This is a genomic window from Streptomyces sp. NPDC032721, from assembly GCF_055579625.1.
The window spans coordinates 273,008-329,596 of record NZ_JBVIMX010000006.1 but is presented as its reverse complement, the minus strand read 5'-3'; the positions used below and the strand labels follow the sequence as shown (position 1 = coordinate 329,596).

The 56,589-nt window shown below is 71.3% G+C and carries 51 protein-coding genes and 1 riboswitch (2 of these 52 only partly in view); of the genes, 18 read left to right on the top strand and 33 right to left on the bottom strand.

Going from position 1 to position 56,589, the window contains the following annotated elements; all coding sequences use genetic code 11:
* Positions 1 to 843 carry the 3' portion of a mechanosensitive ion channel family protein gene (locus ACZ5PB_RS15620; protein WP_468691390.1) on the top strand. It extends 336 nt beyond the left edge of the window, so only the last 843 of its 1,179 coding nucleotides appear in the window; its start codon lies beyond the left edge, outside the window; it ends in the stop codon at positions 841 to 843.
* Positions 844 to 1,058: 215 nt separating this feature from the next.
* Here ACZ5PB_RS15620 and ACZ5PB_RS15615 read toward each other — a convergent pair whose 3' ends face one another.
* The 5 genes from ACZ5PB_RS15615 to ACZ5PB_RS15595 form a co-directional block, all read right to left on the bottom strand.
* Entirely contained in the window at positions 1,059 to 2,645 is a 1,587-nt protein-coding gene (locus ACZ5PB_RS15615; protein WP_468691389.1) for a Na+/H+ antiporter, read from the bottom strand.
* A 279-nt stretch (positions 2,646 to 2,924) separates the two neighbouring features.
* A complete protein-coding gene (locus ACZ5PB_RS15610; RefSeq protein ID WP_468691387.1) occupies positions 2,925 to 3,398 on the bottom strand; it encodes a GNAT family N-acetyltransferase in 474 nt (157 codons plus the stop codon).
* On the bottom strand, positions 3,395 to 4,336 hold the full coding sequence (locus ACZ5PB_RS15605) for an RluA family pseudouridine synthase (RefSeq protein WP_468691385.1): 942 nt from the start codon (positions 4,334 to 4,336) through the stop codon (positions 3,395 to 3,397). Before ACZ5PB_RS15605 ends, ACZ5PB_RS15610 begins: the two co-directional genes overlap by 4 nt.
* 76 nt (positions 4,337 to 4,412) lie before the next feature.
* Positions 4,413 to 5,138, bottom strand: coding sequence for a signal peptidase II (gene lspA, locus ACZ5PB_RS15600; protein WP_468691383.1), 726 nt, complete (start codon positions 5,136 to 5,138; stop codon positions 4,413 to 4,415).
* 168 nt (positions 5,139 to 5,306) lie between these two features.
* A complete protein-coding gene (locus tag ACZ5PB_RS15595) occupies positions 5,307 to 6,284 on the bottom strand; it encodes a TraR/DksA family transcriptional regulator (RefSeq protein ID WP_468691381.1) in 978 nt (325 codons plus the stop codon).
* A 583-nt stretch (positions 6,285 to 6,867) separates the two neighbouring features.
* Between ACZ5PB_RS15595 and ileS the strand changes: the two genes are divergently transcribed.
* Positions 6,868 to 10,023, top strand: coding sequence for an isoleucine--tRNA ligase (gene ileS, locus ACZ5PB_RS15590; RefSeq protein WP_468691378.1), 3,156 nt, complete (start codon positions 6,868 to 6,870; stop codon positions 10,021 to 10,023).
* A gap of 748 nt (positions 10,024 to 10,771) precedes the next feature.
* Here ileS and ACZ5PB_RS15585 read toward each other — a convergent pair.
* The 16 genes from ACZ5PB_RS15585 to rsmH form a co-directional block, all read right to left on the bottom strand.
* Positions 10,772 to 11,941 (bottom strand): DivIVA domain-containing protein, encoded by a 1,170-nt coding sequence (locus ACZ5PB_RS15585; RefSeq protein ID WP_468691376.1) that lies wholly within the window; start codon positions 11,939 to 11,941, stop codon positions 10,772 to 10,774.
* Positions 11,942 to 11,990: 49 nt separating this feature from the next.
* The gene (locus ACZ5PB_RS15580; protein ID WP_468691374.1) at positions 11,991 to 12,287 is read right to left on the bottom strand and encodes a YggT family protein; all 297 of its coding nucleotides are present in this window, start codon (positions 12,285 to 12,287) and stop codon (positions 11,991 to 11,993) included.
* Between the two features lie 82 nt (positions 12,288 to 12,369).
* Positions 12,370 to 12,981 (bottom strand): cell division protein SepF, encoded by a 612-nt coding sequence (locus ACZ5PB_RS15575; protein WP_401593867.1) that lies wholly within the window; start codon positions 12,979 to 12,981, stop codon positions 12,370 to 12,372.
* 124 nt (positions 12,982 to 13,105) lie between these two features.
* Positions 13,106 to 13,861, bottom strand: coding sequence for a YggS family pyridoxal phosphate-dependent enzyme (locus tag ACZ5PB_RS15570; RefSeq protein WP_468691372.1), 756 nt, complete (start codon positions 13,859 to 13,861; stop codon positions 13,106 to 13,108).
* Between the two features lie 3 nt (positions 13,862 to 13,864).
* Entirely contained in the window at positions 13,865 to 14,599 is a 735-nt protein-coding gene (gene pgeF, locus ACZ5PB_RS15565; RefSeq protein WP_468691370.1) for a peptidoglycan editing factor PgeF, read from the bottom strand.
* Positions 14,600 to 14,612: 13 nt separating this feature from the next.
* The gene (ftsZ, locus tag ACZ5PB_RS15560) at positions 14,613 to 15,827 is read right to left on the bottom strand and encodes a cell division protein FtsZ (RefSeq protein ID WP_468691369.1); all 1,215 of its coding nucleotides are present in this window, start codon (positions 15,825 to 15,827) and stop codon (positions 14,613 to 14,615) included.
* Positions 15,828 to 16,102: 275 nt separating this feature from the next.
* Complete coding sequence (locus ACZ5PB_RS15555) at positions 16,103 to 16,906, bottom strand: cell division protein FtsQ/DivIB (RefSeq protein WP_468691367.1); 804 nt, start codon at positions 16,904 to 16,906, stop codon at positions 16,103 to 16,105.
* 30 nt (positions 16,907 to 16,936) lie between these two features.
* The gene (murG, locus tag ACZ5PB_RS15550) at positions 16,937 to 18,031 is read right to left on the bottom strand and encodes an undecaprenyldiphospho-muramoylpentapeptide beta-N-acetylglucosaminyltransferase (RefSeq protein ID WP_468691365.1); all 1,095 of its coding nucleotides are present in this window, start codon (positions 18,029 to 18,031) and stop codon (positions 16,937 to 16,939) included.
* 6 nt (positions 18,032 to 18,037) lie between these two features.
* Positions 18,038 to 19,354 (bottom strand): putative lipid II flippase FtsW, encoded by a 1,317-nt coding sequence (gene ftsW / locus ACZ5PB_RS15545; protein ID WP_468691364.1) that lies wholly within the window; start codon positions 19,352 to 19,354, stop codon positions 18,038 to 18,040.
* A 69-nt stretch (positions 19,355 to 19,423) separates the two neighbouring features.
* On the bottom strand, positions 19,424 to 20,878 hold the full coding sequence (gene murD, locus ACZ5PB_RS15540; RefSeq protein WP_468691363.1) for a UDP-N-acetylmuramoyl-L-alanine--D-glutamate ligase: 1,455 nt from the start codon (positions 20,876 to 20,878) through the stop codon (positions 19,424 to 19,426).
* Positions 20,860 to 21,930, bottom strand: a complete 1,071-nt coding sequence (mraY, locus tag ACZ5PB_RS15535; protein WP_468691361.1) for a phospho-N-acetylmuramoyl-pentapeptide-transferase — start codon at positions 21,928 to 21,930, stop codon at positions 20,860 to 20,862. The genes murD and mraY overlap by 19 nt, the downstream gene beginning before the upstream one ends.
* Positions 21,927 to 23,333, bottom strand: coding sequence for a UDP-N-acetylmuramoyl-tripeptide--D-alanyl-D-alanine ligase (locus ACZ5PB_RS15530; RefSeq protein ID WP_468691359.1), 1,407 nt, complete (start codon positions 23,331 to 23,333; stop codon positions 21,927 to 21,929). Before ACZ5PB_RS15530 ends, mraY begins: the two co-directional genes overlap by 4 nt.
* Positions 23,334 to 23,337: 4 nt before the next feature.
* On the bottom strand, positions 23,338 to 25,002 hold the full coding sequence (locus ACZ5PB_RS15525) for a UDP-N-acetylmuramoyl-L-alanyl-D-glutamate--2,6-diaminopimelate ligase (RefSeq protein ID WP_468691358.1): 1,665 nt from the start codon (positions 25,000 to 25,002) through the stop codon (positions 23,338 to 23,340).
* 34 nt (positions 25,003 to 25,036) lie between these two features.
* On the bottom strand, positions 25,037 to 27,004 hold the full coding sequence (locus ACZ5PB_RS15520; protein WP_468691565.1) for a peptidoglycan D,D-transpeptidase FtsI family protein: 1,968 nt from the start codon (positions 27,002 to 27,004) through the stop codon (positions 25,037 to 25,039).
* 19 nt (positions 27,005 to 27,023) lie between these two features.
* Positions 27,024 to 27,662 carry a cell division protein FtsL gene (ftsL, locus tag ACZ5PB_RS15515; RefSeq protein WP_468691357.1) on the bottom strand — a complete coding sequence of 213 codons (639 nt, stop codon included), beginning with the start codon at positions 27,660 to 27,662 and terminating at the stop codon, positions 27,024 to 27,026.
* Positions 27,659 to 28,618, bottom strand: a complete 960-nt coding sequence (gene rsmH / locus ACZ5PB_RS15510) for a 16S rRNA (cytosine(1402)-N(4))-methyltransferase RsmH (protein WP_468691355.1) — start codon at positions 28,616 to 28,618, stop codon at positions 27,659 to 27,661. The genes ftsL and rsmH overlap by 4 nt, the downstream gene beginning before the upstream one ends.
* Positions 28,619 to 28,992: 374 nt before the next feature.
* On the opposite strand from rsmH, the gene ACZ5PB_RS15505 reads away from it, so the two are divergent.
* From ACZ5PB_RS15505 to ACZ5PB_RS15490, 4 genes are all read left to right on the top strand, one after another.
* The gene (locus tag ACZ5PB_RS15505; protein WP_468691353.1) at positions 28,993 to 29,544 is read left to right on the top strand and encodes a beta-class carbonic anhydrase; all 552 of its coding nucleotides are present in this window, start codon (positions 28,993 to 28,995) and stop codon (positions 29,542 to 29,544) included.
* 215 nt (positions 29,545 to 29,759) lie between these two features.
* The gene (locus tag ACZ5PB_RS15500) at positions 29,760 to 30,773 is read left to right on the top strand and encodes an AAA family ATPase (protein ID WP_468691351.1); all 1,014 of its coding nucleotides are present in this window, start codon (positions 29,760 to 29,762) and stop codon (positions 30,771 to 30,773) included.
* Positions 30,773 to 32,173: a DUF58 domain-containing protein gene (locus tag ACZ5PB_RS15495; RefSeq protein ID WP_468691349.1), complete on the top strand. Its 1,401-nt coding sequence runs from the start codon at positions 30,773 to 30,775 to the stop codon at positions 32,171 to 32,173. Before ACZ5PB_RS15500 ends, ACZ5PB_RS15495 begins: the two co-directional genes overlap by 1 nt.
* On the top strand, positions 32,170 to 34,587 hold the full coding sequence (locus ACZ5PB_RS15490) for a transglutaminase TgpA family protein (RefSeq protein ID WP_468691346.1): 2,418 nt from the start codon (positions 32,170 to 32,172) through the stop codon (positions 34,585 to 34,587). The genes ACZ5PB_RS15495 and ACZ5PB_RS15490 overlap by 4 nt, the downstream gene beginning before the upstream one ends.
* 263 nt (positions 34,588 to 34,850) lie before the next feature.
* Here ACZ5PB_RS15490 and ACZ5PB_RS15485 read toward each other — a convergent pair whose 3' ends face one another.
* The 3 genes from ACZ5PB_RS15485 to ACZ5PB_RS15475 form a co-directional block, all read right to left on the bottom strand.
* On the bottom strand, positions 34,851 to 35,243 hold the full coding sequence (locus ACZ5PB_RS15485) for a DUF3040 domain-containing protein (protein ID WP_468691344.1): 393 nt from the start codon (positions 35,241 to 35,243) through the stop codon (positions 34,851 to 34,853).
* Positions 35,244 to 35,564: 321 nt separating this feature from the next.
* The gene (locus ACZ5PB_RS15480) at positions 35,565 to 36,338 is read right to left on the bottom strand and encodes a methyltransferase (protein ID WP_468691343.1); all 774 of its coding nucleotides are present in this window, start codon (positions 36,336 to 36,338) and stop codon (positions 35,565 to 35,567) included.
* Positions 36,339 to 36,422: 84 nt separating this feature from the next.
* Positions 36,423 to 36,923 carry an SAV_6107 family HEPN domain-containing protein gene (locus tag ACZ5PB_RS15475; RefSeq protein ID WP_468691342.1) on the bottom strand — a complete coding sequence of 167 codons (501 nt, stop codon included), beginning with the start codon at positions 36,921 to 36,923 and terminating at the stop codon, positions 36,423 to 36,425.
* Positions 36,924 to 37,075: 152 nt separating this feature from the next.
* Between ACZ5PB_RS15475 and ACZ5PB_RS15470 the strand changes: the two genes are divergently transcribed.
* The 5 genes from ACZ5PB_RS15470 to ACZ5PB_RS15450 all read left to right on the top strand — a co-directional run bounded on the left by ACZ5PB_RS15470 (position 37,076) and on the right by ACZ5PB_RS15450 (position 43,175).
* Positions 37,076 to 37,909, top strand: a complete 834-nt coding sequence (locus ACZ5PB_RS15470) for an ATP-binding cassette domain-containing protein (protein ID WP_468691340.1) — start codon at positions 37,076 to 37,078, stop codon at positions 37,907 to 37,909.
* Positions 37,881 to 40,028, top strand: a complete 2,148-nt coding sequence (locus ACZ5PB_RS15465; RefSeq protein WP_468691339.1) for a YhgE/Pip family protein — start codon at positions 37,881 to 37,883, stop codon at positions 40,026 to 40,028. Before ACZ5PB_RS15470 ends, ACZ5PB_RS15465 begins: the two co-directional genes overlap by 29 nt.
* Before the next feature lie 11 nt (positions 40,029 to 40,039).
* The gene (locus ACZ5PB_RS15460) at positions 40,040 to 40,654 is read left to right on the top strand and encodes a TetR/AcrR family transcriptional regulator (protein ID WP_468691338.1); all 615 of its coding nucleotides are present in this window, start codon (positions 40,040 to 40,042) and stop codon (positions 40,652 to 40,654) included.
* Positions 40,655 to 40,993: 339 nt separating this feature from the next.
* Complete coding sequence (locus ACZ5PB_RS15455; RefSeq protein WP_468691337.1) at positions 40,994 to 41,608, top strand: DUF4126 domain-containing protein; 615 nt, start codon at positions 40,994 to 40,996, stop codon at positions 41,606 to 41,608.
* Between the two features lie 40 nt (positions 41,609 to 41,648).
* Complete coding sequence (locus tag ACZ5PB_RS15450; RefSeq protein ID WP_468691336.1) at positions 41,649 to 43,175, top strand: phytoene desaturase family protein; 1,527 nt, start codon at positions 41,649 to 41,651, stop codon at positions 43,173 to 43,175.
* A 113-nt stretch (positions 43,176 to 43,288) separates the two neighbouring features.
* On the opposite strand, the gene ACZ5PB_RS15445 is transcribed toward ACZ5PB_RS15450, so the two are convergent.
* The 6 genes from ACZ5PB_RS15445 to ACZ5PB_RS15420 form a co-directional block, all read right to left on the bottom strand.
* Positions 43,289 to 44,167, bottom strand: coding sequence for a hypothetical protein (locus tag ACZ5PB_RS15445; protein WP_468691335.1), 879 nt, complete (start codon positions 44,165 to 44,167; stop codon positions 43,289 to 43,291).
* Positions 44,168 to 44,238: 71 nt separating this feature from the next.
* Positions 44,239 to 45,174: a methylenetetrahydrofolate reductase [NAD(P)H] gene (metF, locus tag ACZ5PB_RS15440; protein WP_468691332.1), complete on the bottom strand. Its 936-nt coding sequence runs from the start codon at positions 45,172 to 45,174 to the stop codon at positions 44,239 to 44,241.
* A 90-nt stretch (positions 45,175 to 45,264) separates the two neighbouring features.
* Entirely contained in the window at positions 45,265 to 45,945 is a 681-nt protein-coding gene (thiE, locus tag ACZ5PB_RS15435) for a thiamine phosphate synthase (RefSeq protein WP_468691330.1), read from the bottom strand.
* Between the two features lie 566 nt (positions 45,946 to 46,511).
* On the bottom strand, positions 46,512 to 46,877 hold the full coding sequence (locus ACZ5PB_RS15430) for an Rv2175c family DNA-binding protein (RefSeq protein ID WP_468691328.1): 366 nt from the start codon (positions 46,875 to 46,877) through the stop codon (positions 46,512 to 46,514).
* 103 nt (positions 46,878 to 46,980) lie between these two features.
* Positions 46,981 to 48,150 carry an NAD(P)/FAD-dependent oxidoreductase gene (locus ACZ5PB_RS15425; RefSeq protein ID WP_468691564.1) on the bottom strand — a complete coding sequence of 390 codons (1,170 nt, stop codon included), beginning with the start codon at positions 48,148 to 48,150 and terminating at the stop codon, positions 46,981 to 46,983.
* Between the two features lie 67 nt (positions 48,151 to 48,217).
* Positions 48,218 to 48,556, bottom strand: coding sequence for an avidin-fold protein (locus tag ACZ5PB_RS15420; protein WP_468691326.1), 339 nt, complete (start codon positions 48,554 to 48,556; stop codon positions 48,218 to 48,220).
* Positions 48,557 to 48,607: 51 nt separating this feature from the next.
* Positions 48,608 to 48,720: riboswitch (TPP riboswitch) on the top strand.
* Here ACZ5PB_RS15420 and thiO point away from each other — a divergent pair.
* The 6 genes from thiO to ACZ5PB_RS15390 all read left to right on the top strand — a co-directional run bounded on the left by thiO (position 48,718) and on the right by ACZ5PB_RS15390 (position 54,674).
* Entirely contained in the window at positions 48,718 to 49,914 is a 1,197-nt protein-coding gene (gene thiO, locus ACZ5PB_RS15415; RefSeq protein WP_468691324.1) for a glycine oxidase ThiO, read from the top strand. Its footprint overlaps the riboswitch before it by 3 nt.
* Positions 49,911 to 50,195, top strand: a complete 285-nt coding sequence (gene thiS / locus ACZ5PB_RS15410) for a sulfur carrier protein ThiS (RefSeq protein WP_468691322.1) — start codon at positions 49,911 to 49,913, stop codon at positions 50,193 to 50,195. Before thiO ends, thiS begins: the two co-directional genes overlap by 4 nt.
* A gap of 6 nt (positions 50,196 to 50,201) precedes the next feature.
* A complete protein-coding gene (locus ACZ5PB_RS15405) occupies positions 50,202 to 50,996 on the top strand; it encodes a thiazole synthase (RefSeq protein ID WP_468691321.1) in 795 nt (264 codons plus the stop codon).
* Positions 50,997 to 51,137: 141 nt separating this feature from the next.
* Positions 51,138 to 53,072, top strand: coding sequence for a Stk1 family PASTA domain-containing Ser/Thr kinase (gene pknB, locus ACZ5PB_RS15400; RefSeq protein ID WP_468691320.1), 1,935 nt, complete (start codon positions 51,138 to 51,140; stop codon positions 53,070 to 53,072).
* An 82-nt stretch (positions 53,073 to 53,154) separates the two neighbouring features.
* A complete protein-coding gene (locus tag ACZ5PB_RS15395; protein ID WP_468691319.1) occupies positions 53,155 to 54,060 on the top strand; it encodes a deoxyribonuclease IV in 906 nt (301 codons plus the stop codon).
* A gap of 86 nt (positions 54,061 to 54,146) precedes the next feature.
* Positions 54,147 to 54,674, top strand: coding sequence for a DUF4396 domain-containing protein (locus ACZ5PB_RS15390; RefSeq protein WP_468691317.1), 528 nt, complete (start codon positions 54,147 to 54,149; stop codon positions 54,672 to 54,674).
* A 29-nt stretch (positions 54,675 to 54,703) separates the two neighbouring features.
* Here the strand turns inward: ACZ5PB_RS15390 and ACZ5PB_RS15385 are convergent, their stop codons facing one another.
* Positions 54,704 to 55,336: a sulfite oxidase-like oxidoreductase gene (locus ACZ5PB_RS15385; RefSeq protein WP_468691316.1), complete on the bottom strand. Its 633-nt coding sequence runs from the start codon at positions 55,334 to 55,336 to the stop codon at positions 54,704 to 54,706.
* Positions 55,337 to 55,490: 154 nt separating this feature from the next.
* Between ACZ5PB_RS15385 and bfr the strand changes: the two genes are divergently transcribed.
* The gene (bfr, locus tag ACZ5PB_RS15380; protein WP_468691314.1) at positions 55,491 to 55,973 is read left to right on the top strand and encodes a bacterioferritin; all 483 of its coding nucleotides are present in this window, start codon (positions 55,491 to 55,493) and stop codon (positions 55,971 to 55,973) included.
* A 64-nt stretch (positions 55,974 to 56,037) separates the two neighbouring features.
* On the opposite strand, the gene ACZ5PB_RS15375 is transcribed toward bfr, so the two are convergent.
* Entirely contained in the window at positions 56,038 to 56,274 is a 237-nt protein-coding gene (locus ACZ5PB_RS15375) for a (2Fe-2S)-binding protein (RefSeq protein ID WP_468691313.1), read from the bottom strand.
* A gap of 157 nt (positions 56,275 to 56,431) precedes the next feature.
* Positions 56,432 to 56,589, bottom strand: partial view of a class II 3-deoxy-7-phosphoheptulonate synthase gene (locus ACZ5PB_RS15370; RefSeq protein WP_468691311.1) — the 3' end only. Its footprint extends 1,195 nt past the window's final position; 158 of the gene's 1,353 nt are visible here — the last part of the coding sequence; its start codon lies beyond the right edge, outside the window — the gene reads right to left on this strand; it ends in the stop codon at positions 56,432 to 56,434.

Sequence of the window (56,589 nt, the reverse complement as noted above, 5' to 3'; positions counted from 1 at the left end):
TCGCTCCAGTCGCGGGACGCGGCCCGGGTCCGCCGGGTCCGTACCCAGGTCACGCTGATCATGCGCATCGTGACCGCGCTCGTCGCCGTCGTCGCGGTGGCGGCCATGCTGCTGACCTTCCCCAACATGCAGACGGTCGGCAAGTCGATGCTCGCCTCGGCCGGAATCATCGGCATCGTCGCCGGTGTCGCCGCCCAGTCGACGCTCGGCAACCTCTTCGCGGGCTTCCAGATCGCGTTCGGCGACATGGTCCGGCTGGGCGACACGGTGGTCGTGGACGGCGAGTGGGGCGTGGTCGAGGAGGTCACCCTCACCTTCCTGGCGGTACGCACCTGGGACGAGCGCCGCATCACGATGCCGGTGTCGTACTTCACCAGCAAGCCGTTCGAGAACTGGTCGCGCGGCGGCGCCCAGATGACCGGCACGGTCTACTTCCAGCTGGACCACCACGCCCCGGTGGCGGAGATGCGCGAGAAACTCCGCGAGATCCTGGCGACCACCCCCTCCTGGGACGGCCGCGACTGGAGCCTGGCGGTGACGGGCTCCACGCCCAACACCATGGAGGTGCGGGTGGTGGTCACCGCGAAGGACGCCGACGACATCTGGACGGTACGGTGCGCCGTCCGCGAGCAGCTCATCGGCTGGCTCTGCGAACACCACCCCTACGCCCTGCCGAAGGTCAGCACCGCCGAAGCGGCCCGCCCCCCGGCCGACCCGGACACCCCGGCCCCTCACCCGGAAGAACTCCACACCAACAACGCCCAGATCCGCACCCCGGACGACGAATCCCCACCCCCCACCCGAGCCCTCTCCACCCCCCACCCCCACACCGGCCGCGGCTAACCCCACCCCCCTGGGCGCCGCCCACCCCCTTGGGCGGCGGGGCCGCCCACGTTGCCCCGCCTCCTTGGGCGGCGGGGCCGCCCCCCGGGGGCGGAACGGGCGGGCAAGGGGGCGGCCCCCGACGGAGTCGCACCCTCCGCCCCGCCCCACCTACGCCCCGGCCCCCACCCCGCAGACAGTGGCCCCACCCTCCCCACAGAAAGCGACCCCCACCCTCACCTCAAACTCCGCAAATCCAACTGATGCAGCACCCGATCCACCACCTCCGGATCCGCCCCCACCTCATTCCTCGCCGCCAACACCTCATGCCTCGCCGCCGACATCATCTCCCTCTGAATCCGCATCATCGACTTCACCCGCCCCGCCCGCGAAGCAAACGCCTCCCGCCGCTCCTCGTCGACCATGTCCGGACTGATCCGCGCCCCGATGTCGAAGGCCGCCCGCTGCAACCGCTCCGACAGGTCCTCCGGCAGCTCCTCGACCTCCTCGATCTCCTTCAGCCGCCGCCGCGCGGCCTTCGCGGCCCGTACGGCAAGGGCGTGCTCCAGCTCCCGCTCGGCGTCCGTGTCCGCCCGTACCCCCAGCTTCCGCACCAGCCACGGCAACGTCAGCCCCTGCAGCACCAACGTCGTCATGATCACGCAGAACGCAACAAAGACGATCTCGTCCCGCGCCGGAAAGGGCTCCCCCGCGTCCGTCTTCAGCGGAATGGCCAGCACCAGGGCGACCGAGGCCACCCCGCGCATCCCCGACCACCACATGACGACGGTCTCCCGCCAGGTCGTCGGAATTTCCTCATCCACATCGCGCAGCTTGTGCAACCGCTTCGCCAGCCAGGTCGCGGGCAGCAGCCACAGCAGCCGTACGCCGATGACCACGCCCGCCACCGCCGCACCCCAGCCGAGCATCTCCCAGAGCCGCCCGTCCGCGAGCCCGAAGACGTAGTGCAGTTCGAGCCCGATCAGACCGAACGCGACACCGGTCACCAGGGTGTCGACGACCTGCCAGAAGGTCTGCCCGGCCAGCCGCCCCATCACGTCGTCGGCGTCGACCGCGTGCGAGGCGAGGTAGAGCGCGGACGTCAGTACGGCCAGCACGCCCGATCCGAGGAACTCCTCGGCCAGTACGTAGCTGACGAACGGCACCAGCAGCGTCAGCCCGATCTGCAGCGTCGGGTCACCGAGGTACCCCATGAGCTTGTTGCTGAGCCAGCCGAGCCCGCCGCCGACCAGGACGGCGACGACCGCGGACAGCACCAGCTCCCCCATCGCCCTGGGCCAGGAGAACGTTCCGCTGACGGCCGCCCCGATCGCCACGTGGTACAGCACGATCGCGGTGACGTCGTTGAACAGCCCCTCGCCCTCCAGGATCGACACCAGACGCCGGGGCAGTCCGAGGGAACCCGCCACGGCGGTGGCCGCGACCGGGTCGGGCGGCGCGACGAGCGCCCCGAGCGCGACCGCGGCGGCGATCGGCAGGCCGGGCACCATGGCATTGGCGACGGCGGCGACGGCGGCCGTGGTCACGAAGACGAGCGCCACGGCCAGCAGCAGGATGGGCCGGAAGTTGGCGGTGAACTGCCGCCAGGAAGTCCGCTGAACGGCCGCGTACAACAGTGGCGGCAGCACCAGCGGAAGAATGAACTCCGGCGGAATATCCGGATTCGGCACAAACGGGATGAGCGCCAGCACCACCCCGGCCAAGGTCATCAGCACCGGCGCCGGCAGCCCCAGCCGCTCCCCGAGCGGCACCGAGACCACAGCCCCGAGCAACATCACGAACAAGAGGGCCATCTGCTCCACGGGTTGCCCTCCGGGCCACTCGAAGCGATCAAGACCCCAAGCCTGCCACGAACCCCCCAAACCCGCCCCAACACCCCCACCCCCTCGGAGCTACGCCCCCGCCCCCTTGACCGGCGGAGCCGCACCCGTTGCCCCGCCCCCTTGGGCGGCGGGGCCGCCCCCGGGGGCGGAACGGGCGGGCAAGGGGGCGGCCCCCGACGGAGCCGCCCCCCCCACCCCCGCCCCACCTACGCCACGGCCCCCACCCCAGAAGCCCGCCCCACCCCCACGCGACCCCCCTCAAATCCCCTTACGCATCCCCCGATGCCCAATCCCCGCATCCAAAAATTCCGCCCCGTACGCCACATACCCCAACCGCTCGTAAAACCCCAGCGCCTGAGTCTGAGCATGCAGATCCATCGCCAGCAGCCCCCGAGCCCGGGCCACGTCCTCAATGCCCCGCACCAAAGCACCCCCGACCCCCAGCCCCCGAGCCCCCGCCCTCACCGCAAGCCGCCCGAGCGACCCGACCTCCACCCCGGCCCCGGTCTTCCCGACCGCGTCCGCCCCGCACAAAAGCCGCCCGGTGCCCAGCGGAGTACCGTCCTCCGCGACCGCCAGGACATGCACCGCGCTCTCGTCGTACGAGTCGTACTCAAGCTCCTCGGGCACCGCCTGCTCGACCACGAAGACCTCCCTGCGCACCGCGAAGCACGCATCGAGGTCCCCGGCCCCCACCGCCTCCCGCACCACGAAGGCCACGGCGGCGGTCACTCGCTCTCCGCCCGGATCACATCCAGCGCGTGCTGCAGGTCGTCCGGGTACGGGCTCTCGAACTCGACCCAGTCCCCGCTCCCCGGGTGCGTGAACCCGAGCCGCATCGCGTGCAGCCACTGCCGCGTGAGCCCCAGCCGCTTCGCCATCGTCGGATCGGCGCCGTACGTCACGTCGCCCACGCACGGGTGCCGGTGCGCCGACATGTGCACGCGGATCTGGTGGGTGCGCCCGGTCTCCAGCTTGATGTCGAGCAGGCTCGCGGCCCGGAAGGCCTCGATCAGGTCGTAGTGGGTGACGGAGGGCTTGCCCTCGGCGACGACGGCCCACTTGTAGTCGTGGTTCGGGTGGCGCCCCACCGGCGCGTCGATCGTGCCGCTCATCGGGTCCGGGTGCCCCTGGACCAGCGCGTGGTAGCGCTTGTCGACCGTGCGCTCGCGGAACTGCTGCTTGAGCGAGGTGTACGCCCGCTCGGACTTGGCGACGACCATCAGCCCCGACGTACCGACGTCGAGCCGGTGCACGATGCCCTGGCGCTCGGCGGCCCCGGACGTCGAGATCCGGTACCCGGCGGCGGCCAGGCCGCCGATGACGGTGGTCCCGGTCCAACCAGGGCTCGGGTGGGCCGCGACGCCCACCGGCTTCACGATCACCAGGACGTCGTCGTCGTCATGGATGATCTCCATGCCCTCGACGGGCTCGGCGACGATCTGTACGGGGGACGGCGGCGCCGGCATCTCGACCTCAAGCCAGGCCCCGCCGTGCACGCGTTCGGACTTCCCGACCACCGAGCCGTCGACCTGGACCTTTCCGGCAGCGGCGAGCTCGGCCGCCTTGGTCCGGGAAAACCCGAACATCCGGGAAATGGCGGCGTCGACGCGCTCGCCCTCAAGGCCATCGGGAACGGGCAGGGTGCGGATCTCGGGAATCGTACTCACCCGTCGAGTATGCAGGACCGCACCGACAAGCCCTTACCGAAAGCCCCTCCGCACCCCTGGCCCCCTCCCCGCGACCTCAGTCCTTGTGAACGGTCCCGTCCGGGTCCAGCCCCTTGAACGACAGGATCACGATCAGGAAGCCACCGCAGACGATCGCCGAGTCGGCGAGGTTGAAGACGGCGAAATTGGCGGGCGCGATGAAGTCGACGACCGCCCCCTCCAGGAATCCGGGCGTACGGAAGATCCGGTCGGTGAGGTTGCCCAGCGCACCGCCGAGCAGCAGCCCGAGCGCGATGGCCCAGGGCAGGCTGTAGAGCTTGCGCGCCAGCCGGGCGATCACCACGATCACCGAGGCGGCGATGATGGTGAAGATGATCGTGAACGCCTCGCCGAAGCCGAAGGCGGCACCCGGGTTGCGGATCGCCCGGAACTGCAGCAGCTCGCCGATCACGTCGATCGTCTCGCCGCTGGGCTCCAGCTTGGCCACCACGAGGAGCTTCGTACCGAGGTCGAGGGCGTAGGCGATCAGTGCGACGACGAAGAGGATCGCCAGCCTCCGCCTGCCCTTCCCGACGGGCGCGGCCTCGCCGGCGCCGGCCTCGGACTCGGCCTCGGACTCGGACTCGTCCGCATCCTTCGCCGCGTCCTTGACCGTGTCGTCACCGGCGGCCTCCGGGGCAGCCTCTGCGGTCCCCTCGGCTCCCTCGGCAGCCTTTCCCGCAGCGCCCTCGTCCTGCGAGGACTGCTCCGGCCCGGCTCCCTCCACCTCTGGAGTACCGATGATGCGCTCCGCCTCTGCCACGTAAGTCCCTCGCCCTCGTACCTGACTGCCGCGGCTTCCCCGGGGAAGTCACAGTGACCACGAGAGTACGGCACACACGTGCGGACTCCGAGGGCTCATGACCCCTGCCGCACACCCCACGAGCCCCGGTCGGTGCCTCCCGTCACGGGCGGCACCGACCGGTCCCGCTCAGTAGCGCCGTTCCTGCTTCTGCTTGCACTCGACGCAGAGCGTGGCGCGCGGGAAGGCCTGCATCCGGGCCTTCCCGATCGGATTTCCGCAGTTCTCGCAGATGCCGTACGTCCACGAGTCGAGCCGGTCGCGGGCCCGCTCGGTCTGCTCCAGCATCTCGCGGGCGTTGGCCGCGAGGGACATCTCGTGCTCGCGGGTGATGTTCTTGCTGCCGGTGTCCGCGTCGTCGTCACCGGCGCCGTTGCCCGAGTCGCGCATCAGCCCGGTGAGCGCCTCCTCCAGGGAGGCGATCTCGGCGCGCAGCCGCAGGATCTCGCTGTCCAGCTCGGCCCGCGCCTCGGCGATCTCCTCCGGGGTCCACGGGTCCTCACCCGGGCGTACGGCGAGCTGGCCGGGCACCACCGGGGTCGTCGTGCGGGCGGCCGGGACCGCCTTCTTCCTGGCTGTCGTGGCCCCGCCCGGACTCTTCTTCGCCACCACTGTCTCGGCTCCCGTCTCCGCGGCCGCTGCCGCCCCCTCGGCCGCGGGTGCGGCCTGCTTTCCGGCCGCCTCGGCAGGAGCCTCGGAAGCCGCCTTCTCCGCCACGGCCTTGCCGGCCGCCGTCTTCTTCGCCGGTGCCTTCTTCGCCGCGGTCTTCCCGGCAGCCGTCTTCTTGACAGCCGTCTTCTTGGCCGCGGTCTTCCCGGCGGCGGTCGTCTTCGCCGTGGTCCTCTTCGCGGTGGCCGGTGCGGCCTCCGCCCCGTCGGGTACGCCGGCCTCCGCCGCCTTCCTCGCCGCCGGAGCCGCCTTCTTCACGGCAGCCTTCCCGGCCACCGCCTTCTTCGCCACGCTCTTGCTCGTCACACTCTTCTTCGCCACGGTCTTCTTCGCCGGGGCCGCGCTCTGTTCCTCCTCGGCGGACTGCTTCCCGGCCGCCGTTCCGGTGGTTCTCGTCGACGCCGATTTCTTCGTTCCGGCGGTCTTGTCAGCCACCATGGCCGCGGCCCCTTCACATTTTGTGATCTTGCACGCGAATCGTGCTGGGACGATAAATCGACCTCAGCACCGCGGCAACGGGGCACGCCGTCGGTTCTGCCCTCCCCACGCCGTATCGAGACAGACCTGCATCCGTTGTGCCCAGCTCTCCGCCGGGTAACCGCCCCTCGCGCGCGTGCCCGCAGTCCGCACACCGCCGTATGGCCATTCGGGTCACCCCGCCTCTCACCCTCGGCGGACCGCCCGCCCCGCCCCGTACCCCGGAAAACCGGTCTGCCGTCGCACACCCCGCCCCGTACACTGGCCGGAGCGAAAGGCTTCGAAGGGGCCGAGTAGCGCCGCACGCAGCGATGAGCGATCCGGGGACGGTGAGAGCCCGGGGGCGAGCACGGCGCGAAGCATCACCCCTGAGCCGCCGGAAGAAAGCCCCGCAGCAGCGGCGGTGACTAGACCCGGCAGCGCGACCCCAATGAGGGGGCCGCGGGCGTACGTCGTCCGGGGCCAAGGAGGGTGGTACCGCGGGAGCCGCACGGTTCTCGTCCCTCCGACGGAAGAACGACGTCCGCCGGAGGAAGAGCGCCCGATGACACCGCCGAAGCCGCAGCAGCAGTACAACCCGGTCCCCGCCCAGGTCGACCTGCCCGCCCTGGAGCACGCCGTGCTCGACTTCTGGGACCAGGCCAAGATCTTCTCGAAGTCCCTGGAGGCCTCCGAGGGCCGCCCCGAGTGGGTCTTCTACGAGGGCCCGCCGACCGCCAACGGCATGCCCGGCGCCCACCACATCGAGGCCCGCGTCTTCAAGGACGTCTTCCCCCGCTTCCGCACGATGCAGGGCTACCACGTCGGCCGCAAGGCGGGCTGGGACTGCCACGGTCTGCCCGTCGAGCTGGCGGTCGAGAAGGAACTCGGCTTCAGCGGCAAGAAGGACATCGAGAACTACGGCATCGCCGCGTTCAACGACAAGTGCCGCGAGTCCGTCACCCGCAACACCGACGCCTTCGCCGAGCTGACCCAGCGCATGGGCTACTGGGTCGACCTGGACGACGCGTACCGCACGATGGACCCGGAGTACGTCGAATCCGTCTGGTGGTCCCTCAAGGAGATCTTCAACAAGGGCCTCCTCACCCAGGACTACCGCGTCGCCCCCTGGTGCCCCCGCTGCGGCACCGGCCTCTCCGACCACGAGCTGGCCCAGGGCTACGAGACGGTCGTCGACCCCTCCGTCTTCGTCCGCTTCCCCCTCACCGGCGGCCCCCTCGCGGGCCGGGCGTCGCTCCTGGTCTGGACGACGACCCCCTGGACCCTGGTCTCCAACACGGCCGTCGCCGCCCACCCCGACGTCCGCTACGTCGTCGCCACCGACGGCGAGGAGAACCTCGTCGTCGCCGAGCCCCTCCTCGAAAAAGCCCTGGGCGAAGGCTGGGCGGTGACCGGCGAGTCCTTCACCGGCGCCGAGATGGAGCGCTGGACCTACCAGCGCCCCTTCGACCTGGTGGAGTTCCCCTCCGAAGCGCACTACATCGTCAACGCCGACTACGTCACCACCGAGGACGGCACCGGCCTCGTCCACCAGTCCCCCGCCTTCGGCGCCGACGACCTCCTCGTCTGCAAGGCGTACGGCCTCCCCGTCGTGAACCCGGTCCGCCCCGACGGCACCTTCGAGGAGGAAGTCCCCCTCGTAGGCGGCATCTTCTTCAAGAAGGCCGACGAGAAGCTCACCGAGGACCTGGCCGCCCGCGGCCTGCTCTTCCGCCACGTCCCGTACGAGCACAGCTACCCGCACTGCTGGCGCTGCCACACGGCACTGCTCTACTACGCGCAGCCGTCCTGGTACGTCCGTACGACCGCCGTCAAGGACCGTCTCCTCGAAGAGAACGAGAAGACCAACTGGTACCCCGACACGGTCAAGCACGGCCGCTTCGGCGACTGGCTCACCAACAACATCGACTGGGCCCTCTCCCGCAACCGCTACTGGGGCACGCCTCTCCCCATCTGGCGCTGCGAGGACAACCACCTCACCTGCATCGGCTCCCGCGCCGAACTCTCCGAGCTGTCGGGCGAGGACCACTCCTCCCTCGACCCGCACCGCCCGTACATCGACGACGTCACCTTCGCCTGTACGCACGAGGGTTGCGCCCTCACCGCCACGCGCGTGCCCGAGGTGATCGACGCCTGGTACGACTCGGGCTCGATGCCGTTCGCGCAGTGGGGCTACCCGTACAAGAACAAGGAGATCTTCGAGAAGCGCTACCCGGCGCAGTTCATCTCGGAGGCCATCGACCAGACCCGCGGCTGGTTCTACACGCTGATGGCGATCGGCACCCTCGTCTTCGACAAGTCCTCCTACGAGAACGTGGTCTGCCTCGGCCACATCCTCGCCGAGGACGGCCGCAAGATGTCCAAGCACCTGGGCAACATCCTGCAGCCGATCCCCCTCATGGACCAGCACGGCGCCGACGCGGTCCGCTGGTTCATGGCGGCCGGCGGCTCCCCGTGGGCAGCCCGCCGCGTCGGCCACGGCACGATCCAGGAGGTCGTCCGCAAGACGCTCCTCACGTACTGGAACACGGTCGCCTTCCAGGCGCTCTACGCCCGCACGTCCGACTGGGCGCCGTCCGCCGCCGACCCGGCCCCGGCCGACCGCACGGTCCTCGACCGCTGGCTCCTCTCCGAGCTCAACGCGCTTGTCGACCAGGTCACTTCGGCCCTCGACTCGTACGACACCCAGAAGGCGGGCAAGCTCCTCTCCGCCTTCGTCGACGACCTCTCCAACTGGTACGTGCGCCGCTCCCGCCGCCGCTTCTGGCAGGGCGACAAGGCGGCACTGCGCACCCTGCACGACGTCGTCGAAACGGTCACCCGCCTGATGGCCCCCCTCACCCCCTTCATCACGGAGCGGGTCTGGCAGGACATGGTCGTCCCGGTCACCCCGGACGCCCCGGAATCCGTCCACCTCTCCACCTGGCCGAAGCCCGACCTGACGGCCATCGACCCGACCCTCTCGACGCAGATGGCGCTGGTACGCCGCCTGGTCGAGCTGGGCCGGGCCACCCGGGCGGAGTCGGGCGTGAAGACCCGTCAGCCCCTCTCCCGCGCCCTGGTGGCCGCCGCCGGCTTCCCCGCCCTCTCCCCCGAACTCCAGGCTCAGATCACCGAGGAACTGAACGTCACCTCCCTCGCCTCCCTCTCGGAGGTCGGCGGCTCGCTGGTGGACACCACTGCCAAGGCGAACTTCCGCGCCCTGGGCAAGCGCTTCGGCAAGGGCGTCCAGGACGTGGCGAAGGCGGTCGCCGCGGCGGACGCGGCAGCCCTCTCCCTGGCCCTGCGCTCGGGCGAGGCCCCCCTCGTGGTGAACGGCGAAACGATCACCCTCACCCCCGACGAGGTGATCATCACGGAGACCCCGCGCGAAGGCTGGTCGGTGGCCTCGGACTCCGGCGCCACGGTCGCCCTCGACCTCGAAATCACCCCGGAGCTCCGCAAGGCAGGCCTGGCCCGTGACGCGATCCGCCTGATCCAGGAGGCCCGCAAGAACTCCGGCCTGGACGTCGCCGACCGGATCGCGGTCCGCTGGACCGCCACGTCCCCGGAAACCACGGAGGCCCTGACGGCCCACGCCGGTCTCATCGCCGACGAGGTCCTCGCCACGGACTACGCGGAGGGCCCGGCGGACGACACCTACGGCACCCCCTTCAAGGACGAGCCCCTGTCCCTGACCTTCCACCTGCACAAGATCTAACCCCACCCAAAGGGGCCCGAAGGCAACCACCCTCGGGCCCCTTCGCCATCCCCCACGTTCGGTCCGCTGCGCGGGGCCTTCCCCTCCCCGCCCCTTCCCGGCTGCGACATTTGCGGCTGCCGCCGCGTGGGGAGCGTTGGTGGGGGCGGGGTCCGCTGCGCGAGCGTTTCCCCTCCCCGCCCCTTCCCGAAACTGGGGCTCCGCCCCAGACCCCGGCCCGTACGGGCGAGTGGGTGGGCGGGCAGGTGGCGAGCCCCGCCACGGACGGTGGTCATGTGCAGGTGAGTTCTTGGCTGGCCGCGCAGTTCCCCGCGCCCCTGAGTACTCGTAGTTAGGGGCGCGGGGAACTGCGCGAGCAACCACCCACCAGCCCGCGGGCAACGAACCCCTGGCCCCGCGGAGCGGTTTAGGGAAGGGGCGGGGAGGGGCGCCTGCCCGCCGCAGGCGCGACACCGCACAACGCTTCCAGCGCCACGCGGCGACAGCCGCAAATCGAGCACAGCGGGAAGGGGCGGGGAGGGGCACTCCCCGGGCCCGCCGCAGGCGCGACACCGCACAACCCTCCCAGCGCCACGCGGCGGCAGCCGCAGATACAGCACAGCGGGATGGGGCGCGGAGGGGGCGCCCCCCTGGCCCGCCCCCCACCGCCCCCACCCCCCAAAAAAAGGGGTGGGCCCCAGAACCAAAGTCCCAGGGCCCACCCCTCAGCCTGCCGACGGCTACGCGCTCATCACGCGCACCAGCCGCCTCAGTTGTCGTCCTCGTCGATCAGGAACCCACGCATCGGCGAAGGCGCCTGCTGCATCGGCTGCGGCCCCTGCGGCCGGACCGGTGCCATCGGCTGGGTCATCGCCGGCGTCATCTGCTGCTGCCCGCCGTACGACTGCGCACCGTTCGACTGCCCGCCCATGGACGGCGCACCCATCGACGGGTTGCCACCCATCGAGTGCCCCATCGAGCCCGCACCGGCCGGAGCCATGGTGCTGCTCATCTGCGGGGCCGGCGGCAGGGATGCCGTCGCCGGGGTCCGCGGCGGAGCGAGGGAGTCGTCGGCCTGGGTCTCCAGCTGACGCAGCTGCGACTCCAGGTAGGACTTCAGACGCGTGCGGTACTCGCGCTCGAAGCCGCGCAGGTCCTCGACCTTGCGCTCCAGCGTGGCGCGGGCGGACTCCAGCGAGCCCATCGCGACGCGGTGCTTCTCCTGCGCGTCCCGCTCCAGCGCGTCGGCCTTGGCACGGGCGTCCCGCTCCAGACCCTCGGCACGCGAACGCGCCTCGCCGACAATCTTGTTGGCCTCGGAACGGGCCTCCGCGATCGCCTGGTCAGCGGTCTGCTGCGCCAGCGAGAGCACGCGGGCGGCGCTGTCGCCACCGGGCTGCGGCATCTGCTGCTGCGGGGGCTGCATCTGCTGCGGCTGCTGCATGGGGCCGCCCATCGGGCCCTGGCCCATGCCGCCCTGCATCGGACCCTGGCCCATGGGGCCGGGACCGTGCTGGCCCTGCATCGGACCCTGACCCATCGGGCCGGGACCGTGCTGGCCCTGCTGCTGCGGGCCGGGGCCGTGGCCACCCGGGCCGGCCGGGAGCTGGAGCGGGCCACCCTGCTGCTGCATCTGCTGCTGCGGGGGCTGCTGCTGCTGAGGCGGACCGGATATGGCCGCGGGGACGGGCGCGCCCGGGCCACCGGGCCGGTTGTCCTGCGGCTCCGGCTTGCGCATGCCCTGCTGCTGCTGGTTCTGCGCTGCTGCACGGGTCGCCGCGGCCAGCTTGGCGCGCAGGTCCTCGTTCTCGCGGAGCAGACGGGTCAGTTCGGACTCGACCTCGTCGAGGAAGGCATCAACCTCGTCCTCGTCATAGCCTTCTCGAAGGCGGACGGTCGTGAACTGCTTGTTCCGCACGTCCTCGGGGGTCAGCGGCATCTCTTCTTCACCTCTACGTAGTCGTCGGCAGTCGGCAAGACCGTATCGCTCACACCCTGCTCGCAATGTTGTTCACAACACTGATCAGGAGGTAGACGATGATCATCAGAACGAAGAAGGACAGGTCGAGTGCCACGCCCCCGAGACGCAGCGGCGGAATGAACCGCCGCAGAAGCTTGAGCGGTGGATCGGTGACAGTGTAAGTGGCCTCCAGAACGACCACCATCGCCTTGCCGGGTTGCCATGAACGCGCGAACTGAAAGACGTAGTCCATGACGAGCCGGAAAATCAGCACGACCAGGAAGCACATCAGCGCGATGTAGATCACGTCCAGTGCGATGCCCATTCCCGTGCGTCCCTCTCCCCTGGCTCTCGCCTCAGTCCGGCCTTCGTGGCCGGTTGTTCCGGTTGTCCTGCTCTCGGCTCTGTCAGCTCTGGTTGAAGAAACCGCCCTCTGCGATACGGGCCTTGTCCTCCGCCGTGACATCGACGTTAGCAGGCGACAACAGGAACACCTTCTGCGTCACTCGCTCAATGCTGCCATGCAGACCGAAGACCAGTCCCGCGGCAAAGTCGACAAGTCGCTTCGCGTCCGTGTCGTCCATCTCCGTGAGATTCATGATCACCGGAGTGCCCTCGCGGAAGTGTTCCCCGATGGTACGGGCCTCGTTGTAGGTCCGGGGGTGCAACGTGGTGATGCGGTACGGCTCCCGCTCGGACACGACCTTGGGCATGATCACCGGTGCGTTCTTCTCCAGGCTCGGACGTTCAGGTGTGATGGACGCCACGGGGGCGATTCGTGCAGGTCGTCCGCTTTCCGCCGGAAGCTGAACGGGCTCTCGGGGGGCGGGCGGCTGTACTACTCGTACCGGTTCGTCCCGCTCCCGCTCGACCTGGTGCGGGGGCTGGTGCCGCCGGTGGTCACGCTCCGGCTCCGGCTCGGGCTCGAAGTCGTCGTCGGGGTCGAAGCCCCGGCCGTCGTAACCATCGTCCTCCACGAGGCCGAGGTAGACCGCCATCTTGCGCATAGCGCCGGCCATTTCCTGAGTCCTCCGCTCTGTGGTGGATCGGCCTCGTCACCAAGTACCCGCGATCCACTGGGCCTGCCCACTGAATAGTGGGGATGACCATATTTTCTGCTGTGGTCCGACTTGCTTCGCGACGTTACCCGAGGCGAGGACGGACACCGAGTACCGCAGTGCCGACGCGTACATGTGTCGCACCGGCAGCCACCGCCTCATCCAGGTCCGCACTCATTCCCGCAGACACCATGGTGGCAGCCGGATGTGCGGTGCGCAGGCGGGACGAGATTTCCATCAGCCGCTCGAAGGCCGCCCGTTGGCGCCCGGCGTACTCACCGGAGAGGGGCGCCACGGTCATCAGTCCGTCAAGCCGCAACCCCTGCACGGCGTCCACCGCGGCGGCCAGCTCCGCCACGCCGTCGGCGGATACGCCACCCCTTTCGCCCCTTTCGCCGGACCCGGCGTCCAGGGCCACCTGGAGCAGACAGCCGATCTCGCGCTCCGCCCGCACCGCGGCCGAGGACAGCGAGGTGACCAGCTTCAGCCGGTCCACCGACTGCACCTCGTCCGCGTAACCGACCACCGAGCGGACCTTGTTGGTCTGCAACTGACCGACGAAGTGCCAGGTCAGAGGGAGATCGGCGCATTCGGCGGCCTTGGGGGCGGCGTCCTGGTCGCGGTTCTCGGCGACATGACGCACCCCCAGCTCGGCGAGCAGCCGTACATCGCTCGCCGGGTAGGTCTTGGTGACGACGATCAGGGTCACGTCCGCGCGTGCGCGCCCGGCAGCTGCACAAGCGGAAGAGATACGTTCCTCCACCTGCGCCAGGTTCGCGGCGAGTTCGTCCTTGCGCGCCGAGGGCCTCGCGGGCCCGGCGTCTTCCGTACGGTCCGTCATGTCCTACCCGTCCAACCAGACATATCCGGCGAGCCGCCCCGTGGTGCGGTCCCGCCGGTAGGAGAAGTGGTCGCCCGACTCGCGTGTGCACACCGGCGACTGCGACCGCGTGAGCACCCCGAGCGCCGCCAGCTGGGCGTGCACTCCGGCGGTGACGTCGACCGCCGGGGTGCCCCAGCTGGTCTCGGCCCAGGAGGCGGGCTCGATCGCGGCAGCGTCCGCACGCATGTCCGAGGGCACCTCGTAACAGCGCCCGCACACGGCGGGCCCGGTCCAGGCGTGGATGCGGGAGACGTCGGCGCCGAGCGAGACCATCGCCTTCACCGCCTCGGGCACCACCCCCGCCAGCATCCCGGGCCGTCCCGCGTGCGCCGCCCCGGTCACTCCGGCGACCGGGTCGGCGAGGAGCACGGGAGTGCAGTCGGCGGTCAGCACCGCGAGGGCGAGTCCCCGACGGGCGGTCACGACCGCGTCGACGGCGGGGATTTCGCGGTCCGCGGGCCAGGGCCCGTCGACCACGGCGACGTCCCGCCCGTGGACCTGGTTCATCCAGACCACCCGCGCCGCGTCGAGCCCCAGGGACTCTGCGGCCAGGCGGCGGTTCTCCCGTACGGCCGAGGGGTCGTCGCCGACCGCGCCGCCGAGATTGAGCTGCTCGTACGGAACGGCGCTCACCCCGCCCCACCTGTCGGTGAAGGCGAAGTGCGCGCCGCTCTCGTCGTCGTACCGCTGTATCACTTAACGCTTCCGGTCACTTCAGGAAGTCCGGGACGTCCAGCTCCTCGGCCGCGCTGTCCGCGTACGAAGGGCGGGCCGGCGGGACGTGCGGGGCGGCCTGCGGGGCCGGGGCCTCGCTGACCGGCGCGGGCTGCTCGACCGGGGCCGGGGCCTCCTCGCGCACGGGTACGGAGCCGATGTTGGGCTGCCGCACGGGCTCGGGCGCCGGACGCGAGGCCGGGGCGCTCTCCTCGCGCTTGCCGGCACCCGCGCCGAGCACGTTCTCGCGCCGGGCCGGCGGCTGTCCGCCGTCGAATCCGGCGGCGATGACGGTGACCCGTACCTCGTCGCCCAGGGCGTCGTCGATGACGGCGCCGAAGATGATGTTGGCCTCCGGGTGGGCGGCCTCGCTGACCAGCTGGGCGGCCTCGTTGATCTCGAAGAGACCGAGGTCGGAGCCACCGGAGATGGAGAGCAGTACGCCACGGGCGCCGTCGATGGAGGCTTCCAGGAGCGGCGAGGAGATCGCCATCTCCGCCGCCGCCACCGCACGGTCGTCGCCGCGCGCCGAGCCGATGCCCATGAGCGCGGAACCTGCCTCGGACATGACCGACTTGACGTCGGCGAAGTCGAGGTTGATCAGACCGGGGGTGGTGATGAGGTCCGTGATGCCCTGGACACCGGACAGCAGGACCTGGTCGGCCGACTTGAAGGCGTCGAGGACCGAGACCTGACGGTCGGAGATCGACAGCAGCCGGTCGTTGGGAATGACGATGAGGGTGTCGACCTCTTCGCGGAGTTGGGCGATGCCGTCCTCCGCCTGGTTCGCGCGCCGCCGGCCCTCGAAGGTGAACGGGCGGGTGACCACGCCGATCGTCAGGGCGCCCAGCGAGCGGGCGATGTTGGCGACGACGGGTGCGCCACCGGTTCCGGTGCCACCACCCTCGCCTGCCGTCACGAAGACCATGTCGGCCCCCTTGAGGACCTCCTCGATCTCCTCGCGGTGGTCCTCTGCCGCCTTCCGGCCGACGTCGGGGTTGGCGCCGGCGCCAAGTCCTCGGGTGAGTTCACGGCCGACGTCCAGCTTGACGTCGGCGTCGCTCATCAACAGCGCTTGCGCGTCGGTGTTGATGGCGATGAACTCGACGCCCTTCAGACCGACCTCGATCATCCGGTTGATGGCATTGACACCACCGCCGCCGACACCGATGACCTTGATGACTGCGAGGTAGTTCTGCGGTGCTGCCACGTCGAAGGCCTCTCGCCTCGATTTACGTGCCGCCACGGAGTTTGCAGCGCCGCGACGACTGATGCCGATTTGGGACGGTCCGAACGCCGACCCGAACCCTAACGCTGAAGTTTAGGGTTACCAGTGTGTCTGTTCCTTGGACTCTTCCGAACAGGACACTAAGTCGACAAGTGGTGCGCGTTCAACGAACACGCCGAACCTCCCGTTTTTCTTTTCACCCTATGTGATCACCCATATCGCTGACCAACCAGGGGCCCGACCTGCCCGAGTCTCCGTCAACTCGCCCTGGCGGCAGGTGCGCTGGGCGCGCTGACGTCGAAGTGCCGGGCGTCCGGCACGGCTTTCATCAGGGCCTGAAGAGCCCGGGACTTGGCCGCGTTGTCCTCGCCGCTGCCCCAGAAGACGCTCCGGGCGCGGGTCAGTTCCAGTGTGATCGAGTCGAACGAAGTCACTTTCACCGCCGTCAGGTTACGGGTCAGGGCCGGGCCGAGTTCACCCGTGACACGCACCGCCTCGCCGAGCAGCCGCTGTTCACCGAAGCGGCGCAGACTCGGCGAGCTCCGCGCGTCCAATTCCAGTCTGGGTACCCCCCGGGGGGCTTTCGTCACAGTGGCGAACCGCACACCCTGGTGGTCCACTTCGACGAACTTTGCGCCCTTTTCGATGAGCAGCACCGGCTTTCGCTCGGTCACTTTCAGGCTGATTCCGTGCGGCCACGACCGGACGACGTCGATCGTGTCGATACGCGGCAGTTCCTTGCGCAACCGGTCCTCTATGGCGCCGGAGTCGACCGAAATCATCGGCACTCCGGTCGGCACGTCGGCGGCAGCCACCACCTCAGCGGGTGTCAGAACGCGGGTGCCGACGGCCTTGACCCGCTCCACGCGCAGCCATTGGGAGCCGTACAGCGCCCAGACCCCGCCACCCGCGAGCAGGATCGACACGGCCAGCAGCAGAACCACCGGGCGGCCGACGGGAATTCGCGGGAAGCGCCCCGGGCGTCCCTTTCGGGGCGCCCGGGGCGCGGCCGGACCGCTCTGCTTCTTCGTACCGCGTTCACGGGTGGTCGGTCCGGCCACGTGCTTGTCGCCTCCTGCATAGGGGGCCGGTCAGCCGGCCCGGCGTGCGGCAATCGCCTGGTAGACCATGCCGACGAGGAGCTCGTCGGCGTCCCGGCGGCCGAACTCCGCTGCCGCGCGCGACATCTCGTACAGCCGGTGCGGGTCGGAGAGCACCGGCAGCACGTTGCCCTGGACCCACTCGGGGGTCAGGGCCGCGTCGTCCACCAGCAGTCCGCCGCCGGCGTTGACCACCGGCTGGGCGTTGAGCCGCTGTTCGCCGTTGCCGATAGGCAGCGGGACGTAGGCGGCCGGGAGCCCGACGGCGGAGAGTTCGGCGACGGTCATGGCGCCCGCGCGGCAGAGCATCATGTCGGCCGCGGCGTACGCCAGGTCCATCCGGTCCACGTACGGTACCGGGATGTAGGGCGGCATACCGGGCATGTTGTCCACGCGCGGCATCTCGTTCTTCGGACCGACCGCGTGCAGGATCTGGATTCCGGCGCGCTGGAGGTACGGGGCGGCCTGCTGGACCACCTCGTTGAGCCGGCGGGCGCCCTGCGAGCCGCCGGAGACCAGCAGCGTCGGCAGGTTCTGGTCGAGCCCGAACGCGGCGCGCGCCTCGGGGCGGACGGCACCCCGGTCGAGGGTGGCGATGGTGCGGCGCAGCGGGATGCCGATGTAGCGGGCACCGCGCAGCTTGCTGTCGGGCGTGGAGACCGCGACGGCGGCCGCGTACCGCGAACCGATCTTGTTGGCCAGGCCGGGGCGGGCGTTGGCCTCGTGGACGATGATCGGCACCCCGAGGCGTTTGGCCGCGAGGTAGCCGGGCAGCGCCACGTAGCCGCCGAAGCCGACGACGCAGTCGGCCTTGGTGCGCTCCAGGATCTGCTCGGCGGCCTTGATGGTGCCGCGCAGCCGCCCGGGGACGGTGATCAGTTCAGGGGTGGGCTTGCGGGGCAGCGGGACGGCCGGAATGAGGCCGAGTTCGTAGCCGCGCTCCGGGACCAGTCTGGTCTCCAGACCGCGCTCCGTGCCGAGGGCCGTGATCCCCACGGTGGGGTCCTGCCTGCGCAGGGCGTCCGCGAGGGCGAGCGCGGGCTCGATGTGGCCGGCGGTCCCCCCACCGGCGAGTACGACATGCACCGAAATTCACCGCTCTCCGGACGGACGCTTGGTGACGCGCCGTCTCATCGTTTTCCATCTCGTCCCGGGGCGCCTCATGGCCAGTGCGCCCCGCGCCGCCGGGTCGTCACGCGCGAAGGCGATCAGCAACCCTACGGCGAACATGGTCGGCAGCAGGGCGGAGCCCCCGTAGGAGAACAGCGGGAGCGGGACACCGGCGATCGGCAACAGGCCGAGCACCGCACCGATGTTGACCATGGCCTGCGCCATGATCCAGGTGGTCACACCTCCCGCGGCGTACCTCACGAAGGGGTCCTCCGTGCGTCCGGCCACGCGGATACCCGCATAGCCTAGGGCCGCGAACAGGGCGAGTACCGACAGCGTCCCCGCCAGACCCAGTTCCTCGCCGGTGATGGCGAAGATGAAGTCGTTGTGGGGCTCGGGGAGTTGACCCCATTTCTCCACGCTCGCACCGAGCCCGGATCCGAACCATCCGCCCGAGGCCAGTGCGTAGATTCCGTGCACGGCCTGCTGGCACTGCCCGTCAGGACCCATCTCCGTACGGAGGATGCAGTCGAGGCGGGCCATCCGGTTGTCGCTCGTCTTGATCAGTACGAAGCCCAGCACGCCGGCGAAGCCGAGGACGCCCGCGAACAGCCGGGTGGGGGCTCCGGCCAGCCACAGCAGGCCGAAAAGGATCGCGGTGAGGATCATCGCGGTGCCCATGTCGCCGCCGAGCATGATCAGCCCGAGCAGCATGAAGGTCACCGGAACGAGCGGCACCAGCATGTGCTTCCACTGGCCGAGCAGGTGCTTGTCCTGCTTGCGGGCGAGCAGATCGGCGCCCCACAGGATCAGCGCCAGCTTGCCGAACTCACTGGGCTGGAGCTGGAAGGGGCCGCCGACGGAGATCCAGTTCTGGTTGCCGTTGACCTCGTGCCCTATCCCGGGGACCTGGACGAGCGCCATCAGGAAGACGGTGCCGGCCAGCATCGGGTAGGAGAGTGCACGGTGCAGCTTGACCGGCACCCGGGAGGCGACCAGCAGCAGGGTGCCGCCGATGACGGCGGCCAGGAGCTGCTTGCGGAAGAAGTACGAGCCGGGCAGGTCGTAGCGGAGTGCCGTGATCATCGACGCGGAGTAGACCATCACCAGGCCGAGGCCGGTGATGAGCAGGGCGCTGCCGACGATGACGTAGTACGCCGTCAGGGGGCGGTCCCAGGCCCTGCGGAGCTGCTCGTAGAGCTTGCGGGGGCTGCCGGGGCCGCGCGGGCGGCGTGGGGCCGCCTGCCCGCGCGGAGCGGCGGGACGTACCCGTGGCTTGTCTCTGGCCGTGGCCGGCATCTCGCAGGTCCCCTCCAACAACTCGTGCGCCGATGAGCGGACCGGGGCCGGGCGGCCGGGGGTGGGAGCCTACCGGCCGCGCGCCGGCCCGTCCGCGGCCGGTCCGTCCTGGATCAGTTCGCGTACGGCGTCGGCGAATGCCTCGCCGCGCCTGTTGTAGTTGGCGAACATGTCCATCGAGGCGCACGCCGGGGCCATCAGCACCGTGTCCCCCGGCCGCGCGAGTGCAGTCGCCTCACGGACCGCCGCCGACATCGCCCCAGTGTCGGTCCGGTCGAGGTCGACCACCGGCACCTCGGGCGCGTGTCGCGCGAGGGCTTCGGCGATCAGCGCGCGGTCCGCGCCGATCAGCACGACGCCGCGCAGCCGCTTGGCCGACTTCCGTACGAGGTCGTCGAAGGCGGCGCCCTTGGCGAGGCCGCCGGCGATCCAGACGATGGACTCGTAGGCCGCCAGCGAGGCTTCGGTGGCGTGGGTGTTGGTGGCCTTGGAGTCGTCGACGTACGTGATGCCCGCGACGTCCGCGACGTGCTCGATGCGGTGCGCGTCGGGGCGGAAGGCGCGCAGGCCCTCCCGTACGGCCGCGGGCTTGACGCCGTACGCACGGGCCAGGGCCGCCGCCGCGAGGGCGTTGGCGAGGTTGTGCGGGGCGGCGGGGGTGACGTCGGAGACCTCGGCGAGCTCCTGGGCGTTCTTCTGCCGGTTCGTCACGAAGGCGCGGTCGACCAGGATGCCGTCGACGATGCCGAGCTGGGAGGGCCCGGGGGTGCCGAGGGTGAAGCCGATGGCGCGGCAGCCCTCCTCGACGTCGGCCTCGCGGACCAGGTTCTCGGTGGCCTCGTCCGCGACGTTGTAGACGCAGGCGACCTGGTTGCCCTCGTAGATGCGGCCCTTGTCGGCGGCGTAGGCGTCCATGGAGCCGTGCCAGTCGAGGTGGTCCGGCGCCAGGTTGAGGACGGCGGCGGAGTGGGCGCGCAGCGAGGGGGCCCAGTGCAGCTGGTAGCTGGAGAGCTCGACGGCCAGGACGTCGTACGCGTCGCCCTGGAGGACCACGTCGATGATCGGCGTACCGATGTTACCGACGGCGGCGGTGCGCAGTCCGGCGGCGGTGAGGATCGACGCGAGCATCTGGGTGGTGGTGGTCTTGCCGTTGGTGCCGGTGATCGCCAGCCAGGGGGCGGCGCCGGGGCCGCGCAGCTGCCAGGCGATCTCGACGTCGCCGACCACGTCCACGCCCGCCTTCGCGGCGTGCGCGAAGAGCGGGCTGTCCGGCTTCCAGCCCGGGGAGGTGACGACCAGGTCGGTGTCCGCCGGGAGGGTGTGCGCGTCCGCGAGACGTACGGCGATGCCTTCGCTCTGGAGCTCCGCTGCGCGGGCCCGGTGCGTGGCGCTGTCGCCGCCGTCGACGACGGTGATGCGGGCGCCGAGGCCGGCCAGGGCGCGGGCGGCGCTGATGCCGCTCACGCCGAGGCCGGCGACGGTGACGTGCTTGTTCTGCCAGGTGGTCACTTGCCGGCTGCCCATCCTGCGTAGAAGAGACCGAGACCGACGATCACGCACATGCCCTGGATGATCCAGAAGCGGACCACGACAAGGACTTCGGACCACCCCTTGAGTTCGAAGTGGTGCTGGAGCGGTGCCATCCGGAAGACCCGCTTGCGGGTCAGCTTGAAGGAGCCGACCTGGATGACCACCGACATGGTGATGAGGACGAAGAGTCCGCCGAGGATGGCCATCAGGAGCTGGGTGCGGGAGCAGATCGCCAGACCGGCGAGCGCGCCGCCCAGTGCCAGGGAACCGGTGTCGCCCATGAAGATCTTGGCGGGCGAGGTGTTCCACCACAGGAACCCGAAGCAGGAGCCCATCAGCGCCGAGGCGACGACCGCGAGGTCGAGCGGGTCGCGGACCTCGAAGCAGGCGTTGGGGTTGGTCAGGGCCGTCGCGTTGGCGCAGGACTCCTGGAACTGCCACAGGCCGATGAAGGTGTACGCGCCGAAGACCATCACGGAGGCGCCGGTGGCGAGTCCGTCGAGGCCGTCGGTGAGGTTCACGCCGTTCGACATGGCGAGGATCATGAACAGCGCCCACACCACGAACAGCACGGGTGTGATCGACCAGCCGAAGTCGGTGACGAAGGAGAGCCGGTCGGAGGCCGGGGTCTGGCCGCGGCTGTCGGCGAAGTTGAGCGAGAGCACCGCGAAGGCGATGCCGACGATCAGCTGGCCGAGCATCTTCGCCTTGGCGCGCAGGCCCAGCGAACGCTGCTTGACGATCTTGATGTAGTCGTCGAGGAACCCGACCAGGCCCATGCCCGCCATCAGGAACAGCACCAGCACGCCGGAGAGGGTGGGCTGGCTGGAGGTGAGGACCTTCGTCAGGGCGTACGCGATGAGCGTGGCCAGGATGAAGGCGATGCCGCCCATGGTCGGCGTACCGCGCTTGCCGTGGTGGCCGCGGGGGCCGTCGTCACGGATGAACTGGCCGTAGCCCTTGCGGGCCAGCAGCTTGATCAGCAGCGGGGTGCCGACGAGCGTCAGGAAGAGGCCGATGGCCCCTGCGAAGAGGATCTGGCTCATGCGCCTTGGACCTCACCCTCGGTGGCGGGATCGAGCAGTGCCTGGGCGAGCTTCTCCAAGCCGACCGACCTGGATGCCTTCACCAGCACGACGTCTCCCGGACGCAGTTCCCCGCGCAACAGGTCGATCGCCGCCTGCGTGTCGGACACGTGCACCGACTCCTCACCCCACGAACCCTCGTTATAGGCGCCCAGTTGCAGCCAGGACGCTTCCCTGCCCCCGACTGCGACCAGCTTGCTGACGTTGAGTCGGACGGCGAGCCGTCCGATCGCGTCGTGTTCGACGAGCGAGGTGTCCCCCAGCTCGGCCATGTGACCGAGCACCGCCCAGGTCCGCCGCCCCTTGCCCATGGACGCGAGCGCGCGCAGGGCGGCTCGCATGGATTCGGGGTTCGCGTTGTAGGCGTCGTTGACAACCGTCACGCCGTCGGGACGCTCGGTGACCTCCATGCGCCAGCGGGAGAGGGTGCCCGCCTCGGAGAGCGCCACGGCGATCTCGTCGACGGACATGCCCAGCTCATGGGCGACGGCGGCCGCGGCGAGCGCGTTCGACACGTGGTGCTCACCGTACAGCCGCATGGTCACGTCACTGCACCCGGAGGGTGTGTGGAGCGTGAAGGTGGGCTGCCCCTGCTCGGTGAGCCGGACGTTCTCGGCACGTACGTCCGCGGTGTCCGACTCGCCGAAGTACAGCACCCGCGCCTTGGTGCGCGACGCCATCGCCCGTACGTAGCCGTCGTCGGCGTTGAGTACGGCGACGCCGTCGGCCGGGAGCGACTCCACGAGCTCGCCCTTGGCCTCGGCGATCTTCTCGCGGCTGCCGAACTCGCCGACGTGCGCGGTCCCGACGTTGAGGACGAGGCCGATGCGCGGCGGGACGAGCCCGGTGAGGTAGCGGATGTCGCCGACGTAGCGGGCGCCCATTTCGAGGACCAGGTGCCGGGTGTCCTCGGCGGCGCGCAGCGCGGTCAGCGGCAGGCCGATCTCGTTGTTGAGGTTGCCCGCCGGGTAGACGGTGGGGGCCTTGCGCTCCAGGAGCTGGGCGATCAGGTCCTTGGTGGAGGTCTTGCCCGCGGATCCGGTGAGGGCGACGACGTCGGCGCCCAGGCGGGCGACGACGCTGCGGGCGAGGGCGCCGAGCGCCTCGGTCACGTCGGGGACGACGATCGCGGGCACGCCGACGGGGCGGGTGGCCAGCACGGCCGCCGCGCCCGCGTCGATCGCGCGCTGTGCGTAGTCGTGTCCGTCGACGTGCTCGCCGGCGTACGCGGCGAAGAGCGCACCGGGCCGCACCTGACGGGAGTCGATGACGACCGGGCCCGTGACCTCAAGACCGGTGTCCGGTATGTCGTGCGTCTGTCCGCTGACGAGGTCGGCGATCTCGGCGAGGGAGAGGGCGATCACTGCTTCATCCCATCTCGTGCCGGCGGCGCTCGATGGCGTCGCGCAGCACCTTGCGGTCGTCGAAGGGGCGTACCACTCCGGCGATGTCCTGGCCCTGTTCGTGGCCCTTGCCGGCCACGAGGACGGTGTCGCCGCTCTTCGCGCGGGCGACTGCCTCGGCGATGGCGGCGGCCCGGTCCTCGAAGACGGCGACATCGCCGCGCTCGTGCGCGGGCACCTCGGCGGCGCCCGCGAGCATGGTGGCGAGAATGGCGAGGGGGTCCTCGGAACGGGGGTTGTCCGAGGTCAGTACGGCGGTGTCGGCGAGCCTCGCTGCTGCCGCGCCCATCGGGGCCCGCTTCTGCTGGTCGCGGTCGCCGCCGCAGCCCAGCACGATGTGCAGCTGTCCCTCGGTGACCTTGCGCAGGGCGCGCAGGACCGATTCGACGGCGTCCGTCTTGTGGGCGTAGTCGACGACGGCGAGGTAGTCCTGGCCCGCGTCGACTCGCTCCAGGCGGCCCGGGACGCCGGGGACGGCGGCGATGCCGTCGGCGGCGGTCTGCGGGTCGTACCCGGCGGCGGCCAGGGTGACGATCGCGGCGAGGGTGTTGGCGACGTTGAAGGTGCCGGGCAGCGGGGCGGTCGCACTGACGTGCTCGCCCTTGGGTCCCAGCACGGTGAAGGTGCTGGACTGCGGTCCGATCTCCACCTTGTCGGCGCGCCAGTCGGCGTCGGGGTGGCCCTCGGCGGAGAACGTGATGACGGGTACGCCGGCCTCGGTGACCAGGCGGCGGCCGTACTCGTCGTCGAGGTTGAGGACGCCGAGGCGGGACCGCTCCGGGGTGAAGAGCTGTGCCTTCGCCCGGAAGTAGTCCTCCATGTCGGAGTGGAACTCCATGTGCTCGGGGCTCAGGTTGTTGAAGACCGCGACGTCGAAGACGCAGGCGTCGACCCGGCCGAGCACCAGGGCGTGGCTGGAGACCTCCATGGCGACCGACTTGACGCCGCGTTCGCGCATGACGGCGAAGAGGGCCTGGAGGTCGGTGGCCTCGGGGGTGGTCCGCTCGGACTTGATGCGCTCGTCGCCGATCCGCATCTCGACCGTACCGATGAGACCGGGGAGGTCTCCGGCCTGCTTCAGGCCGCCCTCGACGAGGTACGCGGTGGTGGTCTTGCCGGAGGTTCCGGTGATGCCGATCTGGAGCAGGTCGCGGCCGGGGTTTCCGTAGATGTCGGCGGCGAGCTGGCCCATCCGGGAGCGGGGGTTCTCGACGGCCAGCACCGGCAGCCCGGTCGCGGCGGCGCGCTCGGCCCCGGCCGGATCGGTGAGGACGGCGGCGGCGCCGAGTTCGGCGGCCTGCGAGGCGAAGTCGGCGCCGTGCAGGCGGGCGCCGGGCAGCGCGGCGTAGACGTCGCCCGGGCGGACCGCGCGGGAGTCGTGGGTGATTCCTGTGGTCTCTCCAGGTCCTGGGGACTCGATGCCCAGCCGTTCGGCCAGCTCCCCGAGGGTCGTCGGGCGGACCCGGTCCGGCCTGGGCGCTCCGGGGTAGTTCACCGGAGCGTCCTTCTGGGTGGTTTGGGACTGATCAGCGTGTGGCACGGCGGTGAGCGTACCCGGCGGGATGGGTTCCGGGCGAAAGCAGGGGGCCTGCGCAACCCGTTTTCGGAGGTCGTTGGTGAGGGTTGTCACTGAGGGTTTCCGCATGGGTACTCGGGATTCCGGTTCAGTCCCCCGGACCGAAGGTGACCGGGAGGCGCGGGGGCTTGCCGCCGGTCGGGGCGACCTGCCGGGTTTTCAGGGCGAACTCCATGACCTGCTTGTAGATCGGGCCGCAGATCTGGCCGCCGAAGTAGCTGCCCTTCGTGGGGTTCTGGATGGCGCAGTAGACGGTGATCCGGGGTGCGTCGGCGGGGGCGAATCCGGCGAAGGAGGCGGTGTAGCCCTTGTAGCGGCCGGTCTGCGGGTCCACCCGGTTGGAGGTGCCGGTCTTGCCGCCGACCCGGTAGCCGGGGATGCGCGCCTTGGTGCCGGTGCCCTCCTCGTCGTCGACGACGGACTCCAGCATCCGGGAGAGCGTCTGCGCGGTCCTGTCACTGACGACGCGGGTCTTCCTGGGCGCGGGCGCGGGGGTGAAGCGGCCGTCCGGGCCCTTCGTGCCGCGTACGAGGGTGGGCTCGATGCGCACTCCCCCGTTGGCGATCGTGGAGTACACGGAGGCCGCCTGCATCGCGTTGAGGGACAGGCCCTGGCCGAAGGGGATCGTGTACTGCTGCGAGGTGGACCACTTCTCCGGCGGCGCCAGGATGCCGGGCGTCTCGCCGGGGAAGCCGAGTCCGCTGCGGCGGCCGATGCCGAACTTGGTGAGGTAGGAGTGCAGCACCTTGTTGGCCTCCGGCTGCGTGTCGCCGAGTTCGCCGGTGGCCAGGATGGTGCCGATGTTGGAGGACTTGGCGAGGACCCCGTTGAGGGTGAGGTACCAGGTCGGGTGGTCGATGTCGTCCTTGAAGAGGCGGTCGCCGCGCTGGAGCCGGTTGGGCACCACGACGTGGGTGTCGGGAGTGGCCGCCTTCTCCTCCAGTACGGCCGCCATCGACATGATCTTGGCTGTGGAGCCGGGCTCGTAGGCGTCCTGGAGGGCGGCGTTGCCCATGGCTGCGGAGTTCGCCTGGGAGAGGTCGTTGGGGTCGAAGCCGGGGGCGTTGGCCATGGCCAGTACCTCGCCGGTGCGGGTGTCCTGCACTATGACGTACCCGCGGTCCGCCTTGGACTTCTTCACCTGCTGCTCGATGGCGTTCTGGGCCGCCCACTGGATGTCGCGGTCGATGGTGAGCTCGATGTCGGAGCCGGGCACGGCGGGGGTCTCGTTGGCGCCCGCGGTGGGCACCCGGCGGCCGTTGGCCTGGGCGAAGGTGATCTCGCCGTCCTTGCCCGCGAGCTCCTCGTCCAGCTTGACCTCCAGGCCGCCGGCGCCGCGTCCGGCGGCGTTGACGTAACCCAGTATTCCGGCGGCAAGGTCGCCGTTGGGGTACACGCGGGTGCTGCTGGGCTCCTGGAGGATGCCGCCGAGGAGGTTGGCGGCGGAGTCCGGCTTCTTCTTGTTCGCGGCGGCGGCCCGGTCCCCGTACACGCTCTTGAGGTCCTTGATCTGCTTCCAGATCTGCGGGGTCTGGCGGCGGGCGAGGACGACGTAGCGCGTCTTGGGGGTGGCCAGTTTCTTGGCGATCTCGGCCTGGGGCCTGCCGAGGATCGGGGCCAGCACCGCGGCGGCCTGCTGCGGGGCGTCGGCCAGCTTGGACTGCTCGGGGGTGTAGAGGAACGGGTCGGCGGTGATGTCGTGCGCGTCGACGCTGGCGGCGAGCGCGATGCCGCTGCGGTCGGTGATCTCGCCGCGCTCGGCGGTCAGGGTGTGCTTGGTCTGCCGCTGCGCCTCGGCCTTGTCGGTGTACGTGGCCGCGTCCACGGCCTGCACTTGGAACAGCCGTACGACGAAGGCGAACATCACCAGCGTCAGCCCGAGCCCGACGAGCCGCAGCCGGGGCTTGGGGCTGCCGAGCCGCAGTTGCTTGCCCTTCGCGCCCGCCTTCGGGGCACGGGCGGCGGGCCCGGCCGCGGGTTTGCGGCCGGCGGCAGGCTTGCGGGCGGACGGGCGGCCGGGGGCCGGGACCCGTCGGCGCGGTTCTTTCGGGGGCACAGCCTTCGGGGGCACTGCGTCACCTGCCGGGAGTCGTCGGGGGCTCAGACGTCGTGGACGGCTGCGCGGGCGGAGGCGTGGCGGGGGTGCGCGGAGCGTCCGCGCGGTCCGAGCGACGCGAGGTGCTCGCGGGGGCCGAGGGGCTCGCGGGGCTCGTGGGGGCGGCGGAGGCCGCGGCGGAAGCGGGGGCGGCCGGGGACGCCTGTGCAGACGGGGACGCCGGGGCGAGTGATCCCTGCGGGGCCGCGGGTGCCCGCTGCGGGCGTACGGGTTCGGGGGCCGGCTCCGGCGGCGGCGCCTCGCTGGGGGTGCCCCTGACCTTGCCGTCGGGGTCGAGGAAGGCAGGCGAGCCGCCGGGGACCATGCCGAGCTCGCGGGCCCGGCGCTCCAGGGCGCCGGGGGCCGAGCGGTCGTCGACGTCGCGCTGGAGCTGCTGCTCCTCGTCGGTGAGTTCGGTGGTCTGCTTCTTGAGGTCGTTCAGCTTGAACGAGCCCTCGTTGAGTGCCGAGTTCAGCATCAGCAGGCAGATCAGCCCGCCGCCGAGGAGCACCACGACCAGCAGCACGAAGGGGGTGCGGGCCGCCTGACCGGGGCCCGGCGGCAACAGCTGGGACAGCCGTGCCGCCCTCCCCCGCAACTGCTTGGCCGGCTTCGTCACTCGGCTTCGTCCTCCCGGATGCGCTGGGCGCCGCGCAGCCGGGCGGGTGCGGCCCGGCGGTTCTCGGCGACCTCTTCCTCGGTGGGCAGTTCGGCGCCCCGGGTGAGCAGCTTGAGCCGGGGCTGGTAGCGCTCGGGGACCACGGGCAGGCCGGGCGGTGCGGTGTTGGCCGCGCCCGCCGCGAAGACCTGCTTCACGATCCGGTCCTCCAGCGACTGGTACGACATGACGACGACCCGGCCGCCGACCGAGACGGCCTTCACCGCGGCCGGAATGGCGGCCTCCACGCTGTCGAGTTCGCCGTTGACCTCGATGCGGAGCGCCTGGAAGGTGCGCTTGGAGGGGTTGCCTCCGGTGCGCTTGGCGGCCTGCGGGAGGGAGTCGCGGATCAGCTCGACCAGGCGGGCACTGTTGCTGAAGGGCTCCTTGTCGCGCTCGCGCACGATCGCCGAGACGATCCGCTTGGCCTGCTTCTCCTCGCCGTACTGGCGCAGGATGCGGACCAGTTCACCGGGTGCGTACGTGTTGAGGACCTCGGCGGCGCTGACGCCGGTGGACTGGTCCATGCGCATGTCGAGCGGGGCGTCCTGGGCGTAGGCGAAGCCCCGGTCGGCCTCGTCGAGCTGCATGGAGGAGACGCCCAGGTCGAACAGGACGCCCTGGACGCGCGGGATGCCGAGGTTCGTCAGCACCTCGGGCAGCTCGTCGTAGACCGCGTGCACCAGGGTGGCCCGGTCGCCGAAGGGGGCGAGGCGCTCGCCGGAGAGCCTGAGGGCTTCCTTGTCGCGGTCCAGGCCGATGAGGCGTACGTCGGGGAACTGGGTGAGGAGGGCCTCGCTGTGACCGCCGAGCCCCAGGGTGCAGTCGACGACGACCGCCCCCGGCTCGGCGATGGCCGGGGCCAACATGTCCAGGCACCGCTGGAGCATCACCGGGACGTGTCGACTCTGGCTCATGCGCCCTCTCGAAGCAGGTGCGCGCGGGTCCTGACGACGTACGTACGGCCCGGTCCCCACCCGCTCGGGAAGGGGAGCCGACCGCAGGGGCCGACCGACGAGCGGGCGGAGGCCGGGCCGTACGTAACTGCCGCGCGCGGGGGGAACTACGGGATTCGCGTCACTTTAGTCCACCGGTCCTCCCGGTCAATCAACGGGCAGGGCACCGCGTGCCGTGCCCGCGACAGACCCTCCGACCGGTTTTTCACCCGTACGAGGGAAGCAGTGCACATCTGCCGCAACCCCTGTGGATTAGCTCACAACAAAGCTCGTTGACCTTCTTTGTCCCCTTCCACAGCAGGACCGCACGGGGGCTGACCAGTACCGTCATAGTCATGTCGACTTCCGCATCCCTTCCCGAAGGTCACGGGGGCCCCGGCGGCTCCGGCGACGCCACCGTCATCAACCGGCTCGTCGCGGCCAACCAGCGGTACGCGTCCGGGTTCGAGGACCCCGGAATGGACGCGCGGCCGGTGCTCCAGGTCGCCGTGGTCGCCTGCATGGACGCACGGCTCGACCTGCACGACGCGCTGGGCCTGGCGCTCGGCGACTGCCACACCATCCGCAACGCGGGCGGTGTGGTGACCGACGACGTGATCCGTTCGCTCACCATCAGCCAGCGGGCGCTCGGCACCCGCAGCGTCATACTCATCCACCACACCAACTGCGGTCTGGAGTCCCTCACCGAGGACTTCCGCCACGAGATCGAGGACGAGGTCGGCCAGCGCCCCTCCTGGGCCGTCGAGGCGTTCCGGGACGTCGACCAGGACGTCCGGCAGTCGATGCAGCGGGTGCGGACCTCCCCGTTCCTGCTGCACACCGAAAACGTCCGCGGTTTCGTCTTCGACGTGACGACGGGTCTGCTGCGGGAGATCGATCCCGCCTGACCGAGCCGGTCCCACCGCGAAGACCTGGCACAAAAATGCGCCAACTCCGGCATTTCGCATTCACTTGTCCGCAGGCGAGTGACACGAAGCGGTAACGGCAACAAGAATGCGTGTGTGACATCCCGCCGGGAACCCTCCGGCGGGGCTGTCCGTGTTGAGGGGTGGGCCGCTCGCGTCGTCGTGACGCCGGCCCGAAAGGGCCGAGGAGGGCCGGGGTGACGACCTATGACGATCGAGCGAGCCTGACGGATCTGACCACCACAGCGGAGCGGGTCCGCAGGTCGGTGGAGGCCGTGATCGAGGGCAAGCCGGAGGTCGTACGGCTTTCGCTGACCGTGCTCCTCGCCGAGGGGCACCTGCTCATCGAGGACGTGCCGGGCGTCGGCAAGACGATGCTGGCGAAGGCGCTGGCGAGATCCATCGACTGTTCGGTGCGGCGCATCCAGTTCACACCGGACCTGCTGCCCTCGGACATCACCGGTGTGTCGATCTACGACCAGCAGCGGCGCGACTTCGAGTTCAAGCCGGGGGCGATCTTCGCGCAGATCGTGATCGGCGACGAGATCAACCGCGCGTCGCCCAAGACGCAGTCCGCACTCCTGGAGTCCATGGAGGAGCGGCAGGTCACCATCGACGGGCAGACCTACCAGCTGCCCAACCCGTTCATGGTGGTGGCCACCCAGAACCCGGTCGAGATGGAGGGCACCTACCCGCTGCCCGAGGCGCAGCGCGACCGGTTCATGGCGCGCGTCTCCATCGGCTACCCCTCGCCCGAGGCGGAGCTGCAGATGCTGGACGTGCACGGCGGCGTCTCGCCGCTGGACGACCTCCAGCCGGTGGCGCACGCGCACGACATCGTGAAGCTGATCGACGCCGTCCGCAAGGTGCACGTCGCCGAAGCGGTCCGGCGGTACGCGGTGGAACTGGTGGGTGCCACCCGCAACCACCCCGACCTGCGGCTGGGTGCCTCGCCGCGCGCGACCCTGCACCTGCTGCGGGCCGCCAAGTCCTCCGCCGCGCTCAGCGGCCGGGACTACGCGCTGCCCGACGACGTACAGGCCCTGGCCGTGGCGGTGCTGTCGCACCGGCTGCTGCCGACCGCGCAGGCCCAGCTCAACCGGCGGACCGCCGAGCAGGTCGTCACGGAGATCATCCAGCGGGTTCCGGTGCCCACGGGCAACACCCCGGCTCCGCCCTACAACAGCGCGCCCGGCGTTCGGCCGCTGTGATGCCGGCCGGGAGGCCCTCGGCTGTTCCCGGGGACGACGGGGGCAAGGAGGGCGGGATGCGGGCCGCGCTGGCCGGACTGACCACGCGCGGCCGGTCGTTCCTGGCGGCCGGTCTCGCCGCGGCGGTCTGCGCGTACGTCCTGGGACAGGGCGATCTGCTGCGGGTGGGAGTCCTGCTCGCGGTGCTGCCGCTGATGTGCGTGGCCGTGCTGTACCGCACCCGCTACCGGGTCGCGGGCAGCCGCCGGCTCTCCCCCGCGCGGGTGCCCGCCGGGTCGGAGGCCCGGGTGCACCTGCGGATGGACAACGTCTCGCGGCTGCCCACCGGACTGCTGATGCTCCAGGACCGGGTGCCGTACGTACTGGGGCCCAGGCCCCGCTTCGTACTGGACAAGGTGGAGGCGGGCGGCCGGCGCGAGGTGTCGTACCGGGTGCGCTCGGACCTGCGCGGGCGGTATCCGCTGGGGCCGCTCCAGCTGCGGCTGACCGATCCGTTCGGGATGTGCGAGCTGAGCCGGTCGTTCAGCGCGTACGACACCCTGACGGTGATCCCCCGCGTGGAGGCGCTTCCTCCGGTACGGCTCACGGGTGAGGCCAACGGCTACGGCGACGGGCGGCTGCGGTCGCTCGCGCTGGCCGGCGAGGACGACATCATTCCGCGCGGCTACCGGCACGGCGACGACCTGCGCCGGGTGCACTGGCGCTCCACCGCCCGCTACGGCGAGCTGATGGTGCGCCGCGAGGAGCAGCCGCAGCGGGCCCGCTGCACGGTGCTGCTGGACACGCGGCGGGACGCCTACACGGGCGCCGGGCCCGACTCGGCCTTCGAATGGGCGGTGTCGGGTGCCGCTTCGGTGCTGGTGCACATGCTCGAACGGGGCTTTTCGGTAAGGCTGTTGACCGACACCGGGACCTCGGTGCCGGGCGACGGCGCGGGCGGATACACCGGCTCCACCCAGGAGTCGGCGGACTCGGCCGGGCTGATGATGGACACCCTGGCGGTCGTCGGGCACTCCGAGGGCGGCGGTCTCTCCCCCTCGTACGACGTCCTGCGGGGCGGCAACGAGGGCCTGCTGGTCGCGTTCTTCGGCGACCTCGACAGCACCCAGGGAGCGCTCGCGGCACAGATGCGCCAGCGCACCGGCGGGGCGGTCGCCTTCGTCACGGACAGCGCGGTGTGGACCTGCGAGCCGGACGCCGCGGTGGCGGTGCGCGAGCAGGCCGAGGAGCGGCTGCGGGGGCTGCGCGACGCGGGCTGGACGGTCGTCTGCGTACCGCCGGGCAGGCAGCTGCCCGACCTGTGGCGGCAGGCGGAGGCGCAGCGCAACGGCGGCGGGGGCAACAAGAGCATGAAGACGGGAACTTCGGGGATGTCGGGGATTTCGGGCGGCTGGTCATGAGCGGGCGCGGGCGGATGACGCTCTGCGCGCTGGCCGCCACCCTGATGGCGGCGGCGGCGCTGATTCCGCTGGTGATCCAGGCCGCCTGGTTCCTCCAGGCGGTCGTCCTGGTCGCCGTGCAGGCGGGGGTCGGGGCGCTGGCGCGCCGGGTGCCGCTGGCCAGGGCGCTGACGGTGGCGGTGCAGCTGGTCGTCTCCCTGGTGCTGCTGACGCTGATGTTCGCCGGGGGCCACGCGGTGCTCGGGGTGCTGCCGGGTCCCGACGCGGTCGAGGAGTTCGGGCGGCTGCTGAGCTCGGGGGCCGCGGACGTCAACCGGTACGCGATCCCCGCGCCCGCCTCCGACGGCATCCGGCTGATGCTGATCGGCGGAGTGCTGATGATCGGCATCGCGGTGGACGCCCTCGCGGTGACCTTCCGCAGCGCGGCTCCGGCCGGGCTGCCGCTGCTCGCCCTGTACTCGGTGGCCGCGGGCCTGTCCGGGGGCGGCGCGAGCTGGCTGTACTTCCTGCTGGCGGCCTCCGGCTATCTGCTGCTGCTCCTGGCCGAGGGCCGGGACCGGCTGTCGCAGTGGGGCCGGGTGTTCGGCGGCTCCGCACCGGGCAAGCCCCGGCAGACCGTGGCGGGCCTGGAGACCGGTGGCAGCGCGCCGCTGGCCCCGGTCCGTACCGGCCGCCGCATCGGTTTCCTCACCCTGGGCGTCGCCGTGCTGGTGCCCGCCGTGCTGCCCACCCTGAACGGCGGGCTGATCGGCGGCAGCGGCCCCGGGCGCGGCGGCGGCTCGGGCGGCACCATCTCCGCGGTGAACCCCCTGGTCTCGCTCCAGGACAACCTCAACCAGCCGGAGGACCGCGAGGTCCTCAGCTACCGCACGACGGCCCAGCAGACCCAGGACATGTACCTGCGGATCGTGGCCCTGGACCAGTTCGACGGCACGGCCTGGAAGTCGTCCGAGCGGAAGATCGAGGACATCCCCAATCCGCTGCCCGCACCGGCCGGACTGAGCGCCAAGGTCCCCGTCACCGAGGTCAACACCAACATCGCGGCCGCCGGTTCGTACGAGCAGAACTGGCTGCCGCTGCCCTTCCCCGCGACGAAGGTGAGCATCGCCGGGCGCTGGCGGTTCGAACCGGAGGGCCGCACCCTGGTCGGCGACCGGGGGCAGACCACCAAGGGCGTGCGCTACGAGGTGAGCAGCCTGGCCGTACAGCCGACCAGGGAGCAGCTGGCGGCGGCCCCGGCCGCGCGCGGTGATCTCCGCAAGGAGTACACCCGGGTGCCCGGCAACCTCCCGCCGGTGGTGAAGCAGACGGCCCTCCAGGTCACCAAGGACGCCTCGAACGACTACGAGCGGGCCGTCGCGCTGCAGGACTGGTTCGCCTCCGAGGGCGGTTTCACGTACGACACCCAGGTGCAGTCGGGGACCGGTTCGACGGCGATCGCCAATTTCCTGAAGCAGAAGGAGGGCTTCTGCGTCCACTTCTCCTTCTCGATGGCGGCGATGGCCCGCACGCTGGGCATTCCGGCGCGGGTGGCGGTGGGCTTCACCCCGGGCACGGCCCGGCCGGGCGGCCTCATGTCGGTCGGGGTGCGGGACGCGCACGCGTGGCCCGAGCTGTACTTCGAGGGGCTCGGCTGGACCCGCTTCGAGCCGACGCCGACCCGGGGCAGCGCGCCTGAGTACACCCGGCAGGAGGCCCCGTCGCAGGACCCGACCGACGCGGTGCAGCCGTCCACCGGTGCGTCGGCCGCGCCGTCCGCCGCCCCGAAGCCGTCGGACAGCTGCTCGGCCGCCGACCGCAGGCTCGGCGAGTGCGGCCGCGACGCCCAGGCGGGCCCGGTCGGTCCGACCGACCGGGGTACGCCGACGGGGACGATCGTGGCCATCGCTGCGGGCGTGCTCGCGCTCCTCGCCCTGCCACTGCTGCCGCTGCTGTGGCGGACCAGGGTGCGGGCGCGACGGCTGGCCTCGGACGGACGGACTCCGGCGGACGCTGCGGACCGGACCCTCGCCGCCTGGCGGGAGATCAACGACTCGGCCTGGGACCTGGGCATCACGCCCGACGAATCGCAGACGCCGCGCAGGACGGCGGCCCGGATCGTCCGGCTGGGGGCGCTGGACGGGCCCTCGGCGGAGGCGGTGCACCGGGCGGCCGGTGCGGTGGAGCAGGTGCTCTACGCGCCGGTGCCGCAGGCGAGCGGCGGTCTGGTGGACGATGTGCACCGGGTACGGGCCGGGCTGCGGGCGGCGGCGAAGGGCCGGGCCCGGGTGCGGGCCCTGCTGCTGCCCCGGTCGGCGGTACGGGTGGTGTGGGCGGTCTCCGGACGCATCTCGGCGACGACGGGACGCTGGAGCGAAAAGTGGAGCCGGGGCTCGGCCGCACTGCTCCGAAGGGTGGCGCGGCAGCGGGGCTGACCCCGCCGAGGCCCCCTTGGGCAGCGGGGCCGCTACGCCGCGAGCCCCCTTGGGCGGCGAAGCCGCCCCTACCCCCTAGCCCCCTTGGGCGGCGGGGCCGCCCCCCGGGGGCGGAACGGGCGGGCAAGGGGGCGGCCCCCGGCGGAGCCGCACCCCCCGCCCCAGCTCCACCCACGTACACAGCAATGCGTGAGGGGCGGCCACCCCGAAGGTGGCCGCCCCTCACGCATGCTTGTGTCCCGCTCGGGCCGTTCTTACGGCCCTCAGCCCTGCTCGTCCCGGCGGCGCTGCCACCGTTGCTCTATCCGGTTCATCACCGAGCGGCGCTGCCTGGGCTGTCGGCGCCCCGCGGGCGCCATGCCAGGAACGGGCTGCTCGCCCGGTTTGGGAGCCTTGCGCCATCCGGTGACCGCGAGGACGGCACAACCGAGCATGACAAGGAAACCGACCACGCTCACCCAGATTTCCTGGGCGACCATGCCGGCCATGAGGAGCGCGATACCCACCAGAAAGCCTGCGACCGCCTGGTAGACCCGTCGCCGGGTGTACGTACGCAGCCCGCTTCCCTCAAGCGCTGTCGCGAATTTGGGATCTTCGGCGTACAGCGCTCGCTCCATTTGCTCGAGCATTCGCTGCTCGTGCTCCGAGAGCGGCACGGAGTCCTCCTACTCGTCGGTCGCGGGGGGCGACCGGATGCGGCCCTTTCAGAATAGGCAGGGAATCGCCCCCGTGAAACCCGCCCTCTACGCCAATTCGCCAATCCGGGCCGCCGTGCCGGCTTGGCTGTTGAAGCGTGCATTCCCCAACGGCCGACCCGTCATGCCGACGGTGTGCTCCGATCATACGGGGCCCGGAGCCTGATCGGGGGGCCCACGGCGGACTCCGTACCCCTCACCTACCCGCTCTCGTCCCTGATCAGCCGCCGTGACGGGGCTTCGGGGCCGGTCCGCGGGCATTGCTCCGGACGTGCTGCGGGGCTAGCGGGCCGCGCCGGAGGACCGCTTCCCGCCCAGTACGTGCAGTTGGGTGGCCACTGCATGGAATGCCGGGAGCTCGGCCGCGGCGGCCTCCAGCTTGAGCAGGGCCTCCATGGCGCCGGGCTCGGTGTCGACCAGGACGCCGGGGACCAGGTCGGCGAAGACGCGGACGCCGTGTATGGCGCCGACCTCGACGCCCGCGCCGTCGGCCAGCTCGCTCAGCTGGTCGGCGGTGAAGCGGCGGGGCACCGGGTCGCCCTCGCCCCAGCGGCCCGCCGGGTCGGTGAGGGCCTGGCGGGCCTCGTTGAAGTGGCCGGCCAGGGCACGGGCCAGGACGGCGCCGCCGCTGCCCGCGGCGAGCAGGCTGAGAGTGCCCGACGGGCGCAGGGCCGCCACCACGTTGCGCAGGCCCTCGGCGGGGTCGTCGACGTACTCCAGGACGCCGTGGCAGAGCACGGCGTCGTACCCCTCGCGCTCGACCACGTCGAACAGGCCCAGCGCGTCTCCCTGGACTCCGCTGACACGGTCGGCGACCCCGGCCTCGGCGGCCCGGCGCTCCAGCGCGAACAGGGCGTTGGGGCTGGGGTCGACCACGGTGACGCGGTGGCCCAGCTTGGCGACGGGCACCGCGAAGTTCCCGGTGCCGCCCCCGGTGTCGAGGATGTCCAGGGTGTCGCGGCCGGTCTCCTTGGCGCGGTGGTCGAGGGCGTCCTTGAGGACCTCCCAGACCACGGCGGTACGGAGGGAGGCGCGGGGGCGCATCGGTTCCGACACGGCATTGACTCCTCGGTGAACGGTGCGGGCAGGGGCCCGCTGACAAGGCTCCGCCCAGCCTAATGGCCCCGGGCCCGCCCCAGGTCATCGCGCCTGCGCGGGCCCCGGCCCCGCATCCTCCGGCCGGGCCCTGGGCAGTACCGGCTGCAGGACGAGCATCCGCTCCACCAGGCGGAGGAACATGGCCGCGTCGCGCACCAGGTCGTCGGCGTCCCGGGCGGAGGCGGCGCCCCGTATCCCCGCCTCCGCACGGGCCCTGCGCTCGGCCCCCGAGGCGAACAGGGCGCTCCACTCGGCCAGTTCGGGCGCGGTCTCGGGCAGCACCTCCCAGGCGCTGCGTATCCGCTGCCTGCGGCGCGGGGTGGGTTCGGGGCGGCCCCGGGCCGCCAGGACGGCCGCGGCGGTGCGCAGGGCGACCAAGTGGGCAGTGGCGTAGCGCTCGTTGGCGGTCTCGGCGACGGCGGCCTCCTCCAGGCCCGCGCGGGCCTGGGCGAGCAGGTCGAGGGCGGCGGGCGGCGCCGAAGCGCGGCGCAGCACCGGGTGGACGTCGGAGGGGACATCTGTGTGGACACCAGCGCGACTCATGACGAACCTCCTGATCGTCGGGTAACGGCGCTGTGGCCGTATGTGCCCACTGTGAGGGACGCCACTGACAATCGGCCCTGAGCTGGGCTTTTGAGCGAGGGACCCAAGGGCATACTTTTGAACTGACTGGTCAGTTCAAAAGGGGAGGGTGCGTGGACAGCCCGCACACGGGGACAGCAACTGCCGAGGGTGCCGCGGTGCATGCCGTGAACTTCGGCCTCAAGGGGCCGCGCGGCTGGGCCTTCAGGGGCGTGGAACTCGCCGCCCCCGCCGGGTCGTTCGTCGCGATCGAAGGCCCGTCGGGCTCCGGCCGCACCTGTCTGCTGCTCGCCCTGACCGGACGTATGCGTGCCACCGAGGGGCATGCCGACGTGGGCGGGCTGCGGCTGCCGAAGAAGCTGGCGGGGGTACGCCGGTTCAGCGCGCTGGGCCCGGTGGCCGGGGTCAGCGAACTCGACCCGGCCTTCACCGTGGCCGAGCACCTGCGCGAACGCGTCCTGCTCCAGCGCCGGTTCGGCGGTGCGCTGCGCTCCCTGGTGCGGCGCCCTTCGGCGCGCCGGGCGGCGGCGCGGGCGCGGATCGACGCGGCGATGGCGGCGGTGGGTCTCGACCTGGCGTCGCTGCCCAAGGGCGAGCGGACTTCCGTACGGGACCTGGAGCGCCTGGAGGCGCTGCGGTTGTCGGTGGGGCTCGCGCTGATGGGTTCGCCCCGGCTGCTGGCCCTCGACGACGCGGACCTCAAGCTGTCCGACGCCGAGCGCGAGCTGGCCTGGGAGCTGCTGAGGTCGGTGGCGGCCGGCGGCACGACCGTCCTCGCGGTGTGCAGCGAGCCGCCCGAGGACGCGCTGCGGGTCTGCGTACGGGACGAGACCGTGCGGGACTCCGTACCCGAGCAGACACCCGGGCAGACGAAGACGCAGCAGACGAAGAAGAACACGACCGAGGAAGGTACGGCCGATGCGCTCGCCGAAACTGGCCGCTCTTGAGCTCAAGCGGTTCGGCAGGGGGAAGCTGCCGCGGGCCGCTCTGGTGGCGCTCCTGCTGCTGCCGCTGCTGTACGGCGCCCTGTACCTGTGGTCCTTCTGGGACCCGTACGGCCGGCTCGACAAGATTCCCGTGGCCCTCGTCAACGAGGACCAGGGGGCGACCGCCTCGGGCAAGAAGATCACCGCCGGTGACGAGATCACCGGGAAGCTGCTCGACAGCAAGGTCTTCGACTGGCAGGAGGTGAGCGCCAAGGACGCCAAGGACGGGGTCGAGAACGGCTCCTACTACCTGTCGCTGACCATGCCGTCGGACTTCAGCAAGCGGATCGCCTCCAGTTCCGGGGACTCCCCCGAGACCGGTGCCCTCCAGGTGGCCACCAACGACTCCAACAACTACATCGTGGGGCAGATCTCCCGGTCGGTGTTCTCCGAGGTGCGCACGGCGGCCTCCACGAACGCCTCGCGCGGCTTCCTCGACAAGATCTTCATCTCGTTCTCCGACATCCACGACGCGACCGAGAAGGCCGCCAAGGGTGCCAAGGACCTCGACGGCGGCATCGACAAGGCGAAGAAGGGCTCCAAGGACCTCGCCGACGGGCTGAAGGACGCCAAGAAGGGCAGCGGCAACCTGTCCGGCGGGATCAAGCGCCTCGACACCGGGGCGGCCGATCTGGCGGCCGGGTCGAAGCAGGTCGCCGACGGCACGAAGGTGCTGGCGCAGAAGGTCAACGGGGTGGCGGGCCAGGTCCGCCCGTACCTGAAGGACGACGGCAAGTCGATCGCGCGGGCCGCACAGCTGGTCGCGGACTCCTCGAAGGCGGCCCGCCACCACCTGGAGACCCTGGTCAAGGGTGCTCCGCTGGCCGCGACCGAGGCACGCAAGGGGGCCAACGACCTGGCCGCCGTGCACAAGGAGTTCTGCGAGGGCGCGGCCGGCGCCCCGGCGGGCGACGCGGCCGGGGACGGCTCCGCGGCCGGTGCGCCCGCCGACGGCCCCGTCAAGGACCGCGCCTGCCCCGTGCTGAAGCGGGGGGTGACCGCCGCGGCGAACGCGGCGAAGGTCGCCGAGGACGTCAACGCGATGGTCAAGGACAGCAAGGGCGAACTGGCCACCCTGGACACCCGTCTCGCCGACCTCCAGTCCAAGTCGCAGGCCCTCGTCAAGGAGGCCCCGCACCTGGACGACGACCTGAAGACGGCCGTGGCCAAGGTCAACGCGCTGAACACGGGCGCCCAGCAGGTCTCCCAGGGCGCCGCCAAGCTGCACACCGGCGTCAACTCCGCCCGTACCGGCGCCACCGACCTCGACAAGGGCGTCGGCAAGCTCAAGAACGGCGCCAACAACCTGGACGGTGGTCTGTTCAAGCTGGCCGACGGCAGCAACAAGCTGGCCGGCGGGCTGCACGACGGCGTCGGGAAGATCCCCGACTACGACAAGGACTCCCGCGACAAGCGCACCGAGGTGATGGCCGACCCGGTCAAGCTGGCCTCGCAGTCGATGCACAAGGCGCCCAACTACGGCACCGGTTTCGCCCCGTACTTCATCCCGCTGTCCCTGTGGGTGGGCGCGATGGTCGCGTACATGCTGATCCAGCCGCTCAACCGGCGGGCCCTGGCCGCCGGGGCCTCCGCCTGGCGGATCGCCTTCGCGGGCTGGCTGCCGGTCGCGGCGCTCGGCGTGCTCCAGGTCGCGGCACTGATGTCCGTACTGCACTGGGGTCTGGGCCTGGAGATGGAGCGCGCCGCCGGCACCCTCGGCTTCCTCGTCCTGGTGTCGGGCTGCTTCGCGGCCATCATCCAGTGGCTCAACGCGCGCTTCGGTGCGGCGGGCCGGATCCTGGTGCTCGCGGTGCTGATGCTCCAGCTGACGTCGGCGGGCGGTACGTATCCGGTGCAGACGTCGCCGACGTTCTTCAACGTGATCCACCCGTTCCTGCCCATGACGTACGTCGTCGAGGGCCTGCGTCGGCTGATCTCGGGCGGCGGTCTGGAACCGGTCTGGACGGGCAGCGTCGTGCTGGCCGCCTTCACGGCCGGAGCGCTCGCCCTCACCGCACTGTCCGCGCGGCGCAAGCAGGTCTGGACCCTGGACAGACTGCACCCCGAGCTCAGCCTGTGAGAATCAACGCCATGGACAGCAGCAGCACGCGTCGCCGCAACACCCGGCAGAAGCTCTACGAGGCGGCCGTGACCCTCATCGCCGAGCAGGGCTTCTCCTCCACCACCGTGGAGGAGATCGCCGAACGGGCCGGTGTCGCCAAGGGCACCGTGTACTACAACTTCAAGAGCAAGAGCGAGCTCTTCGAAGAGCTGCTGCGGTACGGCGTCGGGCTGCTCACCGCCTCCCTCCAGGAGGCGGCCGACGCCACCGGCGCGGCGGGCGGCACCAAGGTGGAGTCGCTCGACGCGATGATCAGGGCGGGGCTGGAGTTCATCCACCGCTACCCGGCCTTCACCCAGCTGTACGTCGCCGAGCTGTGGCGCACCAACCGGGCGTGGCAGTCGACGCTCCTGGTGGTGCGTCAGCAGGCGGTGGCCGTCGTCGAGACGGTCCTCACCGAGGGCGTCGCTGCGGGCGAGCTGAGCGAGGAGATCGACATCCCGCTGACCGCCGCCGCGCTGGTCGGCATGGTGCTGGTGGCCGCGCTGGACTGGCAGGCCTTCCAGAGCGAACGCTCGCTGGACGACGTCCACTCGGCACTGTCGCGGCTGCTGCACGGGCGGGTGGCCGGCCCGCTGGCCTGAGTCCGGGTGGGTGTGAGCACGCAGCTCTGAGTATCCGTACCTACTACGAGAGATGAGTAGGTACGCGGATGAGCTCCCACCTGCGCGGACGAGAGAGTGGGAAGCACGGAAGGGGCGCCCGCGCCGAGACCGCCGACACGGGGCGGCGGAAGCGGCGCGGGACCCTGGACGCAACGGGGAACGGGGTTACGGGGGGTAGGGCACCGGTGCGGTGAGGCTCGGGGGGATCGAGCCTCGCCGCACCGGTGTTTTCCGCCGACGGCAGGAACCTCCGGTTCCGGGACGGCGACCGGGCAGGAACCTCTGGTTCCGCAGCCGGGACTGGTTACGATCACGTCCGTGTCCGTACTCCCCCTCGTCTTCACCAGCGGCTGGGCCAGCGGGATCAACGCCTACGCGGTGGTCCTGCTCCTCGGCATATTCGGCGCGACCGGACTGAGTGACGAGGTGCCTGCCGCGATGCAGCGCACCGACGTCATGGTCGTCGCCGGGATCCTCTTCCTGATCGAGGCGGTGAGCGACAAGATCCCGTACGTGGACACGGTGTGGGACAGCATCCACACCGTGATCCGGCCGGTCGCGGGCGCCGTGATCGGCGCGCTGCTGGCCGGGCAGAACGGGTCGCTGCCGGAGATCACGGCGGGTGCGGTGGGCGGTTCGACCGCGCTGGTCAGCCATCTGATCAAGGCCGGTACGCGGATGGCGGTGAACACCTCGCCGGAGCCGTTCAGCAACATCGCGGTCAGCATCCTGGAGGACCTGGGCGTCGCGGGCATCGTCACCTTCGCCATATTCCATCCGGTCGCGGCGGCCGTCATCGTGGCCGTGCTGCTGGTGGCGGGGCTGGTGATACTGCTGTTCCTGGCCGGCCGGATCCGCCGGTTCCTGCGCCGACGGGCCCAGCGCCGCGAGGAGAAACGGCTGGCGGGAGCGGGTGCCGGGCCTCCCGGCTGAGTTGTCGGCGTTGTCGGTGGGTGCCGCTATGGTCACTGACATGGCACGGATTGTGGTGATCGGCGCCGGGCTCGGCGCGATGGCGACCGCCGCCCGGCTGGCCGTCGCGGGCCACCGGGTGACGGTGTACGAGCGCGGTGGGACGTACGGCGGTTCCTCGGGCCGCTTCGAGCGGGACGGGTTCGCCTTCGACACGGGACCCGGCCTGCTGCATCTTCCCGCCGTGTACCGGGACGTGTTCGTGAAGACGGGCAAGGAGCCGCTGGAGTCCCTCGTCTCCATGGCGCAGGTGGACCCGGCGGTCCGGCACTTCTTCCCCGACGGCAGCTCGGTCGCGCTGCCCAACGCCTCGCGCGGCGGCGTCGTCGCCGCGCTGGAGGAGTCGCTGGGGCGCGGACTCGGCGAGCGCTGGGGCGAGTTCATGAACCGGGCGCGGGACGCCTGGGACCGCACCCGGCGCCCTCTCCTCGAAGAACCGCTGCGCGCCGACTGGCAGGTGCTGGGCCGCGACCCGTACCCCTCGGTGCGCGTCAAGCGCCTGATGCGCCCGGCCCGGCAGGCGCGGACGCTCGCCGAGGTGGCGGCCTGGGAGCTGGCCGATCCGCGGCTGGCCGCCCTGCTGGAGAGTCACGCGCTGGGCCACGGGCTCGACCCGCGCGACGCCCCCGCCTCGGCCGCCGTACTGCCGTACCTGGAGCAGACCTTCGGCAGCTGGTACGTGTCCGGGGGCACGCGGGAGCTCGCGCGCGCGCTGTACGAGCGGTGTCTGGCGCGGCGGGTGGAGTTCGTCTTCGGTACGGAGGGCGAAGTCGCCTCCGTCGTGGAGAAGGACGGCCGGGCCGCGGGGGTGGAGCTGGCCGACGGGACGGTCGTCGAGGCGGACTCGGTGGTTGCCGCCGTACCGCCGGAGCGGCTGGCGGCGCTGCTCGGCGGGCGGGCCGCGTACGGGGCCGGGGACGCGCCCCTGCGCGGCGCCGGGGAGGCGGTGGAACCGGCGGGGCGGGTGCGGGTGTTCCTGGCGCTGGACGGGGCGCGGGAGGCGGGCGCCGTGCACCGGAGCGTGGTGCACCCGCCGGACCGGGAGGCGGAACTCCGGGCGCTCTTCGACCGATCGGGGCCTGGGGACCGCGGCGGGGCGGTTCCCACCGTGTGGGTGTCCCGGCCGGACGATCCGGCACTGCGACCGGCGGGCGAGGGGCCGGAGGGGCATGAGGCAGTGGTGCTGACCGCTGCCGCACCCGCCCGGACGGGGTACGACTGGCCGTCGCTCGCGGAGGGCTGGGCGGACCGGATGGTCGCCGCGGCAGAGGTGGCGGTGCCGGGGCTCGGCGGGCGGATCAGGTGGCGTGAGGTCCGGACTCCGGCGGAGACGGGCGCTGTCGCGGCACCTGCGCTGGCGGGGCGGGACGGGCGGTTCCTCGCTCCGGCCAATGCCACGTCGCTGCCGGGGCTGTACGCGGCGGGGGAATGGGCGCACCCGGGTGGCGGGCTGGCGCATTCCGGGATGTCGGGGGCGCTGGTGGCGGGACTGATCGTGGAGGGGGACGACTTCCGGGGCTCCCGGTGACGGCCCCGTCCCATGAACGGCCGAGTCCCCGGGCGGCGGGGCTGCCCGGGGACTCGATAACTCAGTAGCTCGGTGGTTCAGGAGAGCTCGGTGGTTCGGTAGAGCTCGGCGGCTCAGTAGCGGTACTGGCCGTTGCTGTCGTAGGTGGGGTTCGGATAGGCGGCGGGTTCCTGCGGGGCCTCCGGGCCCAGCGGGTGCTCGCCGTCGCGCTGGTGCGGGACCCAGACGCCGCCGGGGGGCGTGTCGGGCGGGTAGTTCTCGGTGTACGGGCCCGGGTACATCTGCTGCTGGCCGCCGTACGAGTCGTACTCGCCGCCGCCACCGCCGTACGACTGCGTCCCGATGTACGGGTCGGAGTAGGCCGCGTAACTCTGCTGCCCGGTGTCGTACGCGTCCTGCCCGTACGTGGGGTAGGAGCCGCTGCCGAAGTCGTCGTACCCCTGCGGCTGGTGGCCGGGGGCGGGCGGCGCCGCGGAGGCCGCGGCGTAGGGCGCCGAGGTGTCGTACACGCCGTACTGGCCGGTCTCGTCCGGCACCGGCTGCGGGGCGTAGGACGGGGGCTGGCCGTTCTCCTGCCCGTGCGCGTCCTGCCCGTGCGCGTCGAAGGCGTGCGCCCCGTCGAAACCGGCACCGGCCGGCTCGCCCTGGGCGCCGTACTCAAGGCCGGAGACCTGGAGCGTCGGCTGCTGCTGCGCGGTGGCCTCGCCGCCGCCCCTGCGGCGCTTGCTGCCGCCCGGGTTGCCGCCGATGGCCCAGCCGGTGGAGAAGCCCCGGCGGAAGGACAGCGTGACGTACGTCTGGCCGACCGCGAAGGCGATGGCGCCCGCCGCGATCACCACGACGGACGGCAGCAGCACGCCCACCACGACGACGGCGAAGCCGCCGAAGGCGAGCACCCGCCAGCGCAGTCGCGCCTTGTACTGCAGCAGCACTTCGCCGAGCAGCCACAGCGCGACCGCGCCGAATGCGATGTAGAGGACCGTCCAGCCCATGTACGCCCCTCTCCTGCGGCCGCGGGTTCCCCTGCTGGAACACGGCGGCGCGAGTACATCTGTGGTGACTGTTACGACTGCGTCTGCGGTGACGTCTGGTCGTGCAGTCCGAGATTCTCGTAGATTTCGAGGGTCGCCGTCGAGTTGTTCAGCGTGATGAAGTGCATTCCCGGTACACCTTCGGCAAGCAGCGTCGCGCAGAACTCGGTGGCGAACTCGATGCCAATGGAGCGTACAGCGGCCGGATCGTCCTTGACCGCGAGGATCCGCTCTTTCACCGCGTCCGGGAAATGCGCGTTGCTGAGCTGCGGCAGCCGGTCCAGCTGCTTGACCAGCGTGACGGGCATCACCTCGGGAATGATCGGGGTGTCGCAGCCGGCCGCCTGAACGCGGTCCCGCATCCGCAGATAGCTCTCCGGATCGAAGAACATCTGCGTGATGGCGTAATCGGCACCGGCCCGGCACTTCTCCACGAAGTGGCGGATGTCGGAATCCCAGCTCTCCGAGCGCGGGTGCATCTCGGGAAATGCGGCGACACCGACACAGAAGTCGCCCGACTCCTTGATGAGTTCGACGAGTTCGGCGGCGTACGTCACGCCTTCCGGGTGCCGGATCCACTCGCCCATCGGGTCGCCGGGCGGGTCGCCGCGCACCGCGAGGATGTTCCTGATCCCGGCGTCCGCGTACTGCCCGACCATGTTGCGCAGTTCGGCGACCGAGTGGTCGACGGCGGTGAGGTGCGCGACGGGCGTGAGGGTGGAGTCGGAGGCGATCTTCTGGGTGGCCTTGACGGTGCCCTCGCGGGTGGAACCGCCCGCTCCGTACGTCACGGACACAAAACTGGGGGCCACCGCCTCGACCCGGCGCAGGGCGTTCCAGAGGTTCTGCTCACCCTTCTCGGTCCTGCGGGCCGAGAATTCGAAGGAAAACGACGTCTTTCCGGTCTCCAGCAGCTCACGCACCGTAAGGGCGCGGTCTGTTCTGGTGGAAGCTGTGCCAAGGGCCATGCGGAGAGGTTAGCCAGCGGCGCGGCGGACCCCCAACCAAGCAGACGACAAAGGTCCGTTATGCCGGTTTCTTGTCCACCCTTCGGACAGTTATTCAGCCACGCGCGGGGTGTCGTGGGCCCCGTACGACCTGATGCGCTCGGCCAGTCGGGCGGTGGCCGCGGCCGGGTCGGCGGCCTGCGTGACGGCCCGGACGACGACGACGCGGCGGGCGCCCGCCGCGAGTACCTCGTCGAGGTTGCCCTCGTCGATGCCGCCGATGGCGAACCAGGGGCGGTCCTGCTCCAGCGAGGCCGCGTACCGCACGAGGCCGAGGCCGGGGGCGTAGCGGCCGGGCTTGGTGGGGGTGGGCCAGCAGGGTCCGGTGCAGAAGTAGTCGACGCCGTCCTCGGCGACGGCGGCGTCGACCTCGGACTCGCCGTGCGTGGAGCGACCGATCAGGACGTCGTCGGGGCCGCCGAGGATCGCGCGGGCGGCGGGCACCGGCAGGTCGCCCTGGCCGAGGTGGAGCACGTCGCTGCCGATGGCGTGGGCGACGTCGGCGCGGTCGTTCACGGCGAGCAGCTTGCCGTGCCGGCGGCAGGCGTCGGCGAAGACGGCCAGGTGGTCCAGCTCCTCGCCCGCCTCCATGCCCTTGTCGCGGAGCTGGACGATGTCGACGCCGGAGGAGAGCACGGCGTCGAGGAAGCCGGGGAGGTCCCCCTGCGCCTTGCGGGCGTCCGTGCAGAGGTAGAGCCGGGCATCGGCGAGCTGCTCGCGAGGCGTGGGCATGGTGCGGTGTCCCCCCGGGGTGCGTGCACGGGGCCGTGCCCGGTGCGGGTGTGTCCGGACGGGGCAGTTCCCCGTGCGGTGTGTCGGACGGGGCAGTCCCCCGTGCGGTGTGTCGGACGGGGCAGTCCCCCGTGCGGTGTGTCGGACGGGGCAGTCCCCCGTGCGGTGTGCGCACGGAGTCGCCCCCGTGCGATACGTACGCACGGAGCCACTCCCGTGCGGCGTACGCGCGCGGAGCCACTCCCGTGCGGTGTACGCGCCCGGAGTCGCCCCGTGCGGTGCGCGCGGGGGTGCCCCCGTGCGGCGCGTGTACGGGGTCGCTCCCCGCCCGATGTGTGCGACAGGGATCGCCGCCCCTGCGGCATCGTCGCAGGGCGCCGCACGCGCGGTGGTGGCGGGGGTGGTTCCAGGGCGCGGAGCGCCGCCCGCCGGGTGCGGCGGGAGTGTTCGCCGCGTCGCGCGGGCGTCACGGGGTCGACCCCCGCACGGGGGTGGCAGGTGGGCGGGCCCGGGCTCGTCCGGGCCCGCCCACCTCGCCGCACCTCCTGTGGCGCGGTGCTGTCGCGTCAGAGGGCGAGCGCCTGGGCGCGGCGCTTCACCTCCGTGCCGCGATTCTCACTGAGGGCCTGCGCGGGGGTGCCGGGCAGGGACGGGTCGGCGGTGAAGAGCCACTCCAGCATCTCCGCGTCGGAGAAGCCGTCGTCCTTGAGCACCGTCAGGAGCCCGGGCAGGCCCTTGACGATCTGGTCTCCGTCGATGAAGGCGGCGGGCACCTGGAGCGAACGGTTCTCACCGCGCCGTACGGCGATGAGCTGGCCGTCCTTCACCATCTGCCGCACCTTCGTCACCTGGAGGTCGAGCATCTCCGCGATGTCGGGGAGGTAGAGCCAGGCGGGGACGAGGGCATCGATCTTTGCGTCAATCTCGGTCACAGGACAAGCGTGCCATCCAGGACTGACAGTCGGTAACCGGGTACGCCCGGAATGGGGCATTCCATACGAGTTCCGAACCCCTTCCGTACGGCCCCCGCCGCCCCTACGGCTTCCGTACGGCCGATTTCAGCGGTACGGAAGGGTCGGCGGCCAGCGCCGGATCGAGTGCGGCACCCGCCTCGATCAGCTTGCGGCCCTGGGCCAGGTCGCGCGGGCGGCCCACCGCGAGCAGCGCCACCAGCGCCCCGTCGCGCAGCCAGCACACCGACCAGGAGGGACTGGAGGGGTCGCCTCGCCACACCATCTCGGCGGCGTCCTCGTGGTGGCCCGCGTACTGCACGAAGCGGCCGAACTGCTCGGACCAGAAGTACGGCACCGGGTCGTAGGCCAGAAGTGCGCCGCCGAGGATGTTCGCGGCGACCGTACGGGGCCCCTGGAGCGCGTTGTCCCAGTGGTGGACGAGCAGGCGCCTGCCGTAGCGGCCGGACGGGAAGGAGGCGCAGTCGCCGACCGCGTACACGTCGGGGACACCGGTGCGCAGGTACGCGTCGGCGGTGACGGAGCCGTCCGGGCCGAGCTCGATGCCGGAGCCCTCCAGCCAGGCGGTGGCGGGTCTGGCGCCGATGCCGACGACGACGGCGCCCGCCGGGATGCGGCGGCCGTCGGCGAGCACCACCGCACCGGGCACCACTTCGGCCACGCGCGCGTGGGTGAGGAGTTCGGCGCCGCCCTCGGCGTACCAGGCGGCCATCGGGGCGGCGATCTTGGCGGGCATCGTCCCGGCGAGCGGCCGGTCGGCGGCCTCCACGACGGTCACCCGGCAGCCGGCCTCGCGGGCGGCAGTGGTGAACTCCGCGCCGATCCAGCCCGCGCCGACGACCACCACGTCCTGCTGCGCGTCCAGCACGGGCCGCAGCCGCTGCGCGTCGTCCAGGGTGCGCAGCAGGTGCACGCCGGGGACGTCGACGGTGCCGGGCAGGGTGACCGGGTCCGCGCCGGTGGCCAGCACCAGGACGTCGTACGGGACGGGCCCGGTCAGGGTGTCGATCTCGTGGTCGGCGGGGCGCACCGCGACGACCTCGGTGCCCAGCCGCAGTTCGACGCCGAGCGCCTCGAAGTCGACCTCGAAGGCGGACCCCTCGGTCTTGCCCAGCAGCACCGCCTTGGACAGCGGCGGCCGGTCGTACGGCGGGTGCGGTTCGGCGCCGATCAGCACGAGGGGGCCCTCGTGCCCCTGCTCGCGCAGGGCCACGGCGGTCTGCACCCCGGCCATGCCCGCACCCACGACGACGATTCGCTTCTGCTCGCTCACCCGACCACCTTACGTATCTGACGTACCGTCAGGAGAGTTCCTCGACCGTGCTGGTACCGCTGCCCTCCTGGGACTCCCATGCCCAGCTCTCGGCCAGCCGAACGCGGCCGTCCGCCGTGAGCTCCACCACGGACAGGCAGTGCCCGGACGAGGTCGTGCCGTCCGTCTTCAGCTGTACGTACCGGAAGTCGAGCCGGTCCCCCGCGCGCGTGCCCACGAGATGTCCCCGTACGACGTCGCCGCCCGCGTACTCGGCCCAGATCCGGCCGTCCTGTTCGTGATAGGTGAAGCGGGTGCGGGTGCCGACCTGCCCCGGGGCCTGGTCGGCGACCGGTGCGAGGACGAGTCCGTCGAGCGAACGGGGCACGGGGGCGCTCCCTCACGGTGTGCTGGGGCCAAGGATTAGGCTGGCCACCGTACAAGCACTCACGGGAGCCCGGCGGACCGGGCTGAGAGGGAGGCTGAACCGGCCTCCGACCGTACGAACCTGATCCGGGTCATGCCGGCGAAGGGAGGGGCTGGACGCCCATGCACGTTCCCGAGCGAAAACCGTACGACGTCCTGGTCGTCGGGGGCGGGATCATCGGTCTCGTGACGGCCTGGCGGGCCGCGCGGCGCGGGCTGCGCACCGCACTCGCCGATCCCGCACCGGGCGGCGGCGCCGCCCAGGTGGCGGCCGGAATGCTCGCCGCCGTCACCGAGCTCCACTACGGCGAGCAGACCCTGCTCGGCCTCAACCTGGCCTCCGCGCGCCGCTATCCGGACTTCGTCGCGGAGCTGGAGGAGGCCAGCGGACTGGACACCGGCTACCGCGCGTGCGGCACCCTCGCCGTCGCCCTGGACGCCGACGACCGGTCCCATCTGCGCGAACTGCACGCCCTGCAACAGCAGTCGGGGCTGGAGTCGGAGTGGCTGAGCGGGCGCGACTGCCGGCGCCTGGAGCCGATGCTCGCGCCGGGCGTGCGCGGCGGGCTGCGGGTGGACGGTGACCACCAGATCGACCCGCGACGGCTGGCAGCGGCCCTTCTGACGGCCTGCGAGCGTGCCGGGGTGGTCCTGTACCGGACGGCCGCCGAACGGCTCTCGGTCGCGAGGGAGAGAGCGACGGGCGCGCTCCTCGCCGACGGCACCGAGGTCGTCGCCGACCAGGTGGTGCTGGCCGCCGGGAGCTTCAGCGGGCGGCTCGCGGGGGTGCCCGCCGAGGTGCTGCCGCCGGTGCGCCCGGTGAAGGGGCAGGTGCTCCGGCTGACGGTGCCGCGCGCGTACGCGCCGTTCCTGAGCCGGACGGTGCGGGCCTCGGTGCGCGGCAGCCAGGTCTATCTGGTGCCGCGCGAGAACGGCGAGCTCGTCGTCGGCGCCACCACCGAGGAGCTCGGCTGGGACACCACCGTCACGGCGGGCGGCGTCTACGAGCTGCTGCGCGACGCGCACGAACTGGTCCCCGGCATCACCGAGCTCCCGCTCACCGAGACCCGGGCGGGCCTGCGCCCCGGCTCCCCCGACAACGCCCCGCTGCTCGGGACGACCGAACTGCCCGGTCTGCTGCTGGCCACCGGGCACTACCGCAACGGGGTGCTGCTGACCCCGGTCACCGGGGACGCGATGGCGGAGGTACTGGTCACCGGCGAACTGCCGGACGAGGTGCGGCCGTTCACCCCGAAGCGGTTCGGCCCGTCCGCCGCTCCCGTCACCACCGTCCCCAAGGAGAAGGAGAAGGTCGCATGAGCCGTACGACAGTGCCCGCCGGGTCCCGGTCCGTGTCCGGGGCCGAGTCCGCGTCCGCGTCCCAGTCCCGGTCCCGGTCCGTTTCGGTGTCCGTGAACGGCGAGCGGCGCGAGCTCCCCGCCGGTTCGACCCTCGACGCCGTCGTCACTTCGCTCACGCGCTCACGCGCGGGCGTGGCCGCGGCACTCAACGAAACAGTGGTCCCGCGCGGACAGTGGGCGGCCACCGCCCTCGCCGACGGCGACCGCGTGGAAGTTCTCACCGCAGTCCAGGGAGGCTGACGTTCCATGGCCGACGATCTCTTCGAACTGGGCGGCGTCTCCTTCTCGTCCCGGCTGATCATGGGGACGGGCGGGGCACCCAGCCTGGAGGTGCTGGAGCGGGCGCTGATCGCGTCGGGCACCGAGCTGACGACTGTGGCGATGCGCCGCCTCGATCCGTCCGTACGGGGCTCCGTGCTGTCCGTACTGGAACGGCTGGGCATCCGCGTGCTGCCCAACACCGCCGGGTGCTTCACCGCGGGCGAGGCCGTGCTGACGGCCCGGCTCGCCAGGGAGGCGCTGGGCACGGACTGGGTCAAGCTGGAGGTCATCGCCGACGAGCGGACCCTACTGCCGGACCCGGTGGAGCTCCTGGACGCGGCCGAGACCCTGGTCGACGACGGCTTCACGGTCCTGCCGTACATGAACGACGACCCGGTGCTGGCGCGGAAGCTGGAGGACGTGGGGTGTGCGGCGGTCATGCCGCTCGGCTCCCCCATCGGGTCCGGGCTCGGCATCCGCAATCCGCACAACTTCGAGCTGATCGTGGAGCGGGCCGGGGTGCCGGTGATCCTCGACGCGGGTGCCGGAACGGCGTCCGACGCGACGCTGGCGATGGAGCTGGGGTGTGCGGGCGTGATGCTGGCGTCCGCGGTGACCCGGGCGCAGGAGCCGGTGCTGATGGCGGAGGCGATGCGGCACGGCGTGGAGGCCGGGCGCCTCGCGCACCGGGCGGGGCGGATCCCCAGGCGCCACTTCGCGCTGGCGTCGTCGCCGGAGGCGGGGGTCGCCGCGTTCGACCCGGAGCGTCCGGCGTTCTGAGCCGGGGCGGGGCGGGCACGGGGCGGGGGCACGGGGCGGTACCCCCGCCCCGGCCACCGGCCTGTTACAGGTCGGCTTCAGTACGGGGCGGGGGGCGCTGACCCCGTCCGCCCCACCGCCCACGGCTCGTAGACTCCCTCCGTGGATACGACCCTTCAGGACCCCCTCGTCGGGCACCTGCTCGACAGCCGCTATCGCGTCGAGGCACGCATCGCCGTCGGCGGGATGGCCACGGTCTACCGGGCCGTCGACACCCGTCTCGACCGCGAGCTCGCCCTCAAGGTGATGCACCCGTCCCTGGCGCAGGACGACTCCTTCGTCGAGCGGTTCATCCGGGAGGCCAAGTCCGTCGCCCGCCTCGCGCACCCGAACGTGGTGGGGGTCTTCGACCAGGGCACCGACGGAAGCTACGTCTACCTCGCGATGGAGTACGTCGCGGGCTGCACGCTGCGCGACGTGCTGCGCGAGCGCGGCGCCCTCCAGCCCCGTGCCGCGCTCGACATCCTGGAGCCCGTGCTGGCCGCCCTCGGCGCCGCCCACCGGGCCGGCTTCGTGCACCGCGACATGAAGCCGGAGAACGTCCTGATAGGGGACGACGGCCGGGTGAAGGTCGCCGACTTCGGTCTCGTACGGGCCGTGGACACGGTCACCAGCACCACCGGCTCCGTCCTGGGCACGGTCTCCTACCTCGCGCCCGAGCAGATCGAGCACGGCACCGCCGACACCCGAGCCGACGTGTACGCCTGCGGCGTGGTCCTGTACGAGATGCTGACCGGCACCAAACCGCTCTCCGGCGGCACCCCCGCCCAGGTGCTCTACCAGCACCTCAACGAGGACGTCCCGCCGCCGTCGGCCGCCGTCCCGGGCCTCGCCCTCGAACTCGACGAGCTGGTGGCGAGCGCCACCATCCGCAATCCGGAGGCCCGCCCGTTCGACGCGGTCGCCCTGCTCGGGCAGGCGCGTCAGGCGCGCTCCGCGCTGAGCGACGACCAGCTGGACCTCGTACCTCCCCGGGCGAAGACGGAGGGCGCCACCGCGTCGTCCGGTCCCGAGGAGCGGACCGACGTGATCCCGCGCACGCTGCCCACCGAGCAGCACACCAGCCGGCTGCGGATGCCGCTGCCGGACGAGCCCGAGCCCCCGCGCCGACGGTCGGGACGCACGGGGCTCACCGGACTCGCCGCGCCGTCGCGGCGCCGGCTGATCACCCTGGTCTGCGGTGTGCTGCTGCTCCTGGGCGTCGGCACCGGCGTCTGGTACATCAGCTCCGGCCAGTTCACCCGGGTCCCGCCGCTGCTCAGCCAGACGGAGAGCGGGGCCAGGGCGAAGCTGGAGGCCGCCGGTCTCGACGTGAAGGGCGTGGAGCGGAAGTTCAGCGACACCGTCACGCGCGGCACCGTGATGGACAGCGACCCGGCCCCCGGCTCGCGCATCCGCAGCAACGGCTCGGTACGGCTGGTCCTCTCGCGCGGCCCCGAGATCGTGAAGGTCCCCGACGTCAAGCGGATGCCGCTGGACAAGGCCAGGGGCGAGCTGAAGGACGCGGGGCTCGTGCCCGGGGTCGTGACGAAGGCGTTCAGCGAGGACATCCCGCTGAACACGGTCATCAGCACGGACCCGAGGGCCGGCACCGGCCGCGCCCCGGACACCGCGGTCGCGATCGTCGTCAGCAAGGGCTCCCCGGTGGACATGCCCGAGGTGACGGGACAGTCCGTCGAGGACGCCACCCGCACCCTGGAGGACCTCGGCCTCAAGGTCGGTGTCGCGCCCGAGCAGATCAACGCCCCCGCCGAGGCGGGCAAGGTCGGCCGCCAGTCGGTGCCCGCGGGCACCCGCCTGGGCCAGGGCGAGCGCGTCACGCTCACCGTCTCCAAGGGTCCCCGGATGCTCCCGGTGCCCGACGTGGTGGGCAAGCACGCCGACGAGGCGACCCGTGTTCTCAAGGCGGCGGGCTTCGAGGTCGAGGTGGACCGGCCGCTGCTGTCCTTCAGCAAGGTGATCGACAAGCAGTCGGTGGCGGGCGGCGGCCAGGCCCCCGAGGGCAGCACGATCACCATCACGACGAAGATCCTCTGACGGGCCGGAGAGAGGACCGGGGACAGGGCCGCGGCAAGGGCCGGGGAAGAGGCCGGAGCGCCGTGCGGCATTCTGGAGGGCGATGAGCACCACAGAGTTCGCCACCCAGTTCCCCGCCGGTCCCCCGGCCTCCCGCAACCCCGTCGGCGGCCATGTCCCGGTGGCCGGCGGGCTCGCGTCCGTCGGGCTGCCGTACGCCCGCGAGATGGGCGCCGAGGCCGTCCAGGTCTTCGTCGCCAATCCACGCGGCTGGGCGACACCGGTCGGCAATCCGGCGCAGGACGAGGCGTTCCGGGCGGCCTGCGCCGCCGAGCGCATCCCGGCCTACGTCCACGCCCCGTACCTGATCAACTTCGGTTCGCACACCGAGGCCACCGTCGAGAAGTCCGTGGAGTCGCTGCGCCACTCGCTGCGCCGGGCGCGGGCGATCGGCGCGCTGGGCGTGGTGGTGCACACCGGCTCGGCGACCGGCGGACGACCGCGTTCGGAGGCGTACGCGCAGGTCAGGGAGCACATGCTGCCGCTGCTCGACGAGCTGACCCATGACGACGACCCGTACCTCCTGCTGGAGTCCACGGCCGGTCAGGGCTTCTCGCTCTGCTCACGGACCTGGGACTTCGGCCCGTACTTCGAGGCCCTGGACGCCCATCCCAAGCTGGGCATCTGCCTGGACACTTGCCACATCTTCGCGGCGGGTCACGACCTGGCCGGTCCCGGCGGCATGAAGCAGACCCTCGACCTGCTGGTGGACACCGTCGGCGAGGGCCGACTGAAGCTGATCCACGCCAATGACTCCAAGGACGTCACCGGCGCGCACAAGGACCGTCACGAGAACATCGGCGCAGGTCACATCGGCAGCGAGCCGTTCCGCGAGCTGTTCACGCACCCGGCGACGGAGGGCGTCCCGCTCGTCATCGAGACACCCGGCGGCAAGGAGGGGCACGCGGCGGACGTGGCCCGGCTGAAGGCGCTGCGCGAGGGTCCCTGACGCCTTCCCACTGATTGAGGAATACCCCTAGGGGGTACGCGGTTCCTGTCAGAGGCAGGAACCGCCACCCCGGTCGGGAGCACACCATGCAGCACCACGAGGCCCATGTGCACAGCTCGCACAAGGGAAACGAGGAGCACGCGCACCACAGCCACGGAACCGGCACCACCGGCGGCAAGGTCTCCTGGCGCATGGCCGCGCAGGCCACCCTCCACTGCCTCACCGGGTGCGCCATCGGCGAGGTGCTCGGCATGGTGATCGGCACCGCCTTCGGCTGGGGCAACGTACCGACCATGGCCCTGGCCATCGTGCTGGCCTTCTTCTTCGGTTACGCGCTGACCCTGCGCGGCATCCTCAGGGCCGGCGTGGGCTTCAGGACGGCCTTCAAGGTGGCGCTCGCCGCCGACACCCTGTCGATCGCCGTGATGGAGCTGATCGACAACGGGGTGATCGCCCTCTGGCCGGGCGCGATGGACGCCCACCTGTCGGACGGAATGTTCTGGGGCGTGCTCGCGGCGGCCCTGGTGATCGCCTTCGTGGTCACCACACCGGTCAACAAGTGGATGATCGGCCGGGGCAAGGGCCACGCGGTCGTCCACCAGTACCACCACTGACCGGCGCCCACAGGGCACACCGGCAGGGATCAGAGCTCGGGGCCGTCCCCGGGCTCCTCCTGGTACGAGTACCGCTGCTCCCGCCACGGGTCACCGATGTTGTGGTAGCCCCGCTCCTCCCAGAAGCCCCGGCGGTCCGCCGTCATGTACTCGATGCCCCGGACCCACTTGGGGCCCTTCCAGGCGTACAGGTGCGGCACCACCAGGCGCAGCGGAAAGCCGTGCTCGGCGGTGAGCAGGTCGTCGCCCTTGTGCGTGGCGAGAATGGTCCGCTCGGAAGTGAAGTCCTCGATACGGACGTTGGCGCTGTAGCCGTACTCGGCCCAGACCATGACGTGGGTGACGTTCGGGGCGGGCGGGGCGAGTTCCAGGATCGTACGGGCGGCGACACCACCCCATTCGGCCCCCAGCATGCTGAATTTCGTCACGCAGTGCAGATCGGCGACCACGGTGTCGAACGGCAGCGCCGAGAACTCCTCGTGGTTCCAGCAGTGCTTCTCGCCGTCCGCCGTCGCGCCGAAGACGCGGAACTCCCAGCGGTCGGGCTTGAACTTGGGGACGGGCCCGTAGTGGGTGACGGGCCAGCCACGCTGCAGCCGTTGTCCCGGCGGAAGCTCGGATTGCTCGATTTCGCGGTATTCCCGGCTTTCCGGCTGACCCATGTCATCCATGGTGACAGACGGCGAGGGGTGGTCATGACCGGGTCTGGCCCGATTCGGGCAACTCCTACTAAGCATGCACTTACTGGACGGCCTCGGAGAAGCGGTGCGAGGATGCGCGCAATCTGCCCGCCACACCCCTGGAAGGAGCCCCGCGATGCAGGGCGACCCCGAGGTCATTGAATTTCTCAACGAGCAGCTGACCGCCGAACTGACGGCGATCAACCAGTACTTCCTGCACGCGAAGATGCAGGACAACTTCGGCTGGACCAAGCTGGCCAAGTACACGCGTGCCGAGTCGTTCGACGAGATGAAGCACGCGGAGGTCCTGACCGACCGGATCCTCTTCCTGGAGGGCCTGCCGAACTACCAGCGGCTCTTCCACGTGCGGATCGGCCAGACGGTGACCGAGATGTTCCAGGCGGACCGGCAGATCGAGGTCGAGGCGATCGACCGCCTCAAGCGCGGTGCGGAAGTCATGCGGGGCAAGGGCGACATCACGTCGGCCAAGATCTTCGAGGACATCCTGGCGGACGAGGAGCACCACATCGACTACCTCGACACCCAGCTGGAACTGGTCGAGAAGCTCGGTGAGCCGCTCTACATCGCCCAGTTGATCGAGCAGCCGAGCGAGGCGTAACCGGCCGTCCTGCGCGGCACCGGCCGTCCTGCGCGGTTCGGCCGTCCTACGCGGTTCGGCCGTCCTACGCGGCTTCGCCGAGGGCTTCGCCCATGTCGGCGGTGACGATCTCGCGCTGGGCTATCTGCTCCCTGCGCGGGCAGGCGCCCCGGCCGAGCAGGCCCTGGATCGTACGTACGCAGTTCCCGCAGTCGGTTCCGGCCTTGGTGACGGAGGCTATCTGGCGCGGGGTGCATGCTCCGTCGGCGGCGTGGGCCTTGATCTGCTGGTCGGTCACGCCGAAGCAGGAGCAGACGAACACGCGGACACCTCCATCCCACAGCCAGGGAGCCTTCGCTCAGGTAAACCTAACCTTACCCATGGCGAGGTGTGGGGGAAACCCCCGGTACGCCGGTGGGGCACGGATCACAGATCCGTGCCCCACCGTGTTTTTCGATCAAGAAGACCGGCCCGTGCGACTACTGGTCGCGGTACATCTCCGCCACCAGGAACGCCAGGTCCAGGGACTGGCTGCGGTTGAGGCGCGGGTCGCAGGCCGTCTCGTAGCGCTGGTGCAGGTCGTCGACGAAGATCTCGTCGCCGCCGCCCACGCACTCGGTGACGTCGTCACCGGTGA

Bases quoted from the DNA above. Each gene is read 5' to 3' on its own strand.
- metF (WP_468691332.1), bottom strand. From the start codon at position 45,174: ATGGCCCTTGGCACAGCTTCCACCAGAACAGACCGCGCCCTTACGGTG.
- ftsW (WP_468691364.1), bottom strand. From the start codon at position 19,354: ATGCCGGCCACGGCCAGAGACAAGCCACGGGTACGTCCCGCCGCTCCG.
- thiS (WP_468691322.1), top strand. From the start codon at position 49,911: ATGAGCCGTACGACAGTGCCCGCCGGGTCCCGGTCCGTGTCCGGGGCC.
- mraY (WP_468691361.1), bottom strand. From the start codon at position 21,930: ATGAGCCAGATCCTCTTCGCAGGGGCCATCGGCCTCTTCCTGACGCTC.
- ACZ5PB_RS15475 (WP_468691342.1), bottom strand. From the start codon at position 36,923: ATGAGTCGCGCTGGTGTCCACACAGATGTCCCCTCCGACGTCCACCCG.
- ACZ5PB_RS15585 (WP_468691376.1), bottom strand. From the start codon at position 11,941: ATGCCGCTGACCCCCGAGGACGTGCGGAACAAGCAGTTCACGACCGTC.
- ACZ5PB_RS15405 (WP_468691321.1), top strand. From the start codon at position 50,202: ATGGCCGACGATCTCTTCGAACTGGGCGGCGTCTCCTTCTCGTCCCGG.
- ACZ5PB_RS15425 (WP_468691564.1), bottom strand. From the start codon at position 48,150: ATGGCCGGGGTGCAGACCGCCGTGGCCCTGCGCGAGCAGGGGCACGAG.
- thiE (WP_468691330.1), bottom strand. From the start codon at position 45,945: ATGCCCACGCCTCGCGAGCAGCTCGCCGATGCCCGGCTCTACCTCTGC.
- murD (WP_468691363.1), bottom strand. From the start codon at position 20,878: ATGGGCAGCCGGCAAGTGACCACCTGGCAGAACAAGCACGTCACCGTC.
- ACZ5PB_RS15570 (WP_468691372.1), bottom strand. From the start codon at position 13,861: ATGACGGACCGTACGGAAGACGCCGGGCCCGCGAGGCCCTCGGCGCGC.
- ACZ5PB_RS15580 (WP_468691374.1), bottom strand. From the start codon at position 12,287: ATGGGCATCGCACTGGACGTGATCTACATCGCGCTGATGTGCTTCCTG.
- ACZ5PB_RS15490 (WP_468691346.1), top strand. From the start codon at position 32,170: ATGAGCGGGCGCGGGCGGATGACGCTCTGCGCGCTGGCCGCCACCCTG.
- ACZ5PB_RS15450 (WP_468691336.1), top strand. From the start codon at position 41,649: ATGGCACGGATTGTGGTGATCGGCGCCGGGCTCGGCGCGATGGCGACC.
- ACZ5PB_RS15385 (WP_468691316.1), bottom strand. From the start codon at position 55,336: ATGGGTCAGCCGGAAAGCCGGGAATACCGCGAAATCGAGCAATCCGAG.
- ACZ5PB_RS15495 (WP_468691349.1), top strand. From the start codon at position 30,773: ATGCCGGCCGGGAGGCCCTCGGCTGTTCCCGGGGACGACGGGGGCAAG.
- ACZ5PB_RS15505 (WP_468691353.1), top strand. From the start codon at position 28,993: ATGTCGACTTCCGCATCCCTTCCCGAAGGTCACGGGGGCCCCGGCGGC.
- rsmH (WP_468691355.1), bottom strand. From the start codon at position 28,618: ATGAGCCAGAGTCGACACGTCCCGGTGATGCTCCAGCGGTGCCTGGAC.
- ACZ5PB_RS15595 (WP_468691381.1), bottom strand. From the start codon at position 6,284: ATGGTGGCTGACAAGACCGCCGGAACGAAGAAATCGGCGTCGACGAGA.
- ACZ5PB_RS15395 (WP_468691319.1), top strand. From the start codon at position 53,155: ATGAGCACCACAGAGTTCGCCACCCAGTTCCCCGCCGGTCCCCCGGCC.
- ACZ5PB_RS15575 (WP_401593867.1), bottom strand. From the start codon at position 12,981: ATGGCCGGCGCTATGCGCAAGATGGCGGTCTACCTCGGCCTCGTGGAG.
- ileS (WP_468691378.1), top strand. From the start codon at position 6,868: ATGACACCGCCGAAGCCGCAGCAGCAGTACAACCCGGTCCCCGCCCAG.
- ACZ5PB_RS15390 (WP_468691317.1), top strand. From the start codon at position 54,147: ATGCAGCACCACGAGGCCCATGTGCACAGCTCGCACAAGGGAAACGAG.
- ACZ5PB_RS15460 (WP_468691338.1), top strand. From the start codon at position 40,040: ATGGACAGCAGCAGCACGCGTCGCCGCAACACCCGGCAGAAGCTCTAC.
- ACZ5PB_RS15465 (WP_468691339.1), top strand. From the start codon at position 37,881: ATGCGCTCGCCGAAACTGGCCGCTCTTGAGCTCAAGCGGTTCGGCAGG.
- thiO (WP_468691324.1), top strand. From the start codon at position 48,718: ATGCACGTTCCCGAGCGAAAACCGTACGACGTCCTGGTCGTCGGGGGC.
- ACZ5PB_RS15445 (WP_468691335.1), bottom strand. From the start codon at position 44,167: ATGGGCTGGACGGTCCTCTACATCGCATTCGGCGCGGTCGCGCTGTGG.
- bfr (WP_468691314.1), top strand. From the start codon at position 55,491: ATGCAGGGCGACCCCGAGGTCATTGAATTTCTCAACGAGCAGCTGACC.